47 protein-coding genes and 2 pseudogenes (1 of these 49 only partly in view) are annotated in these 57,671 nt (G+C 47.0%); 27 read left to right on the top strand and 22 right to left on the bottom strand.

What is annotated here, in order from left to right; all coding sequences use genetic code 11:
- The 9 genes and pseudogenes from EAO36_RS01960 to EAO36_RS01920 all read left to right on the top strand — a co-directional run.
- Window positions 1-648 carry the 3' portion of a shikimate dehydrogenase gene (locus tag EAO36_RS01960; protein ID WP_120948131.1) on the top strand. 174 nt of this gene lie to the left of the window's left edge, so 648 of the gene's 822 nt are visible here — the last part of the coding sequence; its start codon lies off the left edge, out of view; its stop codon occupies window positions 646-648.
- A 130-nt stretch (window positions 649-778) separates the two neighbouring features.
- A complete protein-coding gene (locus tag EAO36_RS01955) occupies window positions 779-1,954 on the top strand; it encodes a thiolase family protein (protein ID WP_120955634.1) in 1,176 nt (391 codons plus the stop codon).
- A gap of 14 nt (window positions 1,955-1,968) precedes the next feature.
- On the top strand, window positions 1,969-2,661 hold the full coding sequence (locus EAO36_RS01950; RefSeq protein WP_120955633.1) for a CoA transferase subunit A: 693 nt from the start codon (window positions 1,969-1,971) through the stop codon (window positions 2,659-2,661).
- 8 nt (window positions 2,662-2,669) lie between these two features.
- Window positions 2,670-3,278 carry a 3-oxoacid CoA-transferase subunit B gene (locus EAO36_RS01945; RefSeq protein WP_120955632.1) on the top strand — a complete coding sequence of 203 codons (609 nt, stop codon included), beginning with the start codon at window positions 2,670-2,672 and terminating at the stop codon, window positions 3,276-3,278.
- Between the two features lie 19 nt (window positions 3,279-3,297).
- Window positions 3,298-5,204, top strand: a pseudogene (locus EAO36_RS09015) (hydantoinase/oxoprolinase family protein).
- A gap of 10 nt (window positions 5,205-5,214) precedes the next feature.
- Window positions 5,215-5,634 carry an acetone carboxylase subunit gamma gene (locus EAO36_RS01935; protein ID WP_120948127.1) on the top strand — a complete coding sequence of 140 codons (420 nt, stop codon included), beginning with the start codon at window positions 5,215-5,217 and terminating at the stop codon, window positions 5,632-5,634.
- A gap of 9 nt (window positions 5,635-5,643) precedes the next feature.
- On the top strand, window positions 5,644-7,785 hold the full coding sequence (locus EAO36_RS01930; protein WP_120955631.1) for a hydantoinase/oxoprolinase family protein: 2,142 nt from the start codon (window positions 5,644-5,646) through the stop codon (window positions 7,783-7,785).
- Window positions 7,786-7,794: 9 nt separating this feature from the next.
- Entirely contained in the window at window positions 7,795-10,158 is a 2,364-nt protein-coding gene (locus EAO36_RS01925) for a hydantoinase B/oxoprolinase family protein (protein WP_205586155.1), read from the top strand.
- A 54-nt stretch (window positions 10,159-10,212) separates the two neighbouring features.
- Window positions 10,213-10,989, top strand: coding sequence for a hypothetical protein (locus tag EAO36_RS01920; RefSeq protein ID WP_120948125.1), 777 nt, complete (start codon window positions 10,213-10,215; stop codon window positions 10,987-10,989).
- A gap of 258 nt (window positions 10,990-11,247) precedes the next feature.
- Here the strand turns inward: EAO36_RS01920 and EAO36_RS01915 are convergent, their stop codons facing one another.
- Window positions 11,248-11,496 carry a hypothetical protein gene (locus EAO36_RS01915; protein ID WP_120948124.1) on the bottom strand — a complete coding sequence of 83 codons (249 nt, stop codon included), beginning with the start codon at window positions 11,494-11,496 and terminating at the stop codon, window positions 11,248-11,250.
- Between the two features lie 772 nt (window positions 11,497-12,268).
- Here EAO36_RS01915 and uvrB point away from each other — a divergent pair.
- Entirely contained in the window at window positions 12,269-14,239 is a 1,971-nt protein-coding gene (gene uvrB, locus EAO36_RS01905) for an excinuclease ABC subunit UvrB (RefSeq protein WP_120955630.1), read from the top strand.
- A 15-nt stretch (window positions 14,240-14,254) separates the two neighbouring features.
- Here the strand turns inward: uvrB and dxr are convergent, their stop codons facing one another.
- The 3 genes from dxr to EAO36_RS01890 are packed head-to-tail and all read right to left on the bottom strand — an operon-like array spanning window position 14,255 to window position 17,777.
- The gene (gene dxr, locus EAO36_RS01900; protein WP_162983074.1) at window positions 14,255-15,358 is read right to left on the bottom strand and encodes a 1-deoxy-D-xylulose-5-phosphate reductoisomerase; all 1,104 of its coding nucleotides are present in this window, start codon (window positions 15,356-15,358) and stop codon (window positions 14,255-14,257) included.
- Window positions 15,359-15,374: 16 nt separating this feature from the next.
- Complete coding sequence (locus EAO36_RS01895; RefSeq protein ID WP_120948120.1) at window positions 15,375-16,157, bottom strand: phosphatidate cytidylyltransferase; 783 nt, start codon at window positions 16,155-16,157, stop codon at window positions 15,375-15,377.
- A gap of 9 nt (window positions 16,158-16,166) precedes the next feature.
- Window positions 16,167-17,777: an SLC13 family permease gene (locus tag EAO36_RS01890; RefSeq protein ID WP_120948119.1), complete on the bottom strand. Its 1,611-nt coding sequence runs from the start codon at window positions 17,775-17,777 to the stop codon at window positions 16,167-16,169.
- A 317-nt stretch (window positions 17,778-18,094) separates the two neighbouring features.
- Here EAO36_RS01890 and EAO36_RS01885 point away from each other — a divergent pair, with 317 nt between their 5' ends.
- The 8 genes from EAO36_RS01885 to radA all read left to right on the top strand — a co-directional run bounded on the left by EAO36_RS01885 (window position 18,095) and on the right by radA (window position 27,886).
- Window positions 18,095-19,684 (top strand): mechanosensitive ion channel family protein, encoded by a 1,590-nt coding sequence (locus EAO36_RS01885; protein WP_235852236.1) that lies wholly within the window; start codon window positions 18,095-18,097, stop codon window positions 19,682-19,684.
- Window positions 19,662-20,915 (top strand): tRNA (N(6)-L-threonylcarbamoyladenosine(37)-C(2))-methylthiotransferase MtaB, encoded by a 1,254-nt coding sequence (gene mtaB / locus EAO36_RS01880; protein WP_120955629.1) that lies wholly within the window; start codon window positions 19,662-19,664, stop codon window positions 20,913-20,915. The genes EAO36_RS01885 and mtaB overlap by 23 nt, the downstream gene beginning before the upstream one ends.
- Window positions 20,902-22,557, top strand: coding sequence for an AAA family ATPase (locus tag EAO36_RS01875; protein ID WP_185962950.1), 1,656 nt, complete (start codon window positions 20,902-20,904; stop codon window positions 22,555-22,557). The genes mtaB and EAO36_RS01875 overlap by 14 nt, the downstream gene beginning before the upstream one ends.
- Window positions 22,557-23,108 carry a pimelyl-ACP methyl ester esterase BioV gene (gene bioV / locus EAO36_RS01870; RefSeq protein WP_120948116.1) on the top strand — a complete coding sequence of 184 codons (552 nt, stop codon included), beginning with the start codon at window positions 22,557-22,559 and terminating at the stop codon, window positions 23,106-23,108. Before EAO36_RS01875 ends, bioV begins: the two co-directional genes overlap by 1 nt.
- Window positions 23,109-23,197: 89 nt before the next feature.
- The gene (locus EAO36_RS01865) at window positions 23,198-25,072 is read left to right on the top strand and encodes a methyl-accepting chemotaxis protein (RefSeq protein ID WP_235852233.1); all 1,875 of its coding nucleotides are present in this window, start codon (window positions 23,198-23,200) and stop codon (window positions 25,070-25,072) included.
- Window positions 25,073-25,120: 48 nt separating this feature from the next.
- A complete protein-coding gene (locus EAO36_RS01860) occupies window positions 25,121-25,678 on the top strand; it encodes a hypothetical protein (protein ID WP_120948115.1) in 558 nt (185 codons plus the stop codon).
- Window positions 25,678-26,562, top strand: coding sequence for a signal recognition particle-docking protein FtsY (gene ftsY / locus EAO36_RS01855; RefSeq protein ID WP_120948114.1), 885 nt, complete (start codon window positions 25,678-25,680; stop codon window positions 26,560-26,562). The genes EAO36_RS01860 and ftsY overlap by 1 nt, the downstream gene beginning before the upstream one ends.
- A complete protein-coding gene (gene radA, locus EAO36_RS01850) occupies window positions 26,546-27,886 on the top strand; it encodes a DNA repair protein RadA (protein ID WP_120955628.1) in 1,341 nt (446 codons plus the stop codon). The genes ftsY and radA overlap by 17 nt, the downstream gene beginning before the upstream one ends.
- Before the next feature lie 18 nt (window positions 27,887-27,904).
- Here radA and EAO36_RS01845 read toward each other — a convergent pair whose 3' ends face one another.
- Window positions 27,905-28,924, bottom strand: a complete 1,020-nt coding sequence (locus EAO36_RS01845) for a HoxN/HupN/NixA family nickel/cobalt transporter (RefSeq protein ID WP_120948112.1) — start codon at window positions 28,922-28,924, stop codon at window positions 27,905-27,907.
- A gap of 123 nt (window positions 28,925-29,047) precedes the next feature.
- On the opposite strand from EAO36_RS01845, the gene EAO36_RS01840 reads away from it, so the two are divergent.
- The 5 genes from EAO36_RS01840 to EAO36_RS01820 are packed head-to-tail and all read left to right on the top strand — an operon-like array spanning window position 29,048 to window position 33,560.
- Window positions 29,048-30,583 carry an ABC transporter substrate-binding protein gene (locus EAO36_RS01840; RefSeq protein WP_120948111.1) on the top strand — a complete coding sequence of 512 codons (1,536 nt, stop codon included), beginning with the start codon at window positions 29,048-29,050 and terminating at the stop codon, window positions 30,581-30,583.
- On the top strand, window positions 30,583-31,536 hold the full coding sequence (locus tag EAO36_RS01835) for an ABC transporter permease (RefSeq protein WP_120948110.1): 954 nt from the start codon (window positions 30,583-30,585) through the stop codon (window positions 31,534-31,536). The genes EAO36_RS01840 and EAO36_RS01835 overlap by 1 nt, the downstream gene beginning before the upstream one ends.
- Window positions 31,533-32,315 carry an ABC transporter permease gene (locus EAO36_RS01830; protein ID WP_120955627.1) on the top strand — a complete coding sequence of 261 codons (783 nt, stop codon included), beginning with the start codon at window positions 31,533-31,535 and terminating at the stop codon, window positions 32,313-32,315. The genes EAO36_RS01835 and EAO36_RS01830 overlap by 4 nt, the downstream gene beginning before the upstream one ends.
- Window positions 32,308-32,922, top strand: a complete 615-nt coding sequence (locus tag EAO36_RS01825) for an ATP-binding cassette domain-containing protein (protein ID WP_120948108.1) — start codon at window positions 32,308-32,310, stop codon at window positions 32,920-32,922. Before EAO36_RS01830 ends, EAO36_RS01825 begins: the two co-directional genes overlap by 8 nt.
- Window positions 32,919-33,560 (top strand): ABC transporter ATP-binding protein, encoded by a 642-nt coding sequence (locus tag EAO36_RS01820; RefSeq protein WP_120955626.1) that lies wholly within the window; start codon window positions 32,919-32,921, stop codon window positions 33,558-33,560. Before EAO36_RS01825 ends, EAO36_RS01820 begins: the two co-directional genes overlap by 4 nt.
- A 17-nt stretch (window positions 33,561-33,577) precedes the next feature.
- Here the strand turns inward: EAO36_RS01820 and metK are convergent, their stop codons facing one another.
- From metK to EAO36_RS01800, 4 genes are all read right to left on the bottom strand, one after another.
- Window positions 33,578-34,726: a methionine adenosyltransferase gene (gene metK / locus EAO36_RS01815; protein WP_120948106.1), complete on the bottom strand. Its 1,149-nt coding sequence runs from the start codon at window positions 34,724-34,726 to the stop codon at window positions 33,578-33,580.
- A 2-nt stretch (window positions 34,727-34,728) separates the two neighbouring features.
- A complete protein-coding gene (gene tsf, locus EAO36_RS01810) occupies window positions 34,729-35,796 on the bottom strand; it encodes a translation elongation factor Ts (RefSeq protein WP_120948105.1) in 1,068 nt (355 codons plus the stop codon).
- Window positions 35,780-36,568, bottom strand: coding sequence for a 30S ribosomal protein S2 (gene rpsB / locus EAO36_RS01805; protein ID WP_013889897.1), 789 nt, complete (start codon window positions 36,566-36,568; stop codon window positions 35,780-35,782). Before rpsB ends, tsf begins: the two co-directional genes overlap by 17 nt.
- A gap of 122 nt (window positions 36,569-36,690) precedes the next feature.
- The gene (locus EAO36_RS01800; protein WP_120948104.1) at window positions 36,691-37,587 is read right to left on the bottom strand and encodes a HugZ family heme oxygenase; all 897 of its coding nucleotides are present in this window, start codon (window positions 37,585-37,587) and stop codon (window positions 36,691-36,693) included.
- A gap of 107 nt (window positions 37,588-37,694) precedes the next feature.
- Between EAO36_RS01800 and EAO36_RS01795 the strand changes: the two genes are divergently transcribed.
- Window positions 37,695-39,083 (top strand): sugar phosphate nucleotidyltransferase, encoded by a 1,389-nt coding sequence (locus tag EAO36_RS01795; protein WP_120948103.1) that lies wholly within the window; start codon window positions 37,695-37,697, stop codon window positions 39,081-39,083.
- A gap of 9 nt (window positions 39,084-39,092) precedes the next feature.
- Window positions 39,093-40,193 carry a GDP-mannose 4,6-dehydratase gene (gmd, locus tag EAO36_RS01790; RefSeq protein WP_120948102.1) on the top strand — a complete coding sequence of 367 codons (1,101 nt, stop codon included), beginning with the start codon at window positions 39,093-39,095 and terminating at the stop codon, window positions 40,191-40,193.
- On the opposite strand, the gene EAO36_RS01785 is transcribed toward gmd, so the two are convergent.
- The 8 genes and pseudogenes from EAO36_RS01785 to topA form a co-directional block, all read right to left on the bottom strand.
- Entirely contained in the window at window positions 40,190-41,464 is a 1,275-nt protein-coding gene (locus tag EAO36_RS01785) for an MATE family efflux transporter (protein WP_120948101.1), read from the bottom strand. The genes gmd and EAO36_RS01785 overlap by 4 nt on opposite strands.
- Before the next feature lie 56 nt (window positions 41,465-41,520).
- On the bottom strand, window positions 41,521-42,813 hold the full coding sequence (locus EAO36_RS01780; RefSeq protein WP_120948100.1) for a Na+/H+ antiporter family protein: 1,293 nt from the start codon (window positions 42,811-42,813) through the stop codon (window positions 41,521-41,523).
- Between the two features lie 92 nt (window positions 42,814-42,905).
- Window positions 42,906-43,796: a carbon-nitrogen hydrolase gene (locus EAO36_RS01775; protein ID WP_120948099.1), complete on the bottom strand. Its 891-nt coding sequence runs from the start codon at window positions 43,794-43,796 to the stop codon at window positions 42,906-42,908.
- 2 nt (window positions 43,797-43,798) lie between these two features.
- On the bottom strand, window positions 43,799-43,927 hold the full coding sequence (locus EAO36_RS08900; protein WP_268877237.1) for a hypothetical protein: 129 nt from the start codon (window positions 43,925-43,927) through the stop codon (window positions 43,799-43,801).
- 81 nt (window positions 43,928-44,008) lie between these two features.
- Window positions 44,009-44,413 carry a U1 small nuclear ribonucleoprotein gene (locus tag EAO36_RS01770; RefSeq protein ID WP_235852337.1) on the bottom strand — a complete coding sequence of 135 codons (405 nt, stop codon included), beginning with the start codon at window positions 44,411-44,413 and terminating at the stop codon, window positions 44,009-44,011.
- A 32-nt stretch (window positions 44,414-44,445) separates the two neighbouring features.
- The gene (locus EAO36_RS01765) at window positions 44,446-45,006 is read right to left on the bottom strand and encodes a nitrate reductase cytochrome c-type subunit (protein ID WP_120955624.1); all 561 of its coding nucleotides are present in this window, start codon (window positions 45,004-45,006) and stop codon (window positions 44,446-44,448) included.
- A gap of 57 nt (window positions 45,007-45,063) precedes the next feature.
- On the bottom strand, window positions 45,064-45,984 hold the full coding sequence (locus EAO36_RS01760) for a radical SAM protein (protein ID WP_120948097.1): 921 nt from the start codon (window positions 45,982-45,984) through the stop codon (window positions 45,064-45,066).
- A pseudogene (topA, locus tag EAO36_RS01755) lies at window positions 45,977-48,282 on the bottom strand (type I DNA topoisomerase). The gene EAO36_RS01760 and the pseudogene topA overlap by 8 nt, the downstream one beginning before the upstream one ends.
- 136 nt (window positions 48,283-48,418) lie before the next feature.
- Between topA and EAO36_RS01750 the strand changes: the two are divergent.
- Window positions 48,419-49,963, top strand: a complete 1,545-nt coding sequence (locus tag EAO36_RS01750; RefSeq protein ID WP_120948096.1) for a flagellin B — start codon at window positions 48,419-48,421, stop codon at window positions 49,961-49,963.
- A 24-nt stretch (window positions 49,964-49,987) separates the two neighbouring features.
- Complete coding sequence (locus tag EAO36_RS01745) at window positions 49,988-51,901, top strand: motility associated factor glycosyltransferase family protein (protein WP_120955623.1); 1,914 nt, start codon at window positions 49,988-49,990, stop codon at window positions 51,899-51,901.
- Window positions 51,902-51,947: 46 nt separating this feature from the next.
- Here EAO36_RS01745 and EAO36_RS01740 read toward each other — a convergent pair whose 3' ends face one another.
- The 5 genes from EAO36_RS01740 to EAO36_RS01720 all read right to left on the bottom strand — a co-directional run bounded on the left by EAO36_RS01740 (window position 51,948) and on the right by EAO36_RS01720 (window position 57,507).
- Window positions 51,948-53,396, bottom strand: a complete 1,449-nt coding sequence (locus EAO36_RS01740) for a glutamate decarboxylase (RefSeq protein ID WP_120948094.1) — start codon at window positions 53,394-53,396, stop codon at window positions 51,948-51,950.
- A gap of 86 nt (window positions 53,397-53,482) precedes the next feature.
- On the bottom strand, window positions 53,483-55,327 hold the full coding sequence (locus tag EAO36_RS01735) for a methyl-accepting chemotaxis protein (RefSeq protein WP_235852231.1): 1,845 nt from the start codon (window positions 55,325-55,327) through the stop codon (window positions 53,483-53,485).
- Between the two features lie 488 nt (window positions 55,328-55,815).
- A complete protein-coding gene (locus EAO36_RS01730; protein ID WP_120948093.1) occupies window positions 55,816-56,460 on the bottom strand; it encodes a DUF4097 family beta strand repeat-containing protein in 645 nt (214 codons plus the stop codon).
- On the bottom strand, window positions 56,444-56,878 hold the full coding sequence (locus EAO36_RS01725; RefSeq protein WP_120948092.1) for an SPASM domain-containing protein: 435 nt from the start codon (window positions 56,876-56,878) through the stop codon (window positions 56,444-56,446). The genes EAO36_RS01730 and EAO36_RS01725 overlap by 17 nt, the downstream gene beginning before the upstream one ends.
- Window positions 56,830-57,507, bottom strand: a complete 678-nt coding sequence (locus tag EAO36_RS01720) for a radical SAM protein (RefSeq protein ID WP_162983241.1) — start codon at window positions 57,505-57,507, stop codon at window positions 56,830-56,832. Before EAO36_RS01720 ends, EAO36_RS01725 begins: the two co-directional genes overlap by 49 nt.
- Between the last annotated feature and the right edge of the window lie 164 nt (window positions 57,508-57,671).

Raw genomic sequence — 57,671 nt, 5'->3', positions numbered from 1 at the left:
GGGGCTAATATCACCTCCCCCTTTAAGCAGATAGCTTTCAGCTTAAGCGATGTGATCAAGGGACCCGCGCAAAACTTAGGGGCGATCAACACTTGGGTGTTTGAAAAAGGCAAGCTTGTGGGCTATAACACCGACATAGAGGGCTTTTATCTCCCCCTAAAAGAGCCTTTGAAGACCCTAAACAAATCCCCCGCCCAAATTACTGCCCTTATCTTAGGAGCTGGGGGGAGCGCGCGTGCGGTGGCGTGTGCTCTGTGCTCTGTAGGCATTTCTATTAGCGTGCTTAATCGCAGTCTAGCTAAACTGGACTTTTTCAAGGCCCAAGACATGCCATGTTTTACCCCCCACAATTTTAAACCTCAAAGCTACGATCTCATCATCAACACCACCACCGCCGGGTTTATGGATAATTCCTTGCCCCTAGACTCCGCACTTTTAACCCCACTCTTCAAACAAGCCCACATTGCCTACGATCTGATCTACCATAAATCCACACCCTTTTTGCAACTAGCGCGCCAACATGGCTTAATCACCCTAGATGGGAAAGCCATGCTTATCACCCAAGCCGCCTTGAGTTTTGCGCTCTTTTGCCACCACCAAGTGCCATTGGATCAAATTTTAAAAGCCATGTGGGGTGTCCTCAAATAACCTAATCATCTGATTCCTAAGTTGGGTGTGTTACTAAAAGTAATCTGATCTCCACCCACGCTCTAATAAAGTTGTGATTAACCAAAACTTAGGTGTCTTGTGCAATACTCCGAGAAATTTGGAGGTGACCATGCAAGAGGTCCATATCTATAGCGCAAAGCGAAGCCCTATTGGCTCATTTAATGGGAGTTTGTCTAGCGTGCCGGCCACAACTTTGGGGAGTGTGGTGGGCGCACAAGCCCTGAAGGCTAGCGGATTTGATCCTAGCTTGGTAGATACCTGCATTGTGGGCAATGTGATCAGTGCCGGGCTCAAGCAAGCCCCTGCTAGACAGGTCGCCCTGAACGCCAATTTGCCCAAATCTGTGGGTTGCTTTCTGATCAACGAAGCCTGCGGGTCGGGTCTAAGAGCGGTGATGTTGGGCGCAGATAGCATCGCCTTAGGGCGGGCTCAAGTGGCTTTAGTGGGGGGGATTGAAAACATGAGTTTGGCTCCCCATTTGCTCATGGGCAGCAGGGGGGGCTTTAAAATGGGGGATACAAAATTAGAAGACAGTTTGTTTAAAGATGGTTTGTTAGACGCCTACCAACACGCCTTAATGGGGGATTTTGCCGAAGGGTGCGCTAAAAACCACCGCTTGAGTCGTGAAGAGCAAGACGCTTTTGCCAAGCATAGCTATGAAAAAGCCCTTAAGGCACTTGAAACTAAGGCTTTTGATTCTGAAATCGTGCCCATTAGCGTTAAGAGCAAAAAGGGGGAGGTGCTGGTGAGCCTAGATGAGGAGCCAGGCAAGGTGGATTTTGCCAAGGGGTTAAAACTCAAACCGGCCTTTGATAAGGAGGGCACCATCACCGCCTTTAATGCGAGCAAGATTAGCGATGGGGCGAGCATGCTAGTCATTGCTAGCCAGGAGCTAGCCAAAGACACTTCTGCCAAACCCTTAGCTAAGATTGTAGATTACAATTCATTTAGCCATGATCCCCATCTCTTCCCCATTGCCCCCGCCCCAGCCATTCAAAAGCTTTTAGAGAAAAACCACAAACAAGCTAGCGACATTGATCTCTATGAGATCAGCGAGGCCTTTGCAGTGGTGGGGATTTTAACCCAAAGGGAGCTAGGGCTCAAGGACGCACAGGTCAATGTGCATGGCGGGGCGATCGCTTTGGGCCATCCTATTGGGGCTAGTGGGGCGCGTATTCTGACTACTTTAGTGCATGCCCTCCATACCCATGACAAACACTTGGGCGTGGCGTGTCTGTGCGTGGGCGGGGGCGAGGCGGTGGCCATGCTCATTGAGCGACTTTAAAAGAAGGGAAATGCATGAATAAGGTAGTGGGCAGTATTGAGGAGGCCATTGCGGGCGTGCAAGATGGCATGACCATCATGTTTGGGGGCTTTGGGCTGTGTGGCATTCCAGAAAACGCCATTTTAGCCCTCAGCAAAAGCGGGGTGAAAGACATCACCTGCATTTCTAATAATCCCGGGGTGGATGATTTTGGGCTGGGTCTATTGGTCAAAAACAAACAGATCAAAAAGATGATCGCTAGTTATGTGGGCGAAAACGCCACCTTTGAGCAACAATTCTTAGCCGGCGAAGTAGAAGTAGAATTTAACCCCCAAGGTACTTTGGCCGAGCGCATTAGAGCGGGGGGGGCGGGCATCCCGGGCTTTTATACCCCCACCGGGGTGGGCACCATCATCGCTGAGGGTAAGGAGCATAAAGAGTTTAACGGGCGCACTTATATTTTAGAAACCGCGCTCAAAGCGGATTTTGCCTTCATCAAAGCCCAAAAGGCGGATTCGTATGGCAATCTCATCTTCAATAAAACCGCCATGAATTTTAACCCTATGATGGCCAAAGCGGCCAAAGTGAGCGTGGTAGAGGTAGAAGAGATTGTAGAAATGGGCGCGCTAGATCCCAATTTCATCCATGTCCCCGGGGTGTATGTGGATCGCATTTTCAAGGGGAACTTTGAAAAGCGTATCGAACAACTCACCCTCAAAAAAGCATAGGAGCGAACATGGAAGCAGGCTGGAGTCGCGAGCAGATGGCGCAAAAAGCGGTAGAGGACATTAAGGACGGGTATTCTATCAATCTGGGCATTGGGATCCCTACTTTGGTGGCTGATTTCATCCCTAAGAATATCCGCGTGATGTTGCAAAGTGAAAATGGGATGCTTGGCATGGGGCCTTTTCCTACGCAAGAACAAGTTGATGCGGATTTGATCAACGCGGGCAAACAGACGATCACACAGGGCATGGGGGCGAGCTATTTTAGCTCGGCCGAGAGCTTTGCGATGATTAGGGGTCAGCACATTGACTTGACCATTCTAGGGGCGATGGAGGTCTCTGCACAAGGGGACTTGGCTAGCTGGATGGTGCCGGGCAAACTGATTAAAGGCATGGGCGGGGCGATGGATCTGGTGGCGAGCGCGAAAAAAGTGATTGTGCTGATGCAACACACCGATAAAAAAGGTAATTGTAAGTTAGTTAAAGAGTGCTCATTGCCCCTAACAGGGCCTAAATGCGTCTCTAAGGTGATCACCAATTTAGGGGTGTTTGCCATTAAGGAAGGGAAGTTTATCCCCATAGAGTTGGCTCCGGGTGTAAATCATGCCCCACTCCCATAAATTTTAAGAAAGGACAATAATGAAGTATCTAGTCAATTTGGACAATGGCGGGACTCTCACAGACATTTGTGTGGTGCGTGGTTCAGAGGTGAGTTACACCAAGACTCTCACAACTCCGGTAGATCTGTCCGAGTGCTTTTTTAAAGGCATTACGCAAGCCAGCGAGGAGATTTATGGCAAGGATAGCTTGGCTAAGTTGTTGCACAACACCGATCTCATCCGCTACTCTTCCACGCAAGGGACAAATGCCCTAGTAGAACGCAAGGGACCCAAGTTGGGGCTTATTACCGATAACCACCAATTAGAAACAAACCTAACCGCCACGAAAAACCAACAAGATTTATTTAGCAGTTTGGTAGGCGATCGTCTATTTTTGTTAAACCATGTCAATGACGAGGGGATGGAGAGTGAGCTTGTTGCCGCTGTCAATACCTTGACCAACAAGGGAGCTGAACGGCTGGTGGTGGCCATCAAGGACCAGGAAGAGGAAAAATCTTTTAAACACACATTCTTGCTCCAATTCCCTAGACATTTGCTAGGCTCTGTGCCCGTGCTCTTTTCTTGGGAATTTACCCATGACACGAGTCGCACTAGGCGCATTTGGTCGGCCTTGCTCAATAGCTTTTTACACCCGACTATGGAGCGCTTTTTATACTCTGCCGAGCACCGCCTCAAAGCCCATAAAGTGAAAAACCCCTTGCTCATTTACCGCAATGACGGGGCTTCTTCGCGAGTGGCTAAATCTGTCGCGCTCAAAACCTACTCTTCGGGCCCTAGGGGGGGATTGAGGGCACTAAGGCTTTAGCTAAAGCCTATGGCTTTAACCATGTCTTGATGGTGGATGTGGGGGGCACGACTTCAGATGTGGGCGAAGTGTATCAGCATAAGATCAAAACCGAGAGGCGCGGGTCTGTGGAGGGGATTCAAATTTCCTTTGAACTCAGCGATGTGAAATCTTTTGGCGTGGGCGGGGGTTCGATCTTGCGTGTAGATGATAGGGGTGTTATTACCGTGGGCCCAGATAGCGTGGGGGCCGCTCCCGGGCCAGCCTGCTTTGGCTTTGGGGGCACAGAAGCGACTATGACCGATATAAACGTGGCTCTGGGTATCATCGATCCAGACACCTATTTGAATGGGCAACAAAAACTAGACAAACAACGCGCCATTCAGGTGATCACCGAGAAAATTGCTAAGCCTTTGGGTGTGAGTTTGGAAAAAGCCCTTTTTGCCACCCAAGAAGCCTACGCCCAAAAATTAGCCACATGCCTGAGTGCACATGTGCAAAAAGACACGGTGTTAGCTGCCTTTGGGGGCGGGGGACCTATGAGCGCGTGCTTGGCCGCGCGCAAAGCGGGGATCAAGCGCGTGATCGTGCCCAAACTCGCCGCGGTGTTTTCGGCTTATGGAATCAGCTTTTCAGATGTGGCGCAAACTTTTGAGCGCGACATCACCGGTTTGAACAAGTCTGAAATTGAGGCGATTCAAGCCCAAATGCATGAGCAAGCAAGACGACACATGTTCCAAGAGGGTTATAATTGGAGCGAATGCAAACACGAATGGAAAGTGGTGGTAGAAAATGCCGATGGGTCTGAAGATCATGTTACTCACCTAGATGACACCGCCCAAATCAATGTGGATCAAAAGCGCATTTTGGCTTACCATGTGCGCTATGAACTCTCCCACCCTAGCTTACGCGCCAGTTTGCCTAACCCCAAGATGCATGCTAAAATGAATGGTAGTCGTGAGGTGTTACAAGAGGGGGGGAAACACCCAACCCCCATAGTGATCTTACTAGAGCAACAGGCTGGCGCACACATGGAGGGTCCAGCCATTGTGGAGGGTCCCTATTTCACCACAAGAGTGCCTGAGGGGTGGGGCTTACTTGTAACCGACAATGGTGATTTAATCTTAGAAGACAAAGCTTAAGGAGTAAAACATGCGCGTTCCAATGACCGAGTATTTGATGATTGATCTAAACAGCGAGAGGTGGCTGTGCCGTGTGTGTGGGCATGACTTTGGGGATGCTCGGGACACTTACAAAAAGGGCACGCTGATCTACGATCGCAACCCGGAGGAGATTCACCCCCCCATCTTAGACCCCAAACGCTACCAATACACCTTTTCTCCCGATCCCAAATTCTGCCGGATCTATGAATACTACTGCCCCACCTGCGGGACTCAGATTGAAACCGAGTATGTCCCCCCCCACTACCCCCCCACCATTGACATGCTTTGGGACATTGACGACCTCAAAAGGCGTTGGGAAGAAATTGGGAAGGATCCCGAAACTTCCATCCATTATGGACCGGGCGAGAACGCCCAAGCCGATTTGCGCGCCAAGTTTGATAAAAAGTAAGGAGCTGGCATGAAACGCATTTCTGTAGACATTGGCGGGACTTTCACGGATTGTTTCTTTGCGTGGGATGGAAAGTACATTGAATCCAAATCCTTGACCACCCACCATAACCTCTCTTTGGGCTTTAACTCTGCCTTGGATAATGCCTGCAAAATGGCCGGGCTCACCCGCGAACAGGTGCTCAAAGAAGTGGATAGCGTGCGTTATGCGACCACTTTGGGTACGAACGCCTTGATTGAGGGCAAGGGTCCGCGCGTGGGTGCGATTGTAACACACGGCTTTGAGGACACCATCCACCTATCAAGAGGTAAGGGCTATGGGGAGGGCTTAGATGTTACCGAACAGGGCAATATGCCCAACGCCCAACGCCCCGATCCGATTGTGCCACGGCGCATGGTGCGCTCTGTCAAAGAGAGGGTGGATAGCGTGGGCGAGATTCTAGTGCCCTTGCAAAAAGAAGATGTGCGTAAGCAGGTGCGCGATTTGGTGGATAATGGCGCGCAAGCCATTGTGGTTGCGCTCACCAACGCCACCGAGAACCCCAGCCATGAGCAACTCGTGCTAGAAACCATTTTAGAGGAGTACCCTGCTCACGAACTGGGCGCAATCCCGGTGATTTTGAGTTCCCAAGTCTCTGGGCGCAAGGGTGAGTATGTGCGCGCCAACACCACTATCATTGATGCCTTTCTCTATGAAATCATGTTCCATGCCCTAAGCCAGCTGAGCTCCAACCTGCGCGATAGCGGGTATGGCAAGCCCATGCTGGTGATTCACAATAGCGGGGGGATGGCACAGAGCAACTCCACCGATAGCTTGCAAACCATCCACTCCGGACCAGTGAGTGGGGTGAGCGCCTCCCAGCACCTTTCAGAGACCACAGATATTGGTAATGTGGTGTGTATGGACATGGGCGGGACCTCCTTTGACATTGGGATTTTGCCCAAAGGGGGAGTGAAGCACTACGACTTCCAGCCCGTGATCTGCCGTTGGCTAGTAACTCTGCCCATGATTCACCTCAACACTCTAGGGGCAGGGGGAGGATCGATTGCCACCTACGATCGCATCCATAAGGCGGTTAAAATTGGCCCAGAGAGTGCCGGCTCCGATCCCGGCCCTGCTTGCTACGATCGTGGGGGGCTTAACCCCACAGTAACCGATGCGGACTTGTTGCTAGGCTACCTTGACCCTGAAAACTACGCCAACGGGGTGATCAAACTCAATCCCAAGCGATCTAAATTTGTCATTGAGGACAAGCTTTGCGACCCGCTGGATTTGGATGTCATTGAGGTGGCTAAGGTCATCAAGCGCACCGTGGATGAGCAAATGGCCATTGGCATTGAAATGGAGCTTAGAAAGAATGGGGGCAATGTGGATGAATTTACCATGGTGGCTTATGGGGGCAATGGCCCCTTGCATGCCTGCGGGATCGCCTACCATGCGGGGATTAATAAAATCTTGTTCCCTCCCTTTGCCTCTGTGTTTTCCGCTTTGGGAGCGGGCAATATGAAACCCTTGCACATCCATGAGAGGAGCGGTTATATCGTGCTTTATGAGCCCATTGAGCGCAAACTCTTTGATGAATACGAGCGCATGAACGAGTACATTGAGGAGTTAGAAAGACGGGGCAAGGAGGACTTGCGCCGTCAGGGTTATGACATCTCTGGCGTGCAACACCGCTTGGAGATGGATATGCGCTATGGCAACCAACGCGTTACGACCTCTGTGGTGCTAGACATCAACCGCTTTAACCATGTGGGCGATGTCTTGCGCGCGATTCGCACCTTCTCAGATGTCTATGCCAAACGCTATGGCAAGGGGGTAGAAGCCCCCGAGGCGGGTGTGCGCGTGCAAACCGTGCGCGTGGCGACCTTCATTGAAACCGATGTGGTACATTTTAAAGAACTCTACACCGATCGCAAGCGCACCGTGCCTAGCGCTAAGAGCCACCGCAAGGTGTATTTCGTGGATGAGAAAGAGCCCATTGAAACCCCCATCTATGATGAAAGCGTGCTGACAGCCGACTATGTGATCCACGGGCCTGCCATCATCACTACTAAGAGCACCACCTATTTGGTGGAGAAAAACTGGCGCATCGAACCCACCCCACAAGGGGCGGTTTGGTTGCTCAAAGACAATGTGAACGCAAAATAAGGAGACACCATGCCAACTAATAAAGGAACCCATGTAGAGGCCCACAAACACCCCCATGCCCACAGCCACCACAGCCACTCCCATACAAAAAAAGAATTGAGCGCGGAGGAGCAAGCATGGGTGGATGATTTTATGAACGAAACCACTCTCTTTTTAGGCCCTGATCCAAAAATCATGCGCCACCACTCCATTGCCAAGCGCACGCCCCTAGAAGAAGAAGTGCTTAAAAAAGGAGGCAATCCCTTGCTTTACGATCGGATTCGCCGCCGACTGAGCGGGTCGCTCGATGAAGCCTTTGAGATGTGCGAGAGCATGGGGGCAGCCCCGGGGGCCAAATGGGCGGATTTGTCCGTAGCGGTCTATACAGCAAGCGGGGATGTGTGCTACATGTCTAACCGCGGGGTGATCGCCTTTGCGGCTGTCTTGCACCACCCTATTCGCTACATCATGAAATATTGGAAAGACGAACCCACCGTGGGGATTCATCCCGGGGATGGTTTCTTCCACAATGACGCGCGCTTTGGATGCGTGCACAACACGGATCAATCCATGCTCACCCCGGTGATTAGAAATGGTGAGATCATCGCTTGGGTGGGCGCGACCATTCACGAGGGCGAAAATGGGGCGTGTGAGCCCGGGGGGATGCCCTCTGGTTCTGAAACCCCCTTTGATGATGGTTTGCGCGGGAGTCCCATGAAAATCGTCGAGCGGGGCAAGTTGCGTCGCGACTTGCTCACCTTTTTACAGCACTCCACGCGCGATCCAAAGCTGATGCTGGCTGACATTAAGGTCAAAATGGGGGCGGTGCGCCGAGTCATGGACATTGTGGATCGCATGATCGATGAGTACGGGATCGACGCCTTTGTGGGAGCGATTCGCATGACCGTGGAGGATGTAGAAAATGAAGTGCGCCGCCGCATTGCTGCTATGCCCGATGGCATGGTGACCGTGGAGCAATTTGTCGACTCCACCCTCAAAGAAAATATCTTGATCAAATTTGCTTGTAAAATCACAGTCAAGGGCGATCACATGACCGTGGATTTAAGGGGTTCGGGCAAAGAGATCATCAACCGCGCCATCAATTCGCCCCTAGCTTCTACCAAGGCCTTTTTCGCCCAAGCGATCTTAAACCACTGGTGGCCCGACTTGCCCCGCTCCACAGGCGCGCTCTCTCCCATTGAGATCATCTCAGATGAAGGCACTTGGGGGGATTGCTCTTATGACGCGCCCAATGGGCAAAACTTGCAAGCTTCTTTTAGGGCGTTTAGCGCGTTGCAAATCGCTTATGCTAAATTGCAATTTTCCATGCACACCAAGTACGCCAATGTCCTAGCCCCTTGGTTTAACCAGATCAACGACTTTTTATGGGGCGGGGAAACCCAACATGGCGAACAGGTGGGCAATCTATGCGCGGATTTGAATGGCATGGGCGGGGGGGCAAAAGCCTTTAGAGATGGCGAGGACGCAGTTGCACCCCTATTTTGCGCGATGGCAGACATTGGCGAACAAGAGGTGATGGAAGAGGAAGTGCCCTTTTTGCAGTTGGTGAGTAAGCGCGTGGTACGCGACAACCAAGGCTTTGGCAAGTACCGAGGGGGCATGGGCTATGAAATGATTGTCGCCGCACGCAACACGCCAGAGTGGGGCTTTATGACGGTTACCTCTGGGGCGAAGTTTTCTAGCGTGCCCGGGCTCTTTGGGGGCTATGGGTGTGCGACTTACCCCCTAGCGATGGTCAAGGGGATCAATATCTTTGAGATCATCAAGAAAAATCCCGAAGAGTTTGATCTCTCTATGGAGCGCGTGATGAATGAACGCCCCTTTAAGGGCGGGGTTTATACGACCTACCACATGGGCTTGCAATTTGACCGCTCCCAAGAGGGCGAATTGTATATGATCGCCCAAGGCTGTGGGGGCGGTTATGGGGATGTGCTGGAGCGCGACCCCGAGCTGGTCATGGAGGATTTGCAAATTGGGCGCATCTCTGAACATGTCGCCTCCAACATCTATAAGGTGGTGTGGGATAAAGAAACCTTTGTGGTGGATGAGGAAGCCACCGCCAAGTTGCGCGCCAATGAGCGCAAAGCCCGCCTCAAAAGAGGCTTGCCCTATGATGAGTTTGTCAAAAAGCATGTCAAGGACGAGCCACCCAAAGACCTTTACTATTATGGCTCTTGGGGCGAGGAAAACCCTGAGGAGTTGATCGCCACCGTGTGGGATCACCATGGCCCCAAACGAGTCAAAGGCAAACTCAAAGACATTCCGTTGGTGGTGATGCCCAACCGCCATGTGGTCAAGATCGCCCAGCTAGAAAAACGCGTGGAGGAATTAGAGATCAAGTACGAGGGTGGCATTAGACCTAAGTTGGTGTGAGATCAGAGAGGGGGAATTTTTGCTATAATCCCGCATTCTATCCAAAGGCAGAACATGTTGAATTCCCTCAAGGCTATCTTAAATAACCCCAATCCTACACAAACCAAGATCATCATGGATGCGCGGGCTTACGCCCACAAGGTGTTGATGCAAAACAAACCTTATCCATGGCATGACGCTACGCTGTACAGCAACTACATGAAGCAGGTGCATTCCTTGTTGCAAGCCGACGTGTTAGTGTTGCGCTTTGATAAAATGCTTGAAGAGGAGTTGAAAAATAACCGTGATTTGGTCGCCAAAATGGGCGAAAAACAACGCAGTGGTTATGCTTTAAAAGTTTTCATGGCAGATGAGGGACTCAAAGAGATCACCAGCTCCCTCATCAATACCGCCACAAACACCTTACATATCAGCATCATGACCCAACTCCCCTCTCCCTTAGCTTTGTTGCAAATGACGGCACGGGCAGTGGGCAAAGATCAGGATTTTGACGATGACTTGATTGAGAATGCCGGGATTTATTATGCCGACTGGTTGCGGTCCTATAAAGACTCTAAGGTAACAGGATTGCTCTTTGATGAGCGCGATCACACCCTTAAGCCCCAACACTACCAGCCTATCATTAACACCGCTAGTAACTATGATTGGGTAGTGGGCTTTAGGCGTGCCAGCGTGCTAGAGTTTATGGGTTATACCCAGTCCATCCCCATCTTAGATTCTACATTCTGGCTTGGAGAAGAGAGTGCTCCCTCCCCAGCCCCTCTCTTTTTTACAGAAATCCATCAGGATGCCACGCCTGAAAAGGTGCTTGAAAAACTCCATCAATTTTAATGTGTTTGGGTAGTTAAGCTAAAGGATTAGCCAAGAACTTTAGTTGGCAATCTGATTATGGAGTTGTTTGTGTTGTTTGGGGCTAAAGTCTTCACTCTCCACCACTAAGGCATTGTCATTAGAATATAGTCTAGTTGTGCGCCAATACTCTCTCTAGGCGCAATCACCACCCCTCTTAGCGTGTTGTTGATTTTGCTAACATCTCCCTTACAATACTCTAATTTCTCTTGGATACTCTCTAGGCTTTTTAACGTGTTGCTAGTTTCTGTGGTGCTTGAGCCCCCCTTTAAGCCCCTCTAAGAGTTGCTTAAAGCCTGCTTCTTGCTCTTGGGCTTTGGTGTAAATCCACTTGGCTTGATTTTTAAGTTCTGGGATACTTAAGGGGCTTGTTTGAGGGGTTGTGCTAAAATCGTCCTGGTTGGGTAAGAGAACATCATCGGCCTTTGGTTGCTCTGACACCGACTTACCCGTAAAGCTCGCATCGTCTCTGGTCTGCGCGCTCTCCAACGCTGTAAATCCCTCCTTGCTTCTTCTGTCTCTAAAACTTGTGAGAACAAACTTGTTATTCTCCCTCTCTTGCCCCAAACAACCACATCTGTAGGCGTAACAAGCTTGATTTTATTTTCTAATTCTTTGTAAAACTTCGCTTCTTGCACTATTCTAGGCAAATCATGGATAGACTCTAAAGCCTGTTGCTCTCCGTATTGCTGTGTCCTTCTCTCTAGGATGTGCGCTAGTCCTTTTTTAGAATCCCCCACACCAAATCAATATGAGAACTTTTAAATCCTCCACAACCCGCATGTGGCTAAATTGCCAAGCATGAAGCTCTTTGTAGGTTTCGCTAATGTGTAGAGTCTTACCACTTTCTAGGGGCTTGCTATAGTGTATTTCATCACCAAAAATGGTGCGTTTGGCTGTAGATAAGTGGCTGGTATAGTTGAGCACTTTCTTTAAATAAAGCCATTGTCCATGGCATTTTTAAGTTAAGAAACTCTGATTTGGCGTTGCAAGTTAAGGACATCAAAAATGGCAATGCGCACTAAGGGTTCCTCCACTAGGTGATGACTCATCGGGAGGTAATCCAACCCTTAATCTCTCTAATCAACGTTTTGGTGGCGTTGTCAAAGTCCCCTCTTTGGACTAGATGGTTGAGTTGCATTTTAAAGTCCTGCAATTTAAAGTGACTTTGATGTGGTATCTTAAAGCAACAGCTGGACAAAAGAGAGACAAAATACACTCCTCCTATGTTATGATCTAATAAACAATTAAAAGAGTTAACATGAACCTGTTTATCTTGAACGCTCCCTACTCCATGAGTCTTGAACAAGCACAAGCGGTCAATGTCTTAGCAACAAGCATAAAGCAAGGGGCGCGTTATCAAACTTTGATCGGGGTTACGGGTTCGGGCAAGACCTTTAGCATGGCGAATTTGATCGCGCGCTTGCAAATGCCCACTTTGATCATGAGCCATAATAAAACCCTCTGCGCCCAGCTTTATAGCGAGTTCAAAGGCTTCTTCCCTAAAAACCATGTAGAATACTTTATCTCTCACTTTGATTATTACCAGCCCGAGTCCTACATCCCTAGACGCGATCTATTCATAGAAAAAGACAGCTCCATCAATGAGGATTTAGAACGCCTGCGCTTGAGCGCGGTCACTTCGCTATTAAGCTATGATGATGTGATTGTGGTCGCTAGCGTGTCGGCTAATTATGGGCTGGGCAACCCGGGAGAGTATTTGAGCATGCTAGAAAAAATCCAAGTGGGGCAGGTGCGCCCTTATAAGCAATTCTTGCTCAAACTGGTAGAAATGGGTTATAGTCGCCAAGACATCTTAGAGCGGGGCAAGTTTAGGGCGGTGGGGGAGTGCGTGGATATTTTCCCCGCTTACAATGATGAAAACTTTATCCGTGTAGAATTTTTTGGCGATGAGATCGAGCGCATCACTAGCATGGACGCGTTAGAAAACACCCCCTTAAAGCAACTAGACTCTTACCCCCTCTATGCAGCAAACGCCTTTATTGTGAGCCCGGAGCGTTTGCAACAAGCCATTAAAGACATTGAGCAAGAATTGCAAGCGCGCCTAAGCTTTTTCAAACAAGCCCAAAAGCCCCTAGAGTATGAGCGCCTCAAAACCCGTACTGAATTTGATTTAGAAATGATTAGTGCCACAGGCATTTGTAAGGGCATTGAGAATTACGCGCGCCACTTCACGGGCAAACAAGAGGGGGAGACCCCCTATACCCTCATGGATTACTTCGCCCAAAAGCAACGCCCCTTTTTGGTGATCGTAGATGAGTCGCATGTGAGTCTGCCCCAATTTAGGGGGATGTATGCGGGGGACTTGAGCCGTAAGCAGGTCTTGGTAGATTATGGCTTTAGATTGCCTTGCGCGCTGGATAATCGCCCCCTTCAATACGAGGAGTTTATCGCCAAACCCCCCCATTTTCTCTTTGTCTCAGCCACCCCCAACCCCCTAGAATTAGAACTCTCACAAGGTCATATCGCTGAACAGATTATCCGCCCCACCGGGTTACTAGACCCCGAATACGAAGTGCGCCCTATTGCTAACCAAGTGCGGGATTTATACGAAACTATTAAAGAGGTGGTGGCAAGAAAAGAGCGCGTGCTGGTTACCACCTTGACTAAGCGCATGGCAGAGGAGTTATGCAAGCACTATTTAGAATGGGGCTTGAAGGTGCAGTATCTGCATAGCGATATTGATGCGATCGAGCGTAACCACTTGATTAGAGAGCTTAGATTAGGGGTTTTTGATGTGCTCATTGGGATCAACTTATTAAGAGAGGGGCTAGACTTGCCAGAAGTCTCTTTAGTGGCGATCTTGGACGCGGACAAAGAAGGCTTTTTGCGCAGTGAAACCAGCTTAATTCAGACAATGGGGCGCGCCGCACGGCATGTACATGGCAAGGTGATCTTTTATGCAGACAAGATCACAGCAAGCATGCAAAGGGCGATGCAAATTAGCGATGAGAGACGAGCTAAACAAAAAGCCTTTAACTTAGAACATGGCATTGAGCCTAAGAGTGTGCAAAGGCATGTTGAAGAAGAGTTGATCGATAGCCTGCCTGCCAAACCCAAACGCTCCAAAGCCCTAGAAAAAATGCCTAAGAGCGAAAAGGATCGCTTGATCAAAACTTTAAGAGCGCAAATGCAACAACGCGCTAAAGTGCTGGACTTTGAAGAGGCGGCAAGATTGCGCGATGAGATCGCACGGATTAGAGGGTTGTAGTGTGGTGAAAAAATTCTAGCAAAGTTTTGTGCAAAATCCCCGCACTTCTTTATCTAAAGCTAAAATGTCCTCAAGAGTGCTTAAGCTTTGTGTGTCTCTCTCAAAATGCTCCAAGGCTTGGAACATGAGGTTAGCCATTTGTCCAAAAGCGATCTTTTTTGCCCTAAAGGCTTGCAAGGTGGCTTCATTGCTGGCATTGAGCACTACACCTAGTTTAGGGCGTACTAAAAGCGTGTCTTTGAGTGCCCATAGAGGGTAGCGCGCTGTGTCAATGGGCTCAAAGCTAAGTGGGGGCAGACTGAGTAAGTCTAGGGGCTCAATTAGAGGAGTTTGGCAAGCTAAAGAGGGCATGAGCGCATGGGCGATGGGTAGTTGCATGTTGGGGCTAGAGAGTTGGGCATGCACGCTGTGATCTTTAAAGCAAATGAGAGCATGCACGCTGGAGGTGCGCTCAATGCAAGCATCGATGTTAGTCAGTCCAAAAAGCCAATGCGCCTCCAGCACTTCAAAAAGCTTATTGACCATGTTGGCCGAATTGATCGTGATGGGCGCGCCCATTTGCCAATTAGGGTGTTGCAAGACCTTTTCTAGGCTTTGATACGGGATATCAGCAAGGGGCACATCACGCAAAGCCCCCCCGCTGGCGGTTAAATACAGCATTTGGACATGCTCTAAGGGGTGTTTTTGCAACAACGCCCACAAGCCAAAATGCTCGCTATCGATGGGTAAAATCTGTTTGGTGTCTAAAAGCCAGCCTGCTACCACTAAGGACTCTTTATTGGCGAGGGCTAGTTTTTTGTGGTGTTGCAACGCACTTAGAGTGGGGGCTAACCCCCCAAAGCCTACGATTGCATTTAATACAAGGCTTGCTTGGGAGCAAGCGATCATTTCACAAATCCCTTGAGGGCCTACAAAGACCTCAACTCCTTGAGGCACTTGCAATAAAGATCGATCATGTGGATCTAAAATCGCCACTTGGCTAGGTTGGTGGGTTTTGATTTGGGCGTTTAAAAGGGGTATGTTACGCCCCGCACTCAAGCCCTCGATCTTAAGGTTAAGGCGTTGCGCCACTTGGAGGGCTTGCACGCCAATAGAACCCGTGCTCCCTAAAATTAGCATAGAGGACATCTGTTGGTCAAAATAACAACAAAAAGTGTAAGGACATCGCTCCAAAGAGCATGGCATCAAAACGATCCAACATGCCACCGTGCCCGGGTAAAATATGCCCACTATCCTTCACGCCCACCCGCCTTTTTAAATAACTCTCATATAAATCGCCCAAAATAGAACTCAGAGCCGTGAGCGCGCTAATGCCCAGTGCGGGTAAAAATTTCCCACTCTCTACACTCTCGATGCCCACAATCCCCCCAATCAAACTAGAGAAAACAAATCCAATCAAAGCCCCCTCCAGACTTTTATTGGGTGAAGCCGCACTTAAGGGCGTGGTCCCAAAGAGTCGCCCGCCAAAATACGCCCCCACATCAGCCACCACCACCACCACCACAAGCCAAACCACTGCACTCACGCCAAAATCTTTAAAAAGCGCAAAGAGAGATAAAAAGGGCACAGCTGGATAGATCAGGACATAAGTTTTTTGCATGTTGGAGGTGCGGTAGGCTAACACCCCGGCCAAGAGCATGCCCACAAACAAAACGCTCTCTACGGGGCGTTGGTTAAAGTAGCCTAAAACCCACACCAACACGGCAATCAAATAATAGAACTTATTGAAACCAAAATTATATATCTTCTGGTGCAAGCGCAGAGTTTCATGGAAACAGACCAAAAAAATCACCCCCAATACCCCCCAAAAAACCAGCAGATCGTTGAGATAAAACACAACAATGGCTAAAAGAATGAGAAACGCCCCTGTGATATAGCGTGTCTTGTCGGCTAAAATTTTACCTTTAAAATCTTTCATGTCCGCCTCCTAGCGCACAAAAATTTGAGCTATTGCTGTGTAAGTAACAAGGCTAATCAACCCAATCCCCATCATATTGAGCCAAAAGCCCGCTTTAATCATGTCCCTCATTTGGATATACCCCGATCCATAGGCGATTGCATTGGGGGGTGTGGCTACAGGTAACATAAAAGCACAAGTAGCCGCTAGGGCAACGGGAATGGTCAGCAAGAGGGTATGCACACCACTATAACCCATCCCAATGGCTACGCCCCCAATCACGGGTAAGAAGGCTGCAGCGGTGGCGGTGTTGGATGTGATCTCGGTTAAAAAGATCACCATGGAGGTCACCAACACAATCAAAAGCAACAAGGGAACATGCCCTAAGAGCGCGACTTGGTGCCCAATCCACAGGGAAAGCCCGGTTTTGCCAAATTGTGCGCTTAGAGCCAATCCTCCACCAAAGAGCAAGAGCACATCCCAAGGTAGCTTACGCATATTCCCCCAATCAATCAAGCGGCCCTTTGGGGTGGGGATGATAAAGAGCAACACCGCCACAGCCATCGCGATAATGGAATCGATATTGGCGATCTTGTGCCCCAAAGATTCCAATAAATGCCCTAAAAAAATCCAGCTCAAAGAGGCTAGAGCAAATAGACAAGCGACCCAAATCTCCCCAGAACTCATTTTGCCTAATTTTTGCAACTCCAAGCGGATCAAATCCTTGCCCCCGGGGATATTTTTAATTTTAATGGGAAAAATCACATAGGTTAAAAGCACCCATGCACCTAAGAGCATCATCAAAGAGAGGGGCACGCCCAAGAGCATCCACTTACCAAAATCGATCTTGACATGCATAGCCTCTTGCATGTAGCCGGCTAAAAGGGCGTTGGGCGGTGTGCCAATGAGAGTGCCTAGCGAACCTATCGAGGCGCTATAGGCAATGCCCAACATCAAGCAAACACTAAAGTTAGTGCGGTAAATGGGGGTGCCGGGTATATCTGCCCCCTTGCTGGCAATGGTATTAAGTGCACCCCCTTGTGTGGCTTTGTAAGAGAGCGGATCGGTCTCTGGGCTGGTCTGGCACTGCTCTTGCTTGAGCAATTTGGCCACTAGGTGCAGCACGCTAAGTCCTACTGGCATCATCATCACCGCTGTGGCGGTGTTAGAAACCCACATGGATAAAAATGCGGTCGCCAGCATAAAACCTATGACCAAGCCTCTAGGGCTTGTACCCACTAACAAGATGATGTTAAGAGCGATTCGGCTATGCAAATTCCATTTTTGCATAGCCATTGCCAGCACAAAGCCTCCCATGAACAAAAAGATAATGGGCGAGCCATAAGAAGCCCCAACATCCTTAAAGCTAGCTACCCCCAAGAGGGTAAAAAGTACAAGGGGCAAAAGGGCGGTGGCGACCAATTCAATCGCCTCGCTCATCCACCACACGCCCATTAAGATCGCAACACTGGCGACAATGGGCATGGCTTCAATTTTAAGTTTGGGTTGGTTGAGAGTTTGGGTGATACTCTCTAGGTGGCTGGACATGGCAAAATAAACCAGCAGGGCTAAGATAATCCCCCCCCAAAAACCAATCCATGGAATCCAACGGCTATACCTGAATGCATCTGTGTCTGACATTTGTCTCCTCAAAAAAAAGATCCTCAAAAAAAAGAAGTATATGCAAATTGCATAAATACGAGGTTTAATGTTTCATATGAGATATCGCTTATAAGAAGAATTTACTCACTCTACCACAATATAATCGCAATGGGTGGGATTTTTGCCAAAAGTGGCTAAACGCCCGGGCATCTTGTGTTGCTGAAAATATGCCATCTTGTGTTAGACTAACTGGGATACTGGGTGGTCAAATTTGAAAATGGGGGATTCCCTTGTTAGCAAGATGGGTTTTAAGGGGTGTTTGGGGCTTTTTATTGGGGCTTGTGCTGGCAGAAAGTCTGTGGTCTGGAAACAACACCCCAGCCATTAACAACCCACGAATCAAGTATCTTCAAGAGGAATATTGGCGTATTGAAAAAACATTAAATTCTGGCGACAATATTTGGCTCAAAAAGTTTAGCAATGTTGAAAATTATGAACAAGTCTATGAACAGATCCAACAGATCCAACACCGGTTAAAAGTTATGAAAAGCAAAAAGGACACCAATACCCTTAAAATCAACACCCTTGAGCGTACTTTGCAAGCCCTCAAACACCAAGAGGATCTTTTGGAGCAATACAAAGTTAATCCTTTCAAAGAGCTCGTTGAAAAACCCCAGATCAGCAATATTCCCAGTATCACAAACCCGATTGCCATTGTAACCGGAATTTCTTTTATTAAACAGATTAAAGCCAAATACACCACCATGAAGCACCACCAGCAAAGTTTGGCAAATGTCTTGGACTTAATCGATCAAGAATTATACACCCTCACCCAACTGGATTTGTTGCAAAGAGAAGGCATGTATGATCTCTTTAAAGACAATGATCTTTCCAAGAAGATTTACCAAGAGCAGGCGAAAAAAATCGAATTACAGGGGGCGCAGAGTCTTTTAAAAACCAGCATTGATATTTATGCCAAAGACATTGAGGAAGTGAGCCTAAATATCAAGTCCCAGATCAAGGATCAAATCTTTAAGCTAGCCTATGTGATCTTAATTGCTTTGGGGAGCATTGTTTTAGCGTGGGTGTTGAAAATCATTAGCCATAAGTACGTGCATAGCAATGAGCGTGCCTACACGATCAACAAGGCGATCAACTTTATCAACGCTAACATCATCATTTTAATTTTCTTGTTTGCTTACTTAGAGAATGTGTCTTATTTGGTAACCGTGCTAGGCTTTGCTAGTGCCGGGCTAGCCATTGCCATGCGGGATTTGTTCATGAGCTTGCTAGGCTGGCTAACCATTATGATCGGGGGAAATGTGCATGTGGGGGATCGGGTAAAAGTCTCCAAAGAGGGGAATACCTATGTGGGCGATGTGCTGGACATTTCCATGCTCTATATCACCATTTTAGAAGATGTAACCCTAACCAGTTACAAAGAAAATGATTACCGCGCCGGACGCATCATTTTTATTCCTAATAACTACATTTTTACAAATCTATTCGCCAACTATAGCCATTTTGGCATGAAAACCGTTTGGGATGGAATCGATTTTTTCATCACCTTTGACTCCAACCACAAAAAGGCGATGCAAATTGCCCTAGACATCGCCAACACACACGCTAAGCAATATACCGAGATGACCTATAAACAAATGAACAGCATGCGCACCAAATATTCTCTACGCAACACCAGTGCTAACCCTAGAGTGTTCATGGCCTTAGAAAAAGACGGGATACATATCTCGGTGTGGTATCAAACTAACTCCTATGCCACACTGGTGCTCAAATCTAAGATCTCAGCAGGTATTATAGACGCGCTGTTAAAAGAGCCCGATATTTTTGTTGCTTACAGCACGACCAAGATCATTAGAGATTATGCAGATGGTTTTGCTAATAAAAATATGACTAGGAAACCCGATGAAACAGAAAGTCTATTTTAAAACTTTTGGTTGCCGCACGAATTTATTTGATACCCAAGTGATGTTGGCGCATTTGAAAGCTTTTGAGCGTGTGGATTGCGAACAAGAAGCCGATATTGTAGTGCTCAATTCCTGCACGGTAACTAATGATGCCGATTACAGCGCGCGCGCCTATGCTAAAAAAATGCATGCTTTGGGTAAGCGGGTATTTTTTACCGGCTGTGGGGCTAATACGCAAGGGCACAGACTCTTTAAGAGCGGGCATGTTTTTGGCGTATTTGGGCACGACCACAAAACACAGATCGATGGTTTGTTACAACAGGAAAAGAGTTTTTTTTATGAGGACAAGCAAGAAAAACTCGATCAAAGCTTGCTACAAGAATTTGTGGGCAAAACCCGTGCTTTTGTGAAAATCCAAGAGGGGTGTGATTTTAAATGCAGTTATTGCATCATCCCCTCTGTGCGGGGTAAATCCCGCAGCTTGTCAGAAAATCAGATTTTAGAGCAATGCCAAGTGTTAGCCCAAAGCGGGGTGTTAGAAGTCGTGCTCACCGGCACCAATGTGGGGAGTTATGGCAAGGACACCAAGAGTAACATGGCCGGTTTGATTAAAAAAATTGCCCAAAACACGCCCATTAAACGCATACGCATTGGTAGCCTAGAGCCTAGCCAAATTGATGCCGAGTTTTTAGAATTGCTCGATCACCCCATTTTAGAGAAGCATTTGCATATCGCCTTGCAACACAGCCATGACTCTATGTTAAAGCGCATGCGGCGGGTTAATCGGGTCAAGAGCGATCGCGTGCTTTTCGAACATATTGCCTCTAAGGGTTTTGCATTGGGGACAGATTTTATTGTGGGGCATCCTTTTGAGGATGAGCCCACATGGCAACAAGCATGGGAGAATTTTAAACAACTCCCTTTAACCCACATCCACCCTTTTATCTATAGCCCCCGTGCAGGCACGCCATCAAGCACCATGCCAAATCGGATTAATGGCAGTGTAGCGAGAACCCGCTTGAATCAAATTAAACATTACGTGCAGGGCAATAACCTAGCCTTTAGGCAAGCCTTGCGCGTGCAGGGGCAAGTCTTAGAAGTGTTGGTAGAAAGTTACAAAGAGAGCTATTACTATGGGCATGACCAATATTTTAACCCAATTAAAATCCAAGCTAGCCAAGATTTATGCGGGCAATGGGTGGAGTTTAGAGATTATGAAGTTTTGGAGGATGGCAACTATGCGGCGTTTTAAAAAGGTCGCTATTGGCACGCTGGTGATTTTAGTCGGCGTGATTTTTGTGCTCTTTTTGATTTTGAGAGAGCCCACTAAGCTGGTGAGCATCCAAGATTTTAATGCCTTATTGCATTCAGATAAAATCCAAAGTATCAAGATGGATGATCGCTATATTTATTTGAAGGTGGATTTTAAGATTTACAAGACTGCGCGGGTGGGCTGGAAAGATTCTTTGCAGTTTCCGACCAATATCCCCATTGAGATTTTAGAGGAGGATAACACCACCCAGCAAATCCTCGATTTTGTAATCATCTTCTTTTTTCTTGTTCTTTTGGCACTCATTTTGCGCTTTGCTTGGAACAAAAAGAATTACCCTGTGCAAACTTCCTATGACAATGTGCTCAAAGCCCAAAGCCCGCCCATGCCCTCTTTGCATGCCACTTTGCCTAGCGTGCGCTTTGAAGATGTGGCGGGCACTAAAGAAGTTAAAGAAGAGCTTTATGAGATCGTAGATTATCTCAAAAACCCCAAGAAATACCAAGATTTAAAGATCAAACTCCCTAAAGGCGTGCTCTTGGTGGGCCCCCCGGGGGTGGGCAAGACGATGATTGCTAAAGCCCTAGCCTCTGAAGCTAAAGTGCCCTTTTTTTACCATAGTGGGAGCGCGTTTGTACAAATCTATGTGGGCGTGGGGGCTAAAAGAGTGCGCGAACTCTTTGCTAAGGCGAAGGCTTTTAGCCCCTCGATTGTCTTCATTGATGAGATCGACGCAGTGGGCAAAGCTAGGGGGCATCAGCGCAATGATGAGAGAGAAGCCACGCTCAACCAGCTTTTAACTGAAATGGATGGCTTTGAGGAAAGCGCACAGGTGATTGTGATCGGGGCGACTAATAAGATCGATGTGATGGATGAGGCCTTGCTACGCAGCGGGCGTTTTGATCGGCGTATTTTTATCTCTCTGCCCGATTTAGAAGAACGCATACAGATTTTGGATTCTTATCTCAAAGACAAGCAACATAGCCTAGATTGTAAAGAGGTGGCTAAAATCTGCGTGGGCTTTAGCGGAGCAATGCTCTCTTCTTTAGTCAATGAGAGCGCGCTCAACGCGCTTAGGCATAACGCCCAAATCATCACCATGAAGGACATTTTAGAGGTCAAGGATAAGATCGCCTTTGGTAAGAAGAAAAATGCCGCTTTGAGCGAGCAGGAAAAAAATCTCTATTCTCTATACCAAAGCGCGAAGGCATTTAGTGCCTACTGGCTAGATGTGGATTTTGATAAGGTCTTATTGGTGGGGGATTTTTTGATTGCTAGCGATCAAAAGGTGCGTAGCCAAAGTGAGATGAATAATAGTATTAAGGTGTATCTGAGTGGGATGATCATCTTAGAGTTGTTTTTTCAAGAGCACTACACCTTAGCTAAAGACGATCTCAAACACGCCTTTGAAATCGCCAAGCGCATGTGTGAGGATTATGCGATGGGGCATAAATTCATCGGGGATCGCGCGGATATGGAAGCGTTGCTAGGCACGCTACATAAGGAACAAAAGGAATTTTTGGGCAATTCTAAAATGCAGGTAGAAGCCATTGCTAAAGTACTCTTGGAAAAAGAAAAACTCTCCAAAACCCAAATGCAAGAAATCTTGCGCTCCTTTGTGTGATGGTGGGGCGTTATTTTAGTGGCTTTGGTTTTCAGCGGGAAGAATGGCTTTTTGAGTCGATTTTAAAACCATGCGGACTCTATGATGTGGCTGGCTTTAGCTATGGGGCAATTTGTGCGCTAGAGTATGCTTGTGAGCAAGTTAAGCAAAACAAACGCATACAACGCCTAGTGTTGATTGCCCCCTGTATGCTCGCCCACAAAAGCCAAGCCTTTAAAAATTTACAGCTCAAAGCCTACCAACAAAACCCACACGCCTACATGCAAGCCTTTTTTGAGAAAATCGGCTGGAGCGCGCTCTTAGCACAAGACCCCAGTTTAGCGCGTTATACGCATTTAGGCAGCTTGCAAGATTTACAAATTTTGCTCAACTACCACTATGCCCCTGAAAAGCTAGAGTTTTTATGCGCTAGGGGAGTGCGTTTGGAGGTCTTTATCGGATTGGAAGATGCGATCATGGACGCTAAAGCTTTGTGCGTCTTTTTTAGAAATTATGGCTGTGTGTGGCAGTTTAAGGGAGCTAATCACTTATTAATAAAAGCAAAAAAATAATAAACATTGGGTTATGATTTATCAATTTCCGTTATAGCAAAACCACTTAATCCCCACACGACTTGGGTGTTATGATTTAAAGGAAAGATATGAATTTTAGAGTAAAGGTTTTGTTTGTTTTGGCGGTGTTGATGATTTTCACTTTTGGCATCACCATGAGCGTCATTAGCCACAAGGTCCAAAACAACATTACCAAAGGAACGCGCCAAACTCTCTCCTTGATGGTGAATATGCTCTCTTCTTCTTTGCAAGAAACCGATGGGCATCTCCGCGCGATGCTCCAAGATACCGTTAAACACTTTGAAAATGTGGATTTAAACGATTTGCCTAGAGTGGAGCAAATCTTAAATTTTGTGCAAAGTGGGAGTGAAGATGTGCATGTCGCCTTTGAAAATGGGATCATCATCAAATCCATTGGGAAAAAGCCCGAAAATTACGACCCTAGAAAACGCACATGGTACCAGCATGCCCGTGAGAATCCTAACCACATTTACATCACCAAGCCCTATGTCGATCTCTTCACCCAAAAGACCATCATCACCTACTCGCTAGCTTTAATGCAAAAGGGCGTGTTTAAGGGCGTGATCGCCTCAGATGTTGCCGTAGAATCTGTTTTGAAAGCCATTAGCAGTTCTTTTTTTGCTGCTAAGGGGCATGTGCATGTGCTGGATGCTAGCGGTGTGGTGCTCGCCTCCTCCACCTACAAAAAGGGCACCAAATACCACCCAGACGACCCACAATTAGTCCGCCAAATCTTATCTGACCAAGTGGGTTTTATGGAGCGCGATCACCCCAGTGGGGATAAATTCTATGTTTGGACAACGGTGCCCGATCTGGGTTGGAAAGTCGTGGGTAGGGTGTTTAAAAAGGTAGCTTTAGCAAGTCTAATCGACATCCAAAAGACGCTTTTGATCATAGGGGTTATCTCTCTTGTCATCGTCCTGTGTGTCCTCTTTGGCGTGATTGAGATTTTATTTAAGCCTTTAATCAAACTTAGAGACTTGATCGTTGAGTTGGTCTCTCAAGAGGGGGATTTGACCAAACGCCTACAGGTTAAAGGCAAAGATGAAATCGCCACCATCTCCAAAAACATCAATGCGCTTTTAGAAAAAACACAGGGCATTATTTCCAATATCAAGGAATTGAGTAACCAAAATACCCAAATCGCCAACACGTTACACACCAGTTCAAGTGATGTCTCCCAAAACACCCAAGAGGAGACAGAACGCATTTGTGTTGCGGTTAAAAATGGGAATGACATTGTGCAGAGTATTTTGATGGGGGCTAATAACGCCGATCACAACAATAAAAACCTCGTGCGAACGGGCAATAACTTAGAGGAAGTGCGCGCTAAAATCCAAACCTTTAGCCAAAATCTCGCCCACAATGCCCAGCTGGGGGTGGAGTTTTCTAATAAACTAGAAGAGGCCTCTAAGAATACCGAAAATATCAAAGCCATCTTAACCCTCATTGCCGATGTGGCAGAACAGACCAATTTACTAGCCCTCAATGCCGCCATTGAGGCAGCTAGAGCGGGCGAGCATGGACGGGGGTTTGCCATTGTGGCTGATGAGGTGCGTAAATTGGCCGAAAAGACCAAGAATAGCTTAAATGAGGTGGATCACACCATTAACGAAGTGGTGCGCGCTGTGGGGGATATTAGCCAACATCTGCACAGCAATGCTCAAGAGATTTTAAAAACCTCCGAGCTCACTTTAGCTTTGCAAGAAGTCGTGGATGCCAATGTGCAAAATATCCAAGTAGTGATCAACGCCACCACCCACGATGTGAGCGAGTTTAAGGAGGTGGCTAAAGCCACCCAAGCCATTGTGAGGGAAATCCAAGAGATCAACCAACTAGCCTCGCTCAATTACCAAAGCGTGCAAGATGTGAGCCAAGCTAGCTCCTCTTTAAAGCAAATGGCAGACATCTTTGATCGCGAGCTAGGGAAGTTTAAAGTCTAGTTACCGATAAATCGTTATAATAGCGCATTTTTTGGTAAAAGAAGTGAGATGGATCTGCGTGCGGGCTTTCTTGGGGTGTTGGTGGTGTTGTTATTTTGGGGTTGTTCGGATCAAAAGCACGGGTCGCGCCCCCTTGAAATGCAAGAACAGCCCGTAACCTTCTTTAATTTTTTGGACCAAAATCACCAAGAGTTTCGCCTTAAAATCACACCCGATCACCTGCAAATCCTATCCCCTGAGAGCACCCACAAGCCCCTTTTTATCATGGTTTTTGGTTTAGATGCACCCTCTGCACCTTTTGTAACGCTTTTTAATCGTATTCAAGAAAACTTCAAGGACAAGGTGGCATTTTTAGCGTTTTTGGACAAATCTTATCCACAAGATAAGATCGAAAGCTACACCAAAGAGCATGCCTTACATTTTTCTATGCTAAACCTGATGGATAACACCTCTTTTAGCACGCCTCTCAATAGTGCCTCTTGGCCCTTGCCTTATTTTTTGCTCTATGACAAACATGGCAAGTTGTATCAAAGCTACCGCGGGGCACTTGTTGAAGAGATGCTAACCAAAGAACTTCAAGATTTAATCCAAACCCAGAGAGATTGATGTTTAACTTTTTCAAAAAGACAATTCAAAATGTTGCCTCTTTGCTCAAAACCAAAGACGCGGCTTTTAGCAAAGAAGAGATGGAGGAAATCTTAATCGGCTTTGATGTGCAATTTGATCTAGTCGAAAAGCTCTTAGAACACCTGCCCGATCAAATCAAGCGCAACCACCTAGAAGTCGCCTTAATGCGTTTTTTACGCAAAGAGAGTTACTACGACCAAGTGCGCTTAAAGCCCTTAGACACCAAGCCCTTAGTTTCTTTAATCTTGGGGGTCAATGGGGCGGGCAAGACCACCACGATAGCCAAACTGGCTAAAAAGCACCTGCTCAATAACCAAAAAGTTTTATTAGGAGCGGGGGACACCTTTAGGGCTGCTGCGGTCAAACAACTCCAACTTTGGGGGGAGAAGTTGCAATTAGAGGTGATTAGCGCGGGGCAAAATAGCGATCCTAGCGCGCTCGCTTTCAACACCATTGAGGCGGGGATTGCTAGAGGGGCGGATCAAATCATCATCGACACCGCCGGCAGACTACACAACCAAACCAATCTCAAAAATGAGTTGTTAAAAATCTCTAGGGTGTGTAGCAAGGCACTAAACAACGCCCCCTACTATAAAATCCTAATACTAGATGGCACGCAGGGTAGCTCGGCACTCGAACAGGCTAAGATTTTCCATGAAAGTTTAGAGCTAGACGGAGTGATTGTTACCAAACTAGATGGCACCAGCAAGGGGGGATGTATTTTGAGCATTCTTTATGAATTGCAACTGCCTATTTTGTATCTAGGCGTGGGAGAGAAAGAAAACGATTTGATCGCTTTTGAGGAAATGGAGTATGTCAAAAGCCTTTTAGATGCGATCTTTAAAGATGGGCAAGAAGTCTAGGGTTTTTGAGTGCCAACATTGCGGGTTTGTCAGCCCTAAGTGGCTGGGTAAGTGCAATAATTGCCAGCAATGGGAGAGCTTTGTTGAACTGAGTAGTCCACAAAAAGAGAGTCTCAAACCCTTTAAAAACACGCCCACACTCTCAGCGGTTTCGATCACTAAAGTAGAACAGGAGAGCATTAGCACCTTTAGCTCCACACAAAAGGAATTAGACATTGTGCTAGGCGGGGGGATTGTGCCCGGGGGGTTGTATCTCATCGGGGGAGCTCCCGGGGTGGGTAAAAGCACGCTGTTATTAAAAGTGGCAGGCGGGCTAGCGGGCACGGGTTTAAGCGTGCTGTATGTGAGCGGGGAGGAGAGCGCGGGGCAGATTCGCCTAAGAGCCGATCGCCTACAATGCGTGCAGGAAAAGCTGTATCTACTCAATGAAATTGATTTAGACACGATCAAGGCGCATTTACTCGGGCAAAATTACGCCGTGTGTGTGATCGACTCGATCCAAACTTTATATTCTAGTGCGATCAGCTCTGCCCCCGGCTCGATCTCTCAGGTAAGAGAAATCACCTTTGATCTCATGCGTCTAGCCAAGCAAGAGCAGATCGCCATTTTTATCATCGGACACATCACTAAAGAGGGCTCGATCGCCGGTCCTAGGGTGCTCGAGCACATGGTCGATTCCGTGCTTTACTTTGAGGGCGATCCGAGTAGAGAGCTTAGAATTTTACGCAGTTTTAAAAACCGCTTTGGGGCGACCAGCGAAGTGGGGATTTTTGAAATGCACCAAGAGGGCTTGATGAGTGCTAAGGAGGCTTCTAAACTCTTTTTCTCTCAAAAGCAAAGCCTAGCGGGCAGTGCCTTAAGTGTGGTGCTGGAGGGCTCAAGGGCGTTGATTTTAGAAATCCAAGCCTTAGTGTGTGAAAGCTCTTTAGCCAACCCTAAACGCCTTGCCACCAGCTTTGACACTAACCGCTTGCACATGCTCTTAGCCTTGCTAGAAAAAAAGCTAGAAATCCCGCTCAATCGTTACGATGTCTTTATCAATGTATCCGGGGGGATTAAAATCAGCGAAACGAGCGCGGATTTAGCTGTGATCGCCAGCATTCTCTCTAGCTTTCGAAACCGCCCGATCAGCAATAAAACCGCCTTCATCGGGGAGGTGGGCTTAACCGGCTCGGTGCAAGAAGTGCCGAATTTAAATGTGCGCTTAAAAGAAATGGAGAATTACGGCTTTTTAAAGGCGATTGTGCCTAAAAAACCCAATCTCAAAACCCCCATTGCCTGCTACGAAGCCAAAGATGTGTCGCAGATCATTGAGTGGATGTAGGGCCAGACTTTTAAACGCTCAATCTGTGCCAACTGATCCAAGCCCTTTAGCTTGGCTGACTCCAGCGTGTTCGATCTTGCCAAAGTGCCAAATCCCATAGGAGATCGCCCAAACCAGCACAAATAAGCCCACCAAGTAATAACCTAAATCCCCAAAATCCAAATCTTTAAGATACCCCAATAATCCACCAAATTCCCAATGCATCTTTTGACTGAGCACTTGGAAAAGCTCAATTAAACCAATCACTAATGCCACTAACACGCTTAGAGTCGTGATCGTGATGTTGTAATAAATTTTACGCAAAGGTGTTTTAAAAGCCCAATCATAGGCCTTAACCATGAACACCCCATCGCAGGTATCAAATAAACTCATCCCAGCGGCAAAGAGAATGGGCAAGGAGAGCATGCCCAGTACGCTGGTTTTGATCGCCCCCCCAGAGAGCGACAACAAAGCGATCTCGCTGGCTGTATCAAAACCTAGACCAAATAAAAACCCAATCGGGTAGATGTGCCAACTCTTAGAAACAAAGGCAAAAAGGGGTTTAAAAAAGCGGTTCATCAAACCCCTCTCTTGCAAGAGGGTTTCTAGGGCTTCTTGGTTATAAGAACTGCTTTGACTCTGCTTGAAGACCTTAAAAAGATCAATCAGTATAAAGACATTGATTAGCCCTACCAAGAGCAAGAATAGACCCGAAACTAAGGTACCCACCACGCCCCCCACCTCCCTAAGTGCGGGGGTGTGGGTGTCCATCCAGCGGATCGCAAATACACTGACGATCGTAGCCAAGATAACCACACTAGAATGCCCCATAGAAAAGTAAAACCCAACTCCCATGGCATTTTGCTTTTGCTGGGAGAGTTTGCGGATCGTGTTGTCAATACAGGCAATATGATCGGCATCAAAGGCATGTCTAGAGCCTAGCATATAAGCCGTGCCAGCTAGGGCGTAAAACTTAATATCCCCGGATAAAAACAAGAGCAACAAGCCCAAAGCATGTAAAAAAACAATCGCCAAAGCATAGGGCAACCACGAACGCATGCAACAACCTTATGTTTTTAAATTTGTCATATTTAGAACCTGCAAAAAAATTAACACAGGATTAACGCGAATAATACTATAATGATATGTTTTATGTGCTTTAAGATGATAAAAGGGAGATTGATGATCGGACGGCTTTTTTGTGTGGTCCTCTTGAGCGTGCAAGTCCTTGCCAGCACCCCTAAAAACACCATTGTGATCGGGATTGAAAATGAAACCGCGCGCATTAACCCGCTCTTTGATGCCGATCATGACAGCGCGTTAGATTTTGTCTTTAGCGGGCTGACTCGCTTTAGTCCTGAGATGAAAGTTGAGCCTGATTTGGCTAAAAGTTGGGAGGTGAGTCCAGACGGGCTGGTTTGGACCTTTAAGCTAAGGGAGGATGCGCTTTGGCATGATGGGCAGAAGTTTAGTGCTCAAGATGTGAAATTCACCATTGAGCAAGCCCTCAATGATAAGCTCAACGCACCCGCACGCGCTAGCTTTGAGGCGATCAAGAGCGTGGAGGTGTTAAGCCCTTACAGCCTTAAGATCACGCTCAAAGCCCCCTACCCTGCTCTGCTGGATGCCTTGAGCATGGGAGTGTTGCCCAAGCACCTCTTAGAGGGCAAGGACTTAAACACCCATGCCTACAACCAACACCCTATTGGCACGGGGCCTTTTAAGTTTGCTAAGTGGCAAAAGGGGAGTTACATCGCCTTTGTGGCTAACGATCGTTTTTATAGGGACAAGCCCAAAGCCCAAAAGGTGATCTTAAAAATCGTACCCGATTACAATGTCCGCACCTATGAAATCAAGAACGGGTCTTTAGATGTGGCTTTGGTCGAACCCAATTTAGTTAAGGCACTCCAATCTAATCCACACATTAAGATCATGGATATAAAAAGTGCGGATTACCGCGCCTTGATGTTTAACTTCCACAATAAATTATTAAAATCACTAGCGGTGCGCCAAGCGATCAATTATGCGATCAATAAGGAGCTGATCGCCCATAAAATTTTGCATGGTTACGGGTTTGTGGCTAATAACCCCATCCAAGCTAGCTGGGCTAATGACGTTAATGCCAAGGGCTACCCCTATGATCCCAAGAAAGCCCAAGAGATTTTGATTAAAGATGGCTGGGAGCTCCAAAATGGGGTGTTTTACAAGCAGGGCAAGCCTTTAGAATTTGATATTTACGCTTTTAATAGCGATCCACTCCGTGTTACTTTGGCGAATATTTTACAAAGTGAGTTGGCTAAAGTGGGGATCAAAGCACATGCCATTGCCAAAAACCATGGGGCATTTGAGATTGACAAGGTGGATAGTTTTATCATTGGCTGGGGCAGTCCGCTTGATCCAGACACGCAGACTTACCGCGTTTTTAGTTCTAAGATGGATGCGAGCTTGAATGCCAATGGCTGGAATTACAATCACTATAGCGATAAGGCAGTTGATGAGGCTTTGCTCAAAGCACGTAGCACAGACCAGATCGCTAAACGCAAGTTTTGGTATGCCAAATTTATCCAAGCCTTGCATAATAACCCCCCCTTTGCATTTTTAGTCTATTTGCGTTATCCCTTAGCCTATAGCGATCGCATCCATGGGATCAAACCCACCATTTTGGGGCACCATGGAGCACGGTTCACGCACAATGTGGCCGAGTGGAGTAAGGATTAGTGCTTTTTTGGGTTAAGAGAATAGGGGGGGCTTTGCTCCTCTTGCTTATCTTTAGTTTTGTGATCTTTGTGATGTTGAACTTCTCGAGTGCCAATGTGGTTGCTGGGGTTTATGGGGATAGCATCCAAGCCCTTAACCCAGCGATCAAGGCGCGCATGATCGCCAATCTGGGGCTGGATCGCCCCTTGTGGGTGCGCTATTTGGTGTGGCTAAACCAAAGCTTACATGGGGATTTTGGCGTTAGTTTTGCGAGCGGGGAGAGTGTAGTAGCTATTATTAAAGCCCGTCTGCCCTATACTTTGATTCTAGGACTGACAAGTTTTATCCTCAGTTTTGTGCTGGCTGTCATCTTGGGGGTGTTAAGCGCGTTATTCAAGGGCTCTTGGCTGGATAGGGGGGTGATGTTAGTTACTTTGGGGTTTTTTAGTATCCCCAATTTTTGGCTAGGCTCGATCCTCATCATGTTTTTTAGCGTCCTTTTAGGGGTTTTGCCCAGCTCGGGAGTCTATGAATTAGGGGGTGATGAGAGTTTGGGCGATCTAGCAACTCACATGATCTTGCCTATTGCCACGCTCACACTTTCGCATTTGGCAATTTATACACGCTTGGTGCGCAGCGTGGTGCTAGAGAGTTTGCAAGAACCTTTTGTGACTAGCTACCGTTCATGGGGGGTGAGTGAAAAAATCATCCAATTTAGATTAGTGTTGCGCTATTCCTTGCTCCCCATCATTAGCTACTTTGGAGCCAATGCGGCGGGGATTTTGGGAGGGACTTACATTGTAGAGAGCGTATTTTCTATTGGGGGCTTGGGGAGCACTACCATTAACGCGCTTTTGAGTAAGGACTACCCCCTAGCCCTCAGCATCATTTTACTCAGCACAATCGTCGTCGTGCTCTTTAATCTCGTCGTAGAGATCATGGCTAAAATTTTAAACCCTAGATGGCAAGCATGAAAAAATTTCTTATTTTTGGTGCGCTCCTCTTAGGGGTGCTTTTTTTGCTCCCCTTTTTAGCCCCCTTTGATCCCACCCAAGTAGATTTAGCCCAGCTCAAATTCCCCCCCAGTGGCAAACACCTCCTAGGCACAGATTTTTTAGGGCGTGATGAACTCTCACGGCTCTTCTTTGCACTGAGAACCTCCGTATTCATCGGACTTTTAAGCGGGGTGTTGGCTATGATCATCGCCTTTGCCTATGCCTTCCTGGCCCTCAATGCACCCAAAATGATCCAATCCTTGCTTTTGCGTTTTTTGGATGGGTTTTTGTCCCTACCCAATCTCTTGCTTATCTTGCTTTTTAGCGCGTTTAACCAGCGCGCCTTTGGCATGTTGGGCTTAAGTTTGCTTTTAGCGGTGTTTTCATGGGGGAGTGTAGCTAAGGTGATCTATGACGAATTTAGCAATATTGCCACTCGCGAGTTTATTTTGAATGAAAAGGCTTTGGGGGCGGGGCGTTTGGCAATCATGTTTGATCAAATTTTGCCTGTGGCTAAAAGCAGTGTTTTTGTGCTCTTTATCAATACTTGCGCGCATGCCATTAGTGCGGAGGCCTTGCTGAGTTTCTTTGGTTTGGGGCTGATGGTGGGGGAGGCCAGTCTAGGTAACATGCTCAATGAAGCCTCTCAAGCCATTTTTACGGGGGTGTGGTGGCTGGTTTTAACCCCCGGATTGGCTGTTTTTGGGATTGTCTTTGGTTTAATGCTCTTGGGGGAACGGGTGCAAAAACATGGTTGAGATTGCGCATTTAAATATCTTTGCCCCCAAAAACCAAATTTTATACGATGTGAGTTTCAGCACGCAAGCGCATTTGGCAATCTTGGGGAGTAGCGGGAGTGGCAAAAGCACGCTGGCTAAAGCCATCTGCGGCATTTTGCCCCACCACCTCAAAGCCCAATATAGCAAGCTTGCCACCAAGGGGCGGGCGAGCTATGTTTTCCAAGATTGTATCAGTTGCTTTTTCCCCTACCTTAAGATCAAGGACACTTTCCAAATGGTCTTAAAGGACAGACTCACCCACATACAGCCTATTTTTGAACGGCTGAACATCCCCCCTAAGGTATGGGAGCTCTACCCCTATGAGCTTAGTCGGGGCATGGCAAGCCGTATCCAAATTGCGCTCAATCTCGCCCTAGAGGCTAAAATTCTTTTATTAGATGAGGTTACTAGCTCCCTAGATAGTGCCAATACTAAGAGTGTCATTGAATTACTCTTGCAATTAGAAACCCAAAGGCTGGTGATCACCCACGATGAAGAGGTCGCTTACGCACTCTGTGAAGAGGTTTTGGTGCTAGAGAGTGGGCGGATGACTTATTTTGGGGATAAAATGGGGTATTTTTCATGAGTTTAGAAATCCAGCACTTGGAAAAATCCTATGGCAATTACGCGATTTTAAAAAACATTAGCTTTTGCGTGTCAAGTGGGGAAAGTGTGGCGTTAATGGGGAGTAGCGGGAGTGGCAAAAGCACGCTCACTAAGTGCATTGCTAGGTTAGAGAGTTTTAATAGCGGGCAAATTTTATGCGATCAAAAGAATATCCTAGATTTCCCAGAAAAAGCATTTAGAAAAGCAATCCAATATGTTTTTCAAGATCAATTAAGTGCACTCAACCCGGCTAAATTAGTCAAGCACCTTTTAAGTAGTGTGTGCCACCGTTTTGGCATCCAAGAGGATTTAGCAGAAATCATGCATCAAGCAAAACTAGCTCCCGCACTTTTAGAACGCTACCCTAGTGAGCTGAGTGGTGGTGAAAGACAAAGACTGGGCATTGCGCGCGCCATGCTCATCAAACCACAAGTCTTGCTCTTAGATGAGATCACCAGCGCGCTAGATAAGAATTTGAAATACGAGATCATGGAGGTGTTGATGGCTTACCAAGCACGCTACAAAACCACCATGATCGCCATCACGCATGACAAAGCCATCGCCCAAAAATACTTCACCCGCCACCTTGTGATCGAGGGGGGGAGGTTGGTGGAGTGATGGGTGGTTAGTTCCCCTTATTCACCCAAAAACTCTTGAATGGCTTGGGTTTTATCGGTTTGCTCCCAGCTAAAGCCTTCACGCCCAAAATGCCCGTAAGTGGCGGTGGGTCTGTAAATGGGACGCAAGAGATCTAAACTTTGCATGATCCCCTTGGGTGTGAGTTTGAAAAGAGTGCGCACGCAAGCCTCTAGGGTTTCTGGGCTGTGCTTGCTGGTGTTGTGGGTGTTGATATACACTGATACGGGATCGACGATCCCAATGGCATAGGCCAGTTGCACGGTGGCTCTCGAACAGACCTTGCTAGCCACCAAGTTTTTGGCGATGTAGCGTGCCATGTAGGCTGCACTGCGATCCACTTTCGAGGGGTCTTTCCCACTAAATGCCCCGCCCCCATGCGGGCAACTCCCCCCATAAGTATCCACGATGATTTTGCGCCCGGTTAAACCCGCATCGCCTTGAGGACCGCCGATGACAAATTTCCCGGTCGGGTTGATATGGTAAGTAATATTGTCGTTTAAAAACTCTTTGGGCAGGACTTTATAGACAATCTCTTCAATCACCGCCTCGCGTAGGCGTTTTTGATCGATCTCGGGGCTGTGCTGGGTGGAGATCACAATTGTGTCGATCCCCACGGGTTTATATCCCTCATAGCGGATAGTAACCTGTGCTTTTCCATCGGGGCGTAAAAAAGGCAAGGTCGCGCTTTTTCTAGCACTGGCTAGCCCGGAGGTGATGGCATGGGCTAGGTGGATGGCTAGGGGCATATAAGCAGGAGTCTCATCACACGCATAACCAAACATCAGCCCCTGATCGCCCGCACCCACCTCCCCATCGGCGCGATCCACGCCTTGATTAATATCTGGACTCTGTTCGCCAATCCCATTGAGTACGGCTGCACTGCGGTAATCAAAGCCATAGAGCGCATCGGTATAACCAATGTTTTTGACCACAGAGCGCGCGATCTCTTGCATGGGGGCATAGACGCGGGTTTTGAGCTCACCAGTGATGATGCAAAATCCATTAGCTAGCAAGGTTTCACATGCCACGCGCGCATGCGGGTCGCGCTCAATAATGTAGTCCAAAATGGCATCACTGATCTGATCCGCCATTTTGTCTGGATGCCCCTCTGTAACCGATTCGGAGGTGAAAAGATAAGCCCCCATGACTAGCCTTGCATTTGGGCGGCTACTTCAGCGGCAAAATCCCCGCTCTTTTTCTCCACACCCTCGCCCACTTCAAAGCGCACATAAGCACCGATAACCAAATCATCATGGAGTTGCGCGCCTTTTTCTTGGAGGACTTGTGCAATGGTTTTTTTATCATCCATGACAAAAAACTGCCCCAATAAAGTGAGGCGTTGATCTAAAAGCGTGTTATCGGCAATGAATCGTTCCATCTTGCCGGGCAAAATCTTATCAAAGATTTTCTCGGGCTTACCCTCTGTTTTAAGTTGTGCTTTAAATTCCTCTTCTTGGGCTTGGAGCACCGCGGGGGTGAGCTCCGCCATACTCACAAACTTAGGGATATGCTTTAAAGGCTTACCCAAACGTTTGAATTCCTCATTTTCTTTTTCTAGTTCAGCCACTAAGGCTAATTTTTCTTGGGCAATAAATTCGGGGCTAAAGGCATGGTGATCGAGCACAACGGGTTTCATCGCAGCAGCATGCATGGCAATTTGGCGGGCCAATTCCCTTAAAGCGGGTGTATTTTTGGGGTCTTTGTGGGCGATCTTGATGATCGCGCCCACGCGTTGGTTAGCGTGCAAATAGGCATGTAATGCCTCCTGTTTTTGCGCACTCACTTGGGCCAAACGCCTCACCACAATATTTTCTCCAATTTTGGCCACCGCGCTGTGCAAATAATCTTGGAATTTTTCACCCCCCATAGAAGCCTGATAGAGTTCTTCCACGCTTTGGGCGTTAGAAGATTTAGCCACCTCTAGGCTTTTGCTCACAAGGGCTTTAAAATGATCGTTCTTGGCAACAAAATCGGTTTCAGAATTGATCTCCAACATGGTGGCTTGGGCTTCATTCACCTCTAAAGCCACCACACCCTCGCTAGCCAACCTATCTGCCTTTTTAATCGCCTTGCTCAAGCCTTTCTGGCGCAGGTATTCTAAAGATTTTTCCAAATCCCCCCCACATTCCACCAACGCTTTTTTGCAATCCATCATCGGCGCATCACTCATTTCCCGTAGTTGCTTGACTTGGGTGGCACTAATTTGTGTGCTCATCTTGCCCTCCTTCTAATTGCAATTCTTCTAGTAACTCTGCTTGTTCTAACTCACTAGCGTGTTCGACTTCCTCAACTTCTTCTGTGGATCGCCCCACCAACTCGCGCCCCTCAGTGATCGCCTCTGCCATTTCTTTACAAAAAAGCCGAATAGAGCGAATCGCATCATCATTGCCCGGGATCGGGTAATCCACCAAATCGGGATCGCAATTGGTGTCTAAGGGGGCGATGATGGGGATACCCAATCGGCGCGCCTCTGCCACCGCGATTTTTTCTTTCACCACATCCACAATGAACATCATATCGGGCATTTTTTTCATGTGGCGCACCCCACCCAAATATTTTTCTAATTTCTCTTTTTTGCGCAAGATCATGAGCTTTTCTTTTTTGGTGAGCAAGTCGATCTGCCCACTACTCTCCATCTCTTCCATGATCTCTAATTTGCGCACGGATTTTCTAATAGTGCTAAAATTGGTTAGCATCCCGCCTAGCCAGCGGTAATTCACATAGGGGACATTGACCTGCATGGCATATTCTTTGAGCGCATCGCTGGCTTGCTTTTTGGTGCCCACAAACATAATGGTTTTGCCCTCTGCGCTAGCATCACGCACGATGTTATAGGTGTAGCGGAAGTACCGCAAAGTTTTTTGCAAGTCTATGATGTGGATATTCTTGCGCACACCAAAGATAAAGCGCGCCGTCTTAGGATTCCAACGCCGTGTTTGGTGTCCAAAATGCACCCCACATTCCAATAAATCTTTCATGGTGATCATTCTTTACTCCTTAAAGTTTGCCTCCACGCTCTGACGATCACTTTAAGCTAAAGCGTGTGCGGGATTTGAAAAACAGAAACTAAAAACCAAAAAATCGAGAGCCCCCGAAGGGGCAAGGTGCATTAGTGGCTGATGCGTTCATCTCTCCCATGATCTTTATGGGGATGTTCGTGGCGATCACGGCGATCGGCGTGTGGGTGTCCATGGGGGTGTTCTGGATGGCGATCCACGCTGTGATCTCTGCGATCTTTCATGGCGTGTGGATTGCCTTTGCTGCCTACATAGGTGATGTTGCCATGCGCATCAATGTCGTAAGCTTGTCCAAAACCTTTTACAAAGCGACCTTTGATGAAGTCTAGTTTGATGAGGTGGAAATCTTGCATGTGGCGGATGGTTTCTAAACCACGACCTTTGCCATGTTTTTGGATGAAGTTATCATAAACACGATCAAACTCCGCACCTCTCTCCATGAAAGTAACACGGGTTCTGTAGCGCAAGCGACGGCGTAAAATGGGAGATTTGGCTGTCGCTTCATCTTCTAAGAACATGATTTCAACATTGTCAGGGTGGGCTTTAATGCTATTGAAGTGTTCAGCCACTTCGCTCACATAAATGTAGAATTGCCTCCTGCCATCTTGTTCGTCAAACAAAAGCGCGCTGTAAGAACAGATCACTTCATTTTCAGGGCTCAAGCTAGCGATGCAAACGGTGCTAAAGCTTTCTCTAAAACGCTCTAAATCGGCACGCACTTCGTCCATATCTGTAGTTTTGGCAATTGATCGGCACATCTCGATAATCGCATCTTTAATGCCCTCAACACTCTCAACTTTGGCCGGAAAATCAATCCGCAACATCGATTCTCTGCCATCTATCATATAAACAATGTCCATGCCACCCATGTCTGCATTTTTCATGCGGACACCATGCGCACCCCTAACTTGACCAAACTTGGCTAGCAACGCCTCCATGTCTTGCACATGGTTGTTGTTCATATGATCAACAATAAAGCTAATATCCATCTAAAAACTCCTCGTAGTATTTTTAAGGCTTCTTATTATATCATTAAATTTACAAATGTGCAGGTTAATTCGATGTCTGTTGTTTATTTTTTTCACAAAGGTTAGGCATGGTGCATGTCATTTTGAGCGGAGGGAGTGGGAAAAGGCTGTGGCCTTTAAGCCGCTCACATTTTCCCAAGCAATTTTTAAAACTCTATGACTCCAAGAGTCTTTTTGGTCTGGCTTTAGATCGTTTGGATCACCCCCAAGCGCGTTTTTTAGTGGTCTGCAACGAGGCACATTACTTCCATGCCCTAGAGGAGATGAGCGCGCTCCACTTAGAAGATCGCACTGATTTTTTATTGGAGAGTGCACCTAAAAACACCATGAACGCCTTGATCTTAGCAAGTTTGGCATGCGATTTAGAGGAAATCTTAGTGATAAGCCCCACCGATCACCTCATGGACAAGCCCGCCTTCCAAAGTGCATTGGAGATTGCAGTCCAGCACGCCAAAGAGGGTAAAACCATGCTCTTTGGGGTGGATCAAGAACCCAATAGCCAATATGGCCTGATCACATGCGCCCCGCTTGAAGAGGGCATTAGCCCCGTTCTTGGTTTTATAGAAAAACCCAACCCCACCCAGATAGCCCAACTCCAAGCACAGGCGCGCGGGCATTTTTACACCAATAGTGGCATGTTTGTCTTTAAGGCGGGTGTATTTTTGCAAACCTGCGCCCGACATGTCCCCCACATGCTCCAAGCCTGCCAAGAAGTCTTTAGACAAGCTAAACGCCTACCCCATATTATCAAATGCCAAACCCAAGACTTACAAGAGGGGGGGAGCGTGGATGTGTGTTTGTGGCAAAAATGCCCAAACCTCTTTGTTGTGCCTCTAAAGGCTAATTGGCGCGATGTGGGGCATTTTGCAAGTCTGAAGCAAAGCCTACAAGAGGATAGCCAGCACAACACTCCCCACACCCCCAAGCCAGTGCTTTTTGAGCAAGCCACGCATAATTATGTCTATAGCCACAAATTTAGTACATTGTTGGGCGTGCATGGCTTGGTGGTGGTGGATACTAAGGATGGCTTGCTCATTGCCCACCAAGATCACCTAGACAAACTCCCAACGCTGGTTACAGAGATCGCCCAAAAATACCCTGAGTTAGTGCATAACTACCCCTTAGAATACCGCCCTTGGGGGAGCTTTGAGGTCTTGCTAGAATGCCCCTTTTTTAAGGTTAAACTTCTAAAGATCACGCCCCATAAACGTTTGAGTCTGCAAAGACACCAACACAGAAGCGAGCATTGGGTCGTTGTGGAGGGGGTGGCTAGCGTGGTGGTGGGCGATGCACACCTGCAAGTGGCCACCAATGAAAGCGTGTTCATCAAGCAAGGGCAAATCCACCGATTGGGCAATGACACCCATGAGCCCCTAACAATTTTAGAAGTGCAATGCGGTGCACGCTTGGATGAAAGCGACATTGAACGCTTAGAAGATGACTACAAACGCCCCTAAAGGAAGAAAATGAAAAAAGTTGCTTTGATTACTGGGATTACCGGACAAGATGGGAGTTATCTAGCCCGCTATTTATTGGATTTGGGCTATGAAGTGCATGGGATTAAAAGACGCAGTTCTTCATTTAATACCGCCCGAATCGATGCCATTTATGAAGATGTGCATAGTAGCCATGCGCATTTTTTCTTGCACTATGGGGACTTGACCGACTCCTCTAACATGATCGCCTTGATTGCCAAGATCAAGCCCGATGAAATTTACAATCTAGCCGCGCAAAGCCATGTGCAGGTTTCTTTTGAGATGCCCGAATATACGGCCAATGTGGATGCGTTGGGGACCTTGCGTATTTTAGAGGCAATGCGTTTGCTAGGTCTTAAAAACACGCGTTTTTACCAAGCCAGTACCTCCGAACTATATGGAGAAGTGCTGCAAACCCCCCAGAATGAAAACACCCCCTTTAACCCCAGAAGCCCCTATGCAGCCGCCAAACTCTATGGCTACTACATCACCAAAAATTACCGCGAGGCTTACGGGTTTTTTGCGCTCAATGGGATTTTATTTAACCATGAAAGCCCTGTGCGGGGGGAAACCTTTGTTACCCGCAAGATCACCATGGCGATTGCGCGCCTGCTCTATGGTTTGCAAGATTGCTTGTTTTTGGGGAATTTGGATGCCAAACGCGACTATGGGCATGCCAAAGATTATGTCGTGGCGATGCACTTGATGTTGCAACACCACACACCCATAGACTATGTCGTTGCTAGTGGCAAGACCTTAAGTATCCGTGATTTTGTACGCGCTTGCTTTGAAAAGGTGGGCGTGATCGTGGAATTTCAGGGTCAGGGCTTAGATGAGGTGGGTGTGGTGGTGGATCTCAAACCCAGCCCCCTAGTGGATTTCACCCACCCCTTAAGCCCTAATCAAATTGTGTTGCGTGTGGATGCACGCTATTTTAGACCTACAGAAGTGGATTTATTGTTAGGCGATCCTAGCAAGATCGAGCGTGAGCTAGGTTGGAAACGCCAATTTGGGATTGAGGATCTCATTTTAGACATGCTCAGGAGCGATTTGGCTCTAGCTAAGAAAGAAGCCTTGATCGCACGCACCTAGCGGACAAAACGCCCGGGCTTTTTCCACCAACCCCGCCTATAAGCCCAATAAAAAACCCCCGCACGGGCATAGGTTTCTACACAAATGATCACAAAAAGCCAGCGGACATGGTAGCCATGGTGGAGCAAAAAATACATGGGGATGATGCGTAATGACCACAGGCTAAACGTATTAATCAAGAGCGAGACTTTAGCCATCCCCGCCCCTCTAAAAGTCCCATCCAGCACAAACAAACATGCCAGGGGCACTTGGGAGACCCCCACAGCGACTAAATACCACCCTGCCACCTCTACAACCGCTAGATTATGCGTGAAGACCAACGCAAAGGGTTTGGCAAAGACCACCAACAAAACACCCATCACGCCTAAAAATAACACGCCTATTTTTAAAGTGGTGCGGACATATTCTTGCGCTTTTTGGACTTGATTAGCCCCTAGATGTTGCCCCACTAAAACCATGCATGCAATGCTAAAGCCCAGCCCGGGCATGTAGCTAAAACTCTCCACGCGCAAGCCAATTTGCATGCCTGCTAGCACCTCATCGCCATAGCTAGCCACAAATTTAGAGATTAACGCCATGGAAAAAAGGGTTAAAAGTCTCTCAAATCCTGAGGGCCAGCCTACTTTCCAAGCCCGTTTGAAAAAGTCAAAATCAAAGGTCATGTGGAATCTAAGAGCTTTTTTCGTGGCTGTGGTGATCCCAAAGAGCATGGCTAATTCTACAAACGCCACAATCACATTTGCCCATGCTGCCCCGGCAATCCCCAAACGCGCAAAACCAAAATGCCCAAAAATCAAAGCTTGGTTTAAAAACAAGCACAGAACACTCATCACCAGCTTGATTAAAAAGGGGGTCAGCGTGTCTGAGAAACTAGCTAGCGCAGCCACCATCACATTCTTAATAAAAATAGCGGGCAGGGCAAAGACCAAAATATGCAAATATTCTTGTGCCAAATGATTAGCCTCATCTTTAAGCCCCATCCAATCCACAAAGCTAGAAACCCCCAAAAAGCCCACTACGCCAGCTAAACCACACAGCACACAAGCCCCGATCAAAATACTACAATAGCCCACAGACACGAGCTCCATGTCTTTTGCCCCCACCAGACGGCTAAGGGTCGCATTCGTGCCAATGTAAAACACAGAGTTGAGGGCATAAAATAAGAGCATGTATTGCAAACCCACCCCCATCGCCACAATGTGCGCATCTGAGAGTTTCCCCATAAAAAAGATGGAGACAGCCAAAACAAAGATTTCTAAAAAGTTATTCACCCCAGAGGGCAGGGCAAGGCTTAAAACCTTTTTGAGTCGCCACCAACGGATCGCTTTTATAATAGCAACGCTCCTAGTATCCCAAAGACGATTAAGGGGATATTATAAACCAAAAAGGTCGGCAAACAAGTGTCATAAATATGGTTGTGTTGCCCATCGGCATTTAAGCCCGTTGTAGGACCTATAGTGCTATCGCTAGCAGGTGAGCCCGCATCGCCCAAAGCGGCTGCTATGCCTACTAATAAAATGGTCGCTGGCGTGCTAAAGCCAAGAGCCAAACACAGAGGGCAATAAAAGGTTGCTATGATGGGGAGTGTCCCAAAGGAAGTCCCAATCCCTATGGTGATAAAAAGCCCAATACCTAACATCACCAATGCGCCTTCGAATTTGTTAGAGATCATCTTATCGGTTAAATGCACCAGATCGCTAATGGCATGCGTTTTTTGCAAGATTTCCCCAAAGCCGGCCGCTACCAACATCACAAACGCCACAAATGCCATGGATTTTACGCCCTCATCAATCACGCCGTCCATGTCTTTCCACTTCACCACACGCCCGATCAGCATCACCATCAAGCCAATCAACGCTCCCAAGGGCAAAGACCCCGTTTCAATCTGCACCATAAAGGCTAGGATAATCCCTAGTAAGGTCAAATAATCCTTACCGGTTAATTTCAAATCACCCTGTGCGTGTATCTCCATGCGTTCTTGGTAAATACGCGGTTTGCGATACAACACCACCACAGCAACAACCAACCCAACCAACATTGCCAAACCCGCAATAGACATCACAGCCACCACTTGGGATAAGTTGGTGTGGATGCCATTTTTAACCAAATTATCCACAATCATGGTTTGGAAAATCAGCCCAAAGCCAGCCGGGATGGTCATGTAGGGTGCTTGCAAACCAAAGGTCAGCGCACACGCCACCGCCCGTCTGTCTAGTTGCAAGCGATTCATCAGGTGCAAAAGTGGGGGGATGAGAACGGGGATAAAGGCAATATGCACGGGGATTAAATTTTGTGAAAAGCACGCAATGAAAGCGATTAAAAAACAAAAGATCGTGGCTTTTTGGTCCATCTTGCTAACCAGCTTGTTTAATAAAACCTTAATCAAATTGCCACTTGAGATCGCCACTGCCAAAGCCCCTAAGAGCACATAGCTTAAAGCCGTTTCTAAATTGCCTTGCATGCCCGCAATCATCATTTTAATGGTTTCTACGATGTTTAGCCCCCCCATCAGCCCAGCCACCAAGCTAGCCACCATGATCGCTAGTAAAATATTGAGCCGTGCCAAACTCAAAGCCACCATCACCAGCACAGACACCACCGCCGCATTTGTCAAAAACATAACTCGATCCTTGTATTTTTTAAAGTGTTTGCAAATGTTTCTAGGTGTCTATACTGGTCTCTTAGAGACCATGCGTGTGTGCCCTGCGCAAGTTAATAATCACTAACCACTCGCTTTAAGAGATCCCCATAAGCATCGATGCGCCGATCCCTAAAAAAAGGCCACATCTGACGCACCTGTGCACTTCTTTGCAAATCAATGCGCGCATACAAAATCTCTTCTTGTTCCCCTGCACAAGCCAACTCCTCCCCCAAAGCCCCGTAAATAAAACTGCTCCCAAAGAAGTTCAGCCCGCTGGTTTGCGAAGAGGGGTCTTGTTCAACACCCACACGATTAGAGGTGATGACTGGCATGGCATTGGCGATACTATGCCCCTTTTGCACACCCTTCCATGCCTCTCTTTGCAAGAGTCTATCTGCCATGCTCTCGCTTGCATCGCAAAACCACCCGATCGCACTTGGGTAAATCAAAATATCCGCCCTTTTTAATGCCATGATCCGCGCAGCTTCAGGAAACCACTGATCCCAGCACACCAACACACCTAAATTCCCCACACTGCTAGCAATGGGGGCGATGGTATCTCCGGGCGTAAAATAAAATTTTTCATAAAAACGTGGGTCATCGGGGATGTGCATTTTACGCTGTTTGCCCAAGATATGCCCATCAGCCTCAAAAACTACAGCAGTATTATGGAAAACCCCCTCCATACGTTTTTCAAACAAAGAACCCACCAACACCACCCCATAATCCTTAGCCAAAGCACCTAAAAAAGCGGTGTCTTCATCATAAAAATGCGCCCACTCAAAGTAACATGGGTCTTCATGCTGGCAAAAATACGGGTAGGGGTGTAACTCGGGTAAAACCACTAAGTTTAGATCAGGATGTTGTTCTTTGGCTTTTTCAAGCATGCCCTGTGTGTGTTGCAAGGTCTTGAGTCGATTGCCTTGGTAGGCGTGTTGCAAAATAGCGACCCTGATGTGCATGCCTAAAATTCATCCTCATATTCGCTATCTGCGCTCACATAGTCATCATCATCATACCCCCCATGATAGTCCCCAGCACTATCCTCAAAATCTTCTTCAAAATCCTCAAATGAATCTTCAAAATCATCCATTTTGCACTCCTTATAATGAAAGCGGGATTATAACAAAACAAAAGTCTTAGAATGGCTAATGCTGGGGAAGTTTTTAGAGACTCACCACCAAGGACCATACATCATCGGCATACCCCCCATCATCGGGTACATACCATAAGGATACATGCCCATGGGGTACATCCCCATCGGGTACATACCATAAGGATACATGCCCATGGGGTACATCATGGGATTATAAGGGATATAGCCCGCACCAGTGGGTGGGAGGGGAGATAAAGCAAATCTACCTCCATGTGCTAGCTTGACACCCGCCAAGGAAATATCCTGAAAAGGTCCATAGTTCCTAGGTTTGGTCTTGGCAATCTCGCCATTTTTATCCCCCACACATTCATTTTTGATCTGCGCACACTCATTGAGGGTGTCTATATCAGGCAAGTTAGGATCCACATCGGCTGGATCGCCTACCCAGCATCCACCCAATAGTGCCAAAATGCTAGAATGCAAAAAAACCCTAGTCTTATGCGTCATTGTTTGGGCTATTCTTTAGTTTTGGTGAGGTCTTTAACCCCTACATCCACCACATCCATAAAGTCGGATCGGAATTCCAAAGCCTTATTGCTAAAAACAGGTTTGAAGTTGTTTTTAACCAAGGGTTTGGCATTGGCTTGAGGGGCATGGCATTGGGTGCAATTAAAGCGCGCATCGCTAATGCTCCCCTCCTTAGCCGGGCGGTTATGCCGAAAATCAAAGAAATGGGACTTAGGCACGGGTGTTGCCCCCACGGTGCTGGCCACATCGGGCATGTGGCAACCCAAACACTGGTTATTGTCCTTAGTGATGGGCAAGAGTCCGGTTACGTCATGGGGGATCATGGGGGGGGCGTTTTCATAGGCTCTCTCAAAGCGTTTGCTCTCACCCGGGGGGAGCTTGTGGTATTCATAGGAATGCAACCTCAAATCCCTTTCATCCTCTAGGGGGGCTTTACGCAAACCAATTTGCGTGTCGCTCACCAAGGATTCATGTTTGCTGTGGTGTTTGACAGCATAGAGCAAACCCACCAAAACCAAAACAGCCAGCATGCCCATGCGTATCTTCATCATCATCTCCTCATTTGAAATCAAAATGAGATTATAGCATAGTCTTAAAATAGAAATTTAACTTGCATAGTAAAAATCCACCAAACCCACCTTTCTTAAGATGATGGCATGGTGGGCTAAGAGATCATCTAGGGCACTTTTGGGCATGTAATGCAACGATTCTTCTACGCTCAAGGGGCGGCGTTTGAGCAATTCTAAAAAAGCAGAGGGCGTTAAATGCAGATGGGGCATTTGTGGGGGCGTGGTGCGGCTTGGCAAACTTAAGGGCAAGTTTTCAAAGTGGGTGGCTAATTGGAGTAATTGGGCGTGGCTAGTGGGCTGGACTTTGTAGGAGGGGGGGCGATCAATGGTGCTTAAATCCACACGAGCAAGATTTTTGACTTGTTGTAAAAACGAAACCAAGGCTTGGATATGCTCGGGCGCATCATTGACTCCTTGCACGACCAACACCTCAGCGACTAGCATGCCTGAATACTGGTTGGCAAAATCTAAAATGCCCTCTAGGATAGACTCTAGACAGAGATTTTTGCTAGGCCGATCGATTTTTTTAAACACTGGGGACAAGGTGGCATCTAAGGAAAATTTGACAATATCATAATGGTGTAACGCCCTTTGGACTTCAGGCTTGCCAAATAAAGACCCATTGCTTAAGATCAAAGTTTGGGTATGCGGGGGGGTTAGGGGTTTGAGAGCACAGATCAAATCCAAAAGATGGGGGTAAAGAGTGGGTTCGCCATTGGCGGTGGTGGTGAGCACATCTAAACGCACGGGGCAATTTGCCAACGCCTCTTGCACGGCTTGGACAATCATTTCTAAGGGTAAAATGGTGTACATGCGATCAATGGGTTTGGCTTTGGCAAGTTCGCAATAAATGCAATCAAAATTACATTGCTTGATCGCTCCAGATAAGTCAATCCCCAACGACCAGCCAAAGCGGCGCGAACGCAGAGGTCCAAAGACAATGGGGGCTTTAGACATCGGCTAACTTTTGGAAAGTGCACTTCAAGCACACCCACACGCTAGGTTTTCTCTTATAGGCTTTAAACACCAGCATATACCCACACTCGGGACATTTTTGATCGCTGGGTGGGTAGTTAGAGATAAATTGGCATTGAGGGTAGTTAGCACACCCATAGAACAACCCCCGCCTACCTCTCTTTTCCACAATATGCCCACTACACTCGGGGCACACACCAACAACTTTTTCTTCTTTGGGGTGAGGGGCTTTGGAGCGGATATTTTTGCATTGCGGATACCCACTGCATGCCACAAACTCGCCAAAACGCCCCTTTTTGAGCACCATGGGCTTCCCGCATTTCTCGCATGGCTCTAGGGGGGTTGGGGTTTGCTCGGTGGGGGGTTTGATAAATTTACATTTAGGATACCCACTGCATGCCACAAACTCGCCAAATCTGCCCTTGCGTCGGACTAATTCTAAACCACACTCTGGGCAAAATTCCCCAGTTGGCACGCTGGTTTTTTGGGAGGCAATTTGGGCTTTTCCAGCCTCAATTTGGTCCATAAAGGGGGTGTAAAAATCAAAGAGCACCTGTTGCCATGAGGCTTTGCTACTGGCAATAGCATCTAATTTATCCTCTAGACCCGCACTAAAAGCTACATCCACAATCCCACTAAAATGTTTTTCTAAAATCCCAATCACCACAAAGGCATCTTCTGTGGGCACGAGTTGTTTATTTTCTAACTTGACATAGGAGCGATTGGCCAGCAGGGCAATGGTGGGCGCATAAGTGCTGGGCCGCCCAATACCCAAACTCTCTAGAGTTTTAATCAAAGAGGCTTCTGAATAACGCGTGGGGGGTTCTGTGGAGCATTTTTTAGCCTCTAACTTATCTAGGCGCACACTCTGATCTTTTTGCAAGGCGGGTAAAAGTTTATCGCGATCGCACTCGCCTAAAACCCGATGGTAGCCATCAAAAATCAATTTACGCCCGCTGGCCTTAAAAGTGCCATCCGCGCAACACAGGCGTAGGGTTTGGTTTTCAAAGAGAGCATCGGTCATTTGGGAAGCCAAAAAGCGGTTATAAATCAACGTATAGAGCCGGTATTCTTCAGGCTTGAGATAATCCTTGGCAACGGTGGGCGTGAAGTTTAAATTGGTCGGGCGGATGGCTTCATGGGCTTCTTGGGCGGCTTTGTTTTTGGAGGTGTAGGTTTTGGGCTTGCTAGGCAAATAGGGCGCGCCGTAAGTTGTTCCAATAAAATCCCGTGCTGCCTTGATCGCTTCTTTGGCGACATTCAGGCTATCGGTACGCATATAGGTGATAACCCCACTCATCCCCTCAGGGGTCGCCACGCCCTCATAAAGCCTTTGGGCAATGCCCATGGTTTTAGAGGGACCATAGCCTAGGTGTGTGGAGGCACTTTGTTGCAAGGTGGAGGTCATGAAGGGTGGGGGGAGGGGCTGGTTTTATTTTTATGGGCGATCTCTTGGACTTGGTAGGTTTGGGTGCGCAGGTGTTGGACCATTTTGAGCGCATCGGGTGCATCAGTGAGGCTTTGTTTTTTGATTTTCTCTCCCCTGTAACTCTCTAGGCTTGCCTCTATACACCCCTCAAATACGCCCTCAATGTTATAGTAAATCAAGGGCTTGAAAGCTTGAATCTCCCTTTCGCGATCCACCACGATTTTAAGCGCGGCACTTTGCACCCGCCCAGCACTCATGCCCTTAGCAATTTTGTTGGCTAGCAAAGAGCTCAAACTAAAACCCACAATGCGATCAAGCAGGCGCCTAGCTAATTGGGCGTTGATTTTATAAACATCGAGGGTTTTAGGGTGTTTGAGGGCATGCAAAATGGCGGATTTGGTGATCTCATGGAAGACAATACGGGGGAAGTGGAAAATGGGGTTGTTGGAGGGCGCATGGTTGGTTTGTTGCTCTAAATCTAGGGTTTCTTGCAAGATTTGATTAGCACTCATCTTTTTTGTCTGTGAAGTGCGTTGGTTTTCCTTGATAAGATAGGCAATGTGGTAACCAATGGCTTCCCCCTCGCGATCCTCATCGGTGGCGATATAAATTTGGCTAGCACTCTTAGCTAGGCTTAAAATTTGTTCCACAATGTCCTCATGGTCTTTATCCACAATGTATTTGGGAATAAACTTATCCTCTTGGATACGAATCCCCATAGCGTATTTGCTCAAATCCCGCACATGCCCTTTAGAGGCGATGACATGGTAATTTTGATCGAGAAAATTGGCAATGGTCTTGGCTTTTGTGGGCGATTCCACAATAATAAGCTTTTTTTGGTTGGCTTTCATCTCACACTCTGGTCTTGGTTTTTAGAACATTATAGACTATTTTTGTGGGTGTTGTGTTACTTTTCAAAGTTCTTGTCCAAAAACATGGAATAGCTCTTGCTTTTGTGTGGGTATCACATTAGCAAAGGATGCAAAGATGAGTTTTCGGATCAATACCAATGTTGCGGCTTTAAATGCGCACACAATCGGCGTGCGCAACAATCGGGACCTTGCTAGCTCTTTAGAAAAATTAAGCTCAGGGTTGCGAATCAATAAAGCCGCTGATGATGCTTCAGGGATGGCAATTGCAGATAGTTTGAGAAGCCAGAGCGCGAGTTTAGGGCAGGCAATCAAAAATGCCAACGATGCGATCGGGATCGTCCAAACCGCTGATAAGGCGATGGATGAGCAGATCAAAATCCTAGACACGGTGAAAACAAAAGCCGTTCAGGCCGCTCAAGATGGGCAGACTGCAGAGACTAGAAAAGCTTTGCAGAGCGATATTCTACGGCTTTTAGAAGAGCTAGACAATATCGCTAACACCACGAGCTTTAATGGGCAACAGTTGTTGGCGGGTAGCTTTTCTAATAAAGAGTTCCAGATAGGTGCTTATTCTAACACCACCATCAAAGCATCCATAGGCCCTACAGGAACAGACAAGATCGGGCATGTGCGTTTTGAAACCTCGGGGATGGATCGTGCGGGGATGCAGGTGAGTGCCGGGGCAAATAACTTAAAAGAGGTTACGCTCAACTTTAAGTTAGCCAACTCGGTCAATGATTTTAAGTTGGAATCAGTCAAGATTTCCACCAGTGCGGGCACGGGCTTAGGGGCGTTGGTGGAAGTGATCAACAAGTTTTCTAACACGCTAGGCTTACGTGCAAGTGCCAATGTCATCGGGACCGGGGGTAAGCCCGTGCAATCAGGCACCATCCAAGGGCTCACCATCAATGGCGTGTTGATCGGGAACATCAACGATGTCAAACGCAACGACCGCGATGGACGACTCATCAATGCGATCAACTCGGTTAGGGAACGTACGGGTGTAGAGGCCTATATTGACATCTCTGGGCGTTTAAATTTGAAAAGCACCGATGGACGTGCGATCTCTGTGCATGCGGATGGGAAAAGCGGGGCTGTGCTTGGGGGTGGCAATTTTGTCGGCGTGTCAGGTAAAAGCCATGCGATCGTGGGGCGTTTGACTTTTGTCAAGCAAGATGCGCGCGACATCACCGTGAGTGGGATCAACTATAGCCATATTGGCTTGCATTCCTCTCAAGGGGTGGCCGAATACACGGTGAATTTACGCGCAGTCAGAGGTGTATTTGATGCCAATGTCGCTAGTGCCAGTGGGGGCAATGCCAATGCTACACAGGCAGGCCTCAACTTTAAGGGCATCGGTGCGGGAGTAACCAGCCTTAGAGGTGCGATGGTGGTGATGGACATGGCAGAGAGTGCGCGTGTCCAGCTAGATAAAATCCGCTCCGATCTAGGTTCTGTACAGATGGAGTTAGTGACCACCATCAACAATATCTCTGTAACGCAGGTGAATGTGAAGGCAGCCGAATCGCAAATTAGAGATGTGGATTTTGCCCAAGAGAGCGCAAGTTTCTCTAAATACAACATCTTGGCACAGAGTGGGAGCTTTGCGATGGCACAAGCCAATGCGGTCCAACAAAATGTCTTGCGACTCTTGCAATAGGGAGAATTGGGGCTTTGTCGCCTAATGCATGACATCTATGAAAAGAATTTGGCCATCTTGGCCACGAAAGACCCCTTGTTAGCCCTGCAACTCTCCCAAGTTAAAAGCAATCTCAAATATGAAGTCTTCATGCAAAAGGACGACTTCAATATCATTGACATCACCAGCAACACGCCCCTTTTTAAGCACAAACCCCTAGAGGAAAATCTCCAACGCCTCAAGGAATTAAGCCCCTATATCTACACGCCCTATTTGTATTTTTATGGTGCGGGGAATGGCATGCTTTACCGCTTACTCTTAGGGCATTCTCAAATCCAGCGAATCGTGGTGATCGAGCCTGAAATTGAAATTTTATTCATTGTCTTTAACTTGTTGGATTTTAGCGAGGAGATTCAAAACGATCGTTTGATTTTTTTGTTAGCCAGTGCGTGTTCTTACCAAATGCTTTCCTCTCTTTTTGACATGGACAAAAAGGCGCGCATTTATGCTAAAGTCTATGAGCTCATCATTTTCAACCATTACTACGATCGCTACCATGAGCAAATCCAGCAGATCAATCAAGATTTGATCAAGGCGATTGAAAATGCTGTCATCAGTGTGGGCAATGATGCCAGAGATGCCATCATGGGGATCAAACACCATGTCCAAAACCTCCCCTATCTGGTGCAAACCCCCACGCTTTTAAACTTGATTGATGCCCTTAAAAAGCGCAACGTCCTTTATAACACCGCCATTATTATCTCTACCGGACCTAGTCTTAACAAGCAATTACCCCTTTTAAAGCAGATCGCCCCCTATGCCACCCTCTTTTGCATCGATGCCTCTTTTCCCATTTTACATGCTTATGGCATCAAGCCTGACATTGTGCTCTCTTTAGAACGCGTGGAGGCTACGGCTAAATTCTATGAGGACACCCCAAAGCTTGCTCAAGAGGGTGTGATCTTTGCGATCACCTCCATTGTGCATGAACGCTTGCGTGAGGCGATCACGCATGGCGTGCCACAATTTAGCTTGCGCCCCTTTGGCTATACCAGTGTTTTTGGCTTGCATGAATATGGTTATTTGGGCATTGGCATGAGCGCGGCGAATATGGCTTATGAACTCATTGTGCACGCCCGTTTTGCGCGTTGCATTTTTATCGGTCAAGATTTGAGCTTTGCGCCTAGTGGGGCAAGCCATGCACAAGGGGCTTTGTATGGGGCTGATGAGATCGCCCCCAAGCAAGAGGGGGAAAAGATTTTTATTGAAGGCTATGGGGGAGAGGGGCAGGTGGAGAGTACACGGATTTGGAAACTCTTTTTAGATTTTTTTGAAAAGGACATTTACCACACGCCCTATAAACTGGAAGTGATCAACGCCACAGAGGGCGGGGCGCGCATACAAGGCACTTTAGAACTCCCCTTTACAGAATGCTTAAAGCGTATTCACGAGGATTTACAAACCACAGAACCCAAAACACCCCTCAAGCTCACACCCCCAACACCCAAGCAAAGTGTGCATTTTTTAGCCAGTGCTAAGAAAACCTGCCAAGACATCATCGCTTATTCCAAAGAGTGCAAAGAAAAAATTGAGGGCTTGTTTTTAGAAGTGGCGGGGTTTTTAGAGGAGATCGAGGCCCTAAATGCCCAAAAACAACTAGAACGCTTGGATCTCAAAAAATTAGAGGAACTCAGCACCAAAATTGATGCGATCAAAGATTTATTTGAAGAAGTTAAATTTAACTATTGCTTTAATGATGCGATTCAGTCCTATATTTTCCACCAAGAGTTAGACATCGCCAAGATTGTGAGCAAAGCCACTTTTAATCAAGATGCGCTCAAAGCCAAACAATTAGAGTGGATTTACGCCCACAAGTACTGGCTTTTTAGCCTCGCTGGGGGGATCACCTGTGTGATGGAGATTATCGAGCAAGCCTTGCAAGCTTGGGGAAAAAATTAGCGCATAATTTTGGGGGCTCTAAAAAGGCTTATTAGACCCCTATGCTCTAATGCGTATAACCCATCGGAACGACCCCATTCTCTTCTGAGAGTCGCTTATGCTTTCCTAGTTTAGCGGTGTCTAACTCTTTGATCGCTTGCTTGAGGTCTTTTAAAAATAAGGACATTTGTTCCATACTCTGATCGGCGCGCACGACAATACGCATCACAGAGACATTTTGGAAATTGGCAGGGAGTGGATAAGCGGGTACCTGCCAGCCATTAAAACGCAGGCGATCGGCTAAATCATAAAGGTCCCATTGTTTTTCTTCTTGCGCTTGTGCATTCATCGCCCAGCAAACAATGGGGATATTCTCACCCCCATTAATCATGTCAAAAAGTCCCAATGCTTTAATGCCCCTTGCCAAGAAAAGCCCTACATCACGGGTTTTGGCATGCACGGCTCTATAACCCTCAAAGCCCCAACGCACAAAGCAATAATATTGTGCCCAAATTTGCGAGCCAGAGCGGGAAAAATTGATTTGAAAAGTGGGCTCAAAGTCCCCCAAATACGCCACCTTAAAGATCAATTCATCGGGCAAGAATTGCTTATCACGCCACATCACCCAGCCAATCCCCGGATAAATGAGCCCGTATTTATGCCCAGAAGTTGAGATAGAGATGACATTTTCAAGGCGAAAATCCCACGCTAGATCCGGCTCCATAAAGGGCAGATACAGTCCACCAGAGGCAGCATCGACATGGATGGACACGCTGATTTTAGCCTGTTGGTTATATTCACTTAGTAACCTATCTAAGGTCACAATGTCATCAAACGCCCCTGTATAAGTGATTCCCATGATGGGCACGATCCCAATCGTGTAGTCATCGCAAAGATCAATGGCTTTTTGCGCATTCAAGGTCAGGTCGTGCCAATCGCTCAGAGGAACTTCGCGCAACTCCACATCCCAATAAACGCAGAACTTTTCCCACACCACTTGGTAGCCCGAGCTGACAATGAGATTTGGCTTTTTGGCGTTGGTGTCGATGCCTAGAGCTTGTGCCCTCTTGCGCCATCTAAATTTCATCGCCATTCCGCCTAACATACAAGCCTCTGAGGAACCCACCGTGGAAGTGCCCAAATAATCCTCTTTAGGGTTGGCATTCCAAAGATTGGCGATGATATTCACACAGCGTTTTTCAATCTCGGTGGTTTGTGGGTATTCAGACTTATCAATGGCGTTAGTCGCCATGGAATCGAGCATGATTTTTCGGGCTTCCTCCTCCATATAGGTCTGCACAAAGGTGCAAAGATTGTAGCGGGGGTTGCCATCATGCATCATCTCATCGGACACCAACTGGTAAGCGATGCGCGGATCCATCATCTTTTGCCCTATCTTTTCGCGGGGCAACAAAACATCGCTCTCCGCACTGCCAAAAATGGGCGTAGAAGAAGTGTCCGCCTTAAAAACAAATTTTTCCTCATCTCTTTCGATGTGACTTTTTTTGTGTAACATGAGAAGTCTCCTATTTTCTTTAAATGTGCTTTAAACTGAGAGCTTTTTCCAAGCCTGCATGAATCGATAATAGCGGTTTTTGGTTTTTAAATCTTAAACACACTTAAGAAGTCATTGAGATCAAGGGTTTGCTGGTTGAGTTCATTAGAGGATTTTTGCATCGAATCGTTGATTTTTAATAAATCTTGCACACAGGCAGCGATTTTGTCTCCATTCTCAAGAACACTTGTGGTGTGTGCGTTGATTTTTTGGATATTGTTGAGATTAATCAAGGATTGATCCACCGCGCTCACAATCACGCTAGAGAGATGGTTCATGTGGCTTTGCATTTGGCTTGAGTGTTGGGCTAGAATTTGCATTAATTGCAGATTATCCTTTCTCTCTTGGTTCATCTTGGCAATGGATTTCAAAATGTGCTTGACAATGGCTTCACTCTCTGTAATATTGCCTTGAGTCCTCTCGGCTAATTTTCTCACCTCATCGGCCACCACCGCAAAGCCCCGCCCGTGCTCGCCCGCCCGTGCGGCTTCTATGGCGGCATTGAGGGCGAGCAAATTCGTTTGATCGGCAATCTCGGTGATGGCATCCAGTACACTTGAAACATTCTGTGCCTCTGTGGATAAAGATTGCATTTCTAGGGCATCATTTTCCTCATTGGCTTTGTTGCGTTGGACATGCTCATCAATCACGCTCACTGCTGCCTTGGTTTCAGACACATTTTTGAGCACGCCCTCTAAAAGCTCTCGGGTAGAAAGGGACACCGCCATGCTCTCATCTAGGATTTGGCGGCTAGAGTGGCTTAAATCCGTGTTACTACGGCTAATTTGTTCGATTTGCTTGGAATTGGAGTCCAAATCTGCAGAAATGGTGCCTAGAGACTTGGAGATTGCCGTGTTGTTTTGCACTTCCTTAAAGATTTTTTGTAAGGTGTTGCGCATGTACTCGATGAAGACATTCACCGATTTGGTCATCAAACCTATTTCATCATGGGTAACAATGGCGATCTTGTCGGTGAAAGTTTTACTATCTACGATGTGTTGTAATGCCTTGTTAATCTTTTGCAATCTCTTAAAAATATTGCGCACCACCAAGAGGGACAAAATTGTCGTAACAATAATGAGCAACACTTCACAGATTGCCAAGAATACAAAATAGTGGGTATTCTTGCTGATCTCAGTCTCAGTGAGATTTGTGATGTTTGTGCTGATTGTATCCTCTACTTGTTTGAGCAAATCGATTTTTCTTGTGATGGTTGCAAACCAGATTGTAGGCTTAATGCCAAAATTGCCCACAAGGTATTTTTTGATCAGTGCTTGGCGCATCGCCTCCACATCTTTAAAGCTTGAATCCTGTGAGACTTGGCGGAAAAACGCCACGCTCTTGGCATCCCCAAAGGAGAGGAAATATTTTGTAAAAACCTCTTGCTTGGCCACTAAGGCGATGAATTTAAAATAATTGGGATCGGCTGGGGCATTGGCGATGAAGATTCGATTGGCTGTAGCCCTCTCTAGCCCAGACATCTCTTTGGCATAAAGGAAGCTGATATAGCCCATCATTCTATCCGCAATGCGGGAGCTATGGATGATATTAATGGATTCTAGCACGCTATCTAAAAAGAGATCGATGCTTTGCGTGAAGTAGGCAATCGTGCTATCCACAAGTGCCTTCTTATCCTCAGATACCATGGCATCGCGGATTTGGGGTAATTTGTCTAAAAAATGCAACTCTTTTTGCAAGGTCTGTATGTATGCAACATCTAAACCCGGAGCGGAATTTAGAAATTTTTTAAGTTGCTCTAAGCGCGTATCTGTGTGCCGCCTTTGCTCTTGTAGCTCTTTGGCAAATTGCACCCCATTACTAGAGAGGAAACCCGCACTCATCCCGCGTTCTTTTTGCATTTCATGCACGAGCGCAGAGAGGTATTTGGACACCTCGACTGGCGCGCTAAGTCCTTATTGCGCACCAAAGAGCCATAAGTGTTATATAATTGCCACAACATAAAGGACAATAGGGCTACCATCGGAATTGAAATGATTAATATGATTTTACTTTGTAACTTCAAACCATTAAGCGGACCCAAAAAAGACTCCTAAAAAACGCTTGTTATTGACAATTCTCTTAATAACCACGTCTATATCACCCAACATTCCTTGGAAATTCTAGCATATTTCACACAAACAAGGTTTAATGTGTTGGCGTGATTCTACCAACATTTTGTCTCTAGGTTTTCTCTATTTGTGTCAAAGGAGATTATATGCGACTCACCAACTCGCCTTTTGGACCAGTTGACTTCAGGTATGTTGCACGAACAAAGAATATCGCCACTGCTACACTCGGACCAAAGGCTTGCAATGCTTAGGCATATTCTCTCCTTTCTTTAAGATTAAACTAATCCACAACATTCACAAAACCGCTTGTTTTAAAGCGCTTGCACGTCTATTTGGGCGTTATTTGCCTTGATTTGGCAGGTTTCTATGTTTTGTTGGGAGCGCCCTAGTTGGATATTCCCATTATTGATTTTAATCTCTAAGGCGCGCACGCCCGCTTGTAGTTCAATCGTGCCGTTATTTGCCTTGGTGTAGCAGGTGTCTAGGGGCTCATATAAGAATAAGTCGCCCGAATTGACCTTAGCCTTGAAATTTTTGATCGCGCTTTTCACGCTGACACTGCCATTATTGAGCTTTAACTCTAATCGTTCTATGGGCGCATTCACCGCCACCTTAGCGTTGTTGGCAGACAAGTAAAGGGCGATGTGATTAACAGGCAGATAAATTTTAGCCCTCCGGAAAACCTTGCAATCCCCTTGCAAGCCCTTTTTTACTAAGAGGGCAAAGGCATCCCCAATGCTACGGATTCCCCTAATCTCTTCGACTAATTCCTCATCCTCTGGGGTGGTGATGTAAAGGCTGTGATCGTTGTGCTCGATCAAGAGATCCGAATCGCTAGTATCGCTTTCAAACACCACGAACGCGTCTTTTTTATCGGTGGGCAAGACTTCAATTTCCATCTTTAAGCCAAACTTCACTTCTAAGTCGCTGGCTTTAAACTCAAATGTTTTTTCCATCGCTCACTGCCTTTCTTAAAATTTCCTTTTGTTTGCGGATTTTTTCCACTAAAAAGGGCGCATTTTTGGGGACAATGGGGCATTTCTTGGATTTGCTGAGGTAGTTTTTGAGCACACAGGCGCGCCCCATACATTGGAAGAAAAAGAAACAATCCTTACAAGCGGGGTCAAATTGGATGTGCTCCTCCCACGCCTCGAGCTTATGCGCCTCTAGTTTTAGCCCCTCTTGCAAATTACCAAATTTATTATGCTCTTGGTTGAGCGCGATGGTGCATTTAAGCACCTCTAATTTAGGATTGATCGTTAAATTCGAGGACTTGGAGGCATAACACACCGATCCGGCAATTTGGGTAAGCATGCCTAAATCGCCTAGTAAAAAGCCCTGTTCTTGCGCCTCCCTCTCCCAAGTGCCCTGCATATCGGCGCACCGCTATGACAAGCTTGCTTGCGCTCGGGCGTGATGGTGTTATTGCCCTCAGAATAAAGCCCAATGGGTCTAAAGAGTAGGGCAAAGCGGTGATCCCCATTGATAAAGTCAAGATTTTTAAAGAATTGCGCTCTTTGTTCGGGACTAGAGCTGTGTTGGTTGAAGTTACACCTCAACATGATGTAAAAGTGCTCTTTAAGCGCGCTGATCGCCTTGATATTGCCCATGATCTGATCATAACTCCCGCCCCCGCCACATTTGGGGCGCATTTTGTCATGCTGTTCTTTAAGCCCGTCTATGGTGATCTGAAAGGCTTTGACATTGCGTTGCACCAACGCTTGCATGTTCTCTTGACTCAAAAGATAGCCATTGGTGGTCATAGAAGCAGTGTGTTTGATATGGGCAATTCTCTCTTGAAAGGCTAAAATCCATTTGAGGTTTAAAAGGGGCTCACCCCCGAAATATTCGATGCGGATGCGCTTGTCTTGGTTATGCGCGATGAGCTCAAAGATTTTATCGCTGTGGAGCTGTTTAAATCGAGCGGTGTCCTCGTGGTTTTCATAGCAATAGACACAGCGGAAATTGCACGCATCCCCAGCTGGGAGCAAGATTAAATGCAACTCATTTTGTTCTTTTTGAATCTGCTTGCCAAATTCTTGTTTGTAAAACCCTTTTAAAAAGGCTTCATCAACTAGAAAAGCACTTTGGCTTAAAAATTCGAGGTGCTGAGCGGGGAAGTCTTCAGTAAAGGCGATTTGGTGCTTGGTTAGCTCTGCAATGTATC

This window comes from Helicobacter mehlei (genome assembly GCF_003660265.1).
In the GTDB taxonomy this organism is placed as follows: domain Bacteria; phylum Campylobacterota; class Campylobacteria; order Campylobacterales; family Helicobacteraceae; genus Helicobacter; species Helicobacter mehlei.
The sequence above is the reverse complement of the archived record's forward strand: the minus strand, read 5'-3'. Positions and strand labels throughout refer to the sequence as shown.

Coding starts and splice junctions, on each gene's coding strand:
- EAO36_RS01730 (WP_120948093.1), bottom strand. CDS start 56,460: ATGGAAAAAACATTTGAGTTTAAAGCCAGCGACTTAGAAGTGAAGTTT.
- EAO36_RS08900 (WP_268877237.1), bottom strand. CDS start 43,927: ATGGATGATTTTGAAGATTCATTTGAGGATTTTGAAGAAGATTTTGAG.
- EAO36_RS01955 (WP_120955634.1), top strand. CDS start 779: ATGCAAGAGGTCCATATCTATAGCGCAAAGCGAAGCCCTATTGGCTCA.
- EAO36_RS01890 (WP_120948119.1), bottom strand. CDS start 17,777: ATGTCAGACACAGATGCATTCAGGTATAGCCGTTGGATTCCATGGATT.
- EAO36_RS01930 (WP_120955631.1), top strand. CDS start 5,644: ATGAAACGCATTTCTGTAGACATTGGCGGGACTTTCACGGATTGTTTC.
- EAO36_RS01795 (WP_120948103.1), top strand. CDS start 37,695: ATGGTGCATGTCATTTTGAGCGGAGGGAGTGGGAAAAGGCTGTGGCCT.
- dxr (WP_162983074.1), bottom strand. CDS start 15,358: ATGCTAATTTTAGGGAGCACGGGTTCTATTGGCGTGCAAGCCCTCCAA.
- EAO36_RS01775 (WP_120948099.1), bottom strand. CDS start 43,796: ATGCACATCAGGGTCGCTATTTTGCAACACGCCTACCAAGGCAATCGA.
- metK (WP_120948106.1), bottom strand. CDS start 34,726: ATGGGGGCTTATCTTTTCACCTCCGAATCGGTTACAGAGGGGCATCCA.
- EAO36_RS01945 (WP_120955632.1), top strand. CDS start 2,670: ATGGAAGCAGGCTGGAGTCGCGAGCAGATGGCGCAAAAAGCGGTAGAG.
- ftsY (WP_120948114.1), top strand. CDS start 25,678: ATGTTTAACTTTTTCAAAAAGACAATTCAAAATGTTGCCTCTTTGCTC.
- EAO36_RS01750 (WP_120948096.1), top strand. CDS start 48,419: ATGAGTTTTCGGATCAATACCAATGTTGCGGCTTTAAATGCGCACACA.
- EAO36_RS01725 (WP_120948092.1), bottom strand. CDS start 56,878: ATGCAGGGCACTTGGGAGAGGGAGGCGCAAGAACAGGGCTTTTTACTA.
- tsf (WP_120948105.1), bottom strand. CDS start 35,796: ATGAGCACACAAATTAGTGCCACCCAAGTCAAGCAACTACGGGAAATG.
- EAO36_RS01780 (WP_120948100.1), bottom strand. CDS start 42,813: ATGTTTTTGACAAATGCGGCGGTGGTGTCTGTGCTGGTGATGGTGGCT.
- EAO36_RS01740 (WP_120948094.1), bottom strand. CDS start 53,396: ATGTTACACAAAAAAAGTCACATCGAAAGAGATGAGGAAAAATTTGTT.
- EAO36_RS01760 (WP_120948097.1), bottom strand. CDS start 45,984: ATGTCTAAAGCCCCCATTGTCTTTGGACCTCTGCGTTCGCGCCGCTTT.
- rpsB (WP_013889897.1), bottom strand. CDS start 36,568: ATGATCACCATGAAAGATTTATTGGAATGTGGGGTGCATTTTGGACAC.
- bioV (WP_120948116.1), top strand. CDS start 22,557: ATGGTGGGGCGTTATTTTAGTGGCTTTGGTTTTCAGCGGGAAGAATGG.
- uvrB (WP_120955630.1), top strand. CDS start 12,269: ATGAACCTGTTTATCTTGAACGCTCCCTACTCCATGAGTCTTGAACAA.
- gmd (WP_120948102.1), top strand. CDS start 39,093: ATGAAAAAAGTTGCTTTGATTACTGGGATTACCGGACAAGATGGGAGT.
- EAO36_RS01765 (WP_120955624.1), bottom strand. CDS start 45,006: ATGAAGATACGCATGGGCATGCTGGCTGTTTTGGTTTTGGTGGGTTTG.
- EAO36_RS01865 (WP_235852233.1), top strand. CDS start 23,198: ATGAATTTTAGAGTAAAGGTTTTGTTTGTTTTGGCGGTGTTGATGATT.
- radA (WP_120955628.1), top strand. CDS start 26,546: ATGGGCAAGAAGTCTAGGGTTTTTGAGTGCCAACATTGCGGGTTTGTC.
- EAO36_RS01800 (WP_120948104.1), bottom strand. CDS start 37,587: ATGGATATTAGCTTTATTGTTGATCATATGAACAACAACCATGTGCAA.
- EAO36_RS01745 (WP_120955623.1), top strand. CDS start 49,988: ATGCATGACATCTATGAAAAGAATTTGGCCATCTTGGCCACGAAAGAC.
- EAO36_RS01925 (WP_205586155.1), top strand. CDS start 7,795: ATGCCAACTAATAAAGGAACCCATGTAGAGGCCCACAAACACCCCCAT.
- EAO36_RS01840 (WP_120948111.1), top strand. CDS start 29,048: ATGATCGGACGGCTTTTTTGTGTGGTCCTCTTGAGCGTGCAAGTCCTT.
- EAO36_RS01935 (WP_120948127.1), top strand. CDS start 5,215: ATGCGCGTTCCAATGACCGAGTATTTGATGATTGATCTAAACAGCGAG.
- EAO36_RS01895 (WP_120948120.1), bottom strand. CDS start 16,157: ATGAAAGATTTTAAAGGTAAAATTTTAGCCGACAAGACACGCTATATC.
- mtaB (WP_120955629.1), top strand. CDS start 19,662: ATGAAACAGAAAGTCTATTTTAAAACTTTTGGTTGCCGCACGAATTTA.
- EAO36_RS01820 (WP_120955626.1), top strand. CDS start 32,919: ATGAGTTTAGAAATCCAGCACTTGGAAAAATCCTATGGCAATTACGCG.
- EAO36_RS01845 (WP_120948112.1), bottom strand. CDS start 28,924: ATGCGTTCGTGGTTGCCCTATGCTTTGGCGATTGTTTTTTTACATGCT.
- EAO36_RS01825 (WP_120948108.1), top strand. CDS start 32,308: ATGGTTGAGATTGCGCATTTAAATATCTTTGCCCCCAAAAACCAAATT.
- EAO36_RS01830 (WP_120955627.1), top strand. CDS start 31,533: ATGAAAAAATTTCTTATTTTTGGTGCGCTCCTCTTAGGGGTGCTTTTT.
- EAO36_RS01860 (WP_120948115.1), top strand. CDS start 25,121: ATGGATCTGCGTGCGGGCTTTCTTGGGGTGTTGGTGGTGTTGTTATTT.
- EAO36_RS01920 (WP_120948125.1), top strand. CDS start 10,213: ATGTTGAATTCCCTCAAGGCTATCTTAAATAACCCCAATCCTACACAA.
- EAO36_RS01950 (WP_120955633.1), top strand. CDS start 1,969: ATGAATAAGGTAGTGGGCAGTATTGAGGAGGCCATTGCGGGCGTGCAA.
- EAO36_RS01875 (WP_185962950.1), top strand. CDS start 20,902: ATGCGGCGTTTTAAAAAGGTCGCTATTGGCACGCTGGTGATTTTAGTC.